Raw genomic sequence first — 53298 nt, forward strand, 5'->3', positions numbered from 1 at the left:
GTGGGCGGCGCTCGATCTCACAGGCGCCCCACTACCCAAGCCCTACACTCACCGGCCTCACAACCTCAAAACACCTAGAAGGAGCCATGCACCCGCACAACCACCCCCAAGAACTCGCAGCCTTCCTCGCACAACAAGGCCGGGTAATTACTGTTCAATGCCTTGAGATACCGCTGCCCACCCTCCTCGGCCAATTCACGAAAAATCGCCGGTTTACCTGGCTGACGCGCAATCACCAGACGCCCAGGTACAGCTTGCGCCCCAGGGTCCACCAGCATTCGCATGCCCTGCGGCACACTGCGGCCACTGATAGCACTCATCGCATCATTTTCCACCGTCAGCCAGAACGCCTTCCCCTGAGCCAGGTAATCGGTCTGCTCGAACTCAGCAGGCTCCGCGATCTGGGCACCACCTAGCTGATCCCAGCTCAACACCGGATAGCGGAAACATACGATGTATTGCATCAGGTCCAGGTCATCATCATCGTCATCCACCTCGTAGGTACCGCGCTCCTCGCCGACCTGGCCCTGAACGCGCAACTGCAAGCTGACGTGGTAATGAGGCATGCCAATCTCGACGAACGTGCGGTTCATCGACTCGATCTTCGGCTGACGCCTTTTGTTCACCCAATGCCCTACGCTGCCTTGAGACACGCCAACGCGCTCGGCAAGCTGCTCTTGGGTAAGCCCTAGCTCCTCCATCCGGTCACGGACGAGGGCAATCCATTTATCCATATTCATCGCTGGCACGATACGGACTGCCTTCTGGCGCTCAATAAACATTCAGTATTATTTCTTGGTGGCAATTCAAATACTCTGGGTATTAGTATCAGCCTGATCCCTTTCCTTACTGGCATTAGCAGGTATCAGGATGAAACTACCGAAAAACGACGAAACAGATCTCGACAGCGAAGCCGCCCGCCGCGCCCTCGACTACTACCTCAACCCCAACCCGCCACGCCCGACGCTGGACAACAAGATCTGGACCCTGCACGAAGGCGTGACCAGCGAGCAGGCCCAGGAACACGCCATCGCCCTGCTGCGCTGCGCTGCCGCCACCGCACAGGAAACCGCCACGCACCAGCACGGCAGCCAGCGCGAGCTGACCTTCGCGCTGATGCACATGATGGACATGGCACGTGCGCTGCTGGAGCACAAGCAACGTGAAGACCGGGGTTTGTAGATGTACGGACGGGAGAGCACGTGATGGCCGCGTAACGGCAAAGGCCCCGATTGCCGGGACAAGGAAGCGCACCGGTAAAACTTTTTTACCGGAATGATGAAAATTCATTTGACTGGCAAATGATAACGATTATTATTGCACTCAGCTGATCGCGAGATCTGCTGGATAACCTGAAAGCTTAGGTCGCTTTCAGATTATCTCCTCATCAGGCTAATCACGGTTTTTGACCCGGCTTTTTGCCGGGTCTTTTTTTTGGCTCTTCAGGCTAATGAAGATCGTGATGGCGCGCATGGTAGCAAATGTGTTTCAGGGCGTGAACGCTCATTACAAAACTTTGCGCAATCAGCACTTGAGAATCAATCTCGTTTCGCCTACGCTGACCACGCATCACGGAAGATGCCCCCACCCCTTCCCCTTTGTAGCGCAAGGAGCCGGTCATGACCCGTCTGCTGCTGCCCGTCGAACACCCCACCGCGGTCAATGAGCCTGATGCCGACAATGCCCTGCTGCACGCGCTGAAGCGGCTGCCACGCCGGGTGCAGCAAGTGATGCTGCTGAGCCGCCTCGACCAGCTGGACTTCGCCAGCATTGCCACCCGCCTTGACCTGCCACTGGCCACTGTCGAACGCAACATGGACCAGGCCCTGATGGCCGGGCGCCCGCGCCGGGATGTGCTGGCAAGCGTGGCCAGCCAATGGTACGTGCGCTTGCAGAGCCCCCAGGTGACCGCATGCGAGCGCATCGACTTCCGCCGCTGGCTGGACGCAGATGCCGCGAACCTGCAGGCGTTTCACCAAACGGAATTACGCTGGCGCAGCCTGCTGGCGCCGGCGCGCCAGCTTGGCCAGGATGGTTGGTACCGGCAAGGCCGGGCGGCGCTGTCGCTGGGCGGCTGCTCGGTGGCGGTCGGGGCTGGGCTGGCGGCGTTACTGGTGTGGGCATGGTGCAGCTGATGCCCGCTGCCGGTTCACTTCAGGCCCGCCGCCGCAGCCCCTCTGAAGCCTGCCCCCTCAGCCCATTACGCTGCCAATGAAATTCGCCAGCTCCGCCGTACGCGGCGCGGCGAATACATCACGTGGGTGACCGGTTTCGTGAACCTTGCCGTGGTGCATGAACACCAGCTTGTCACCCACTTCACGGGCAAAGCGCATTTCATGGGTCACCATGATCAAGGTCATGCCTTCCTTGGCCAATTGCCGCACAACGCCGAGCACTTCGTTGACCAGTTCCGGGTCGAGCGCCGAGGTGATCTCGTCGCACAGCAAAACCTTGGGCGACATCGCCAGGGCGCGGGCGATAGCCACCCGTTGCTGCTGCCCGCCAGAAAGGCGGTCCGGGTAGGCGTCGAACTTGTCGCCCAGGCCAACCCTGACCAGCATTTGCTCAGCCAGTTGGCGGGCCTGGGCCTTGCTCGTCTTCTTCACCACCTGCGGCGCGAGCATGACGTTCTCGCCCACCGTCAGGTGCGGGAACAGGTTGAACTGCTGGAACACCATGCCGACTTTCTGCCGCAGCGTGCGCAGGTCGGCGCGCGCGGCATCCAGGTACTCGCCATCCACTTCGATCACGCCGTCACTGATCGACTCCAGGCCGTTGAGCGTACGCAGAAAGGTACTTTTGCCGGAACCGCTACGGCCGATGATGGCGACCACTTCACCCTCTTCGATGCTCAGGTCTACGCCCTTGAGCACGTGGTTGTCGCCATAGTACTTGTGCAACGCAGACACTCTAAGCAGGGGCATGCAGCCTCCTTTCCAGGTAACGGGCGCTCAGCGAGAGCGGGTAGCAGAGCATGAAATAACCCACGGCCACCAAGCCGTAGATCAGGAAGGGCTCGAAGGTGGCGTTGGCGAGCATGCCGCCGGTCTTGGTCAGCTCGGTAAAGCCGATGATCGAAGTGACCGCCGTGCCTTTGACCACCTGCACCGAGAAGCCAACGGTAGGTGCCACGGCAATCCGCAGCGCCTGGGGCAGGATCACGTAACGCATCTGCTCCAGCCGGGTCATGGCCAGGCTGCCCGAGGCTTCCCACTGGCCACGTGGAATGGCCTCGACGCAGCCGCGCCAGGTTTCGGCGAGAAAGGCACTGGTGAACAACGTCAAGGCGATGGCCGCCGCCATCCAGGCCGAAATATCGACGCCGAACAGGGCAATGCCGAAAAACACCATGAACAACTGCATCAGCAGTGGCGTGCCCTGAAACAGCTCGATATAGCCCTTGGCGGCCCCGCGCAGCACGAAGTTGTCAGAGAGGCGCGCCAGCAGCACCAGCAGGCCGGCGACGCCCCCGCAGATGAACGCCACCAGCGACAGCAGCAGGGTCCACTGCATGCCGACCAGCAAGTTGCGGACGATGTCCCATAAGGTGAACTCCATTCATCGTTTCCCCATCAGAAAGCGCTGCCCGAACCACAGCAGCAGCTGGCGTACCGCAATGGCCATGATCAGGTACAGGCCCGTGGTCAGCAGGTAAGTCTCGAACGCCCGGAAATTGCGCGACTGAATGAAGTTGGCTGCGAACGACAACTCTTCGGTGGCGATCTGCGAACAAACCGCCGAGCCCAGCATGACGATCACGATCTGGCTCGACAGGGCCGGCCAGACTTTGGCCAGCGCCGGTTGCAGGACCACATGGCGAAACGCCTCGGCGCGGCTCATGGCCAGTGCCGCCGCCGCCTCCAGTTGCCCTTTGGGAATGGCCTGGATACCGGCGCGGATGATTTCGGTGGAATAGGCCCCCAGGTTGATCACCATGGCCAGCACCGCGGCTTGCCATTCCGTCAGGCGCACACCCAACGCGGGCAAGCCAAAGAAGATGAAGAACAGCTGCACGATGAAGGGCGTGTTACGGATCAGTTCCACGTACACGCCGAATAGCACATCGAACGGTTTGAGCCGCCAGGCACGCGCCACAGCGCCAAGTACGCCCAGAGCTACCCCGAACAGGGTGCCCACTGCGGTCAGCTGGAGCGTGAACAACGCCCCCTTGAGCAGCAGGTCGCCTTGGGCCAACACGGGCGCGAAATCGAATTGATAGGCCATCAGTCAGCGAATCCAGGGGCAGTTCAGAGGTCGGCCGGCAATGGTTGCTTCAACCATTTTTCAGCATTGCGGTTGAGGCTGCCGTCTGCCTTGGCGGCATCGAGGGTGGCATTGACCTTGGCCAGCAAGGCAGGCTCCTGCTTGGCCAGCCCGACGTACACGGGCGAGTCCTTGAGCTTGACCTTCATCACCGGCACCTTGGCCGGGTTCTTCTCGGCGATGACAGCCATCACCACGCTGCCGCTGGCAATCAGTTCAACCTGGCCAGACAGGTACGCTGCGATGGTGGAGTTATTGTCCTCGAACCGCTTGATGACCGCGCCTTTGGGGGCAACCGCTGTCAGTTCCATGTCCTCGATCGAGCCGCGGGTCACGCTGATGGTCTTGCCGGCAATGTCATTGATGTCGCTGATCGACGTCTGCTCCGGCCCGAACACGGCCAAGTAGAACGGCGCATAAGGGCGGGAGAAATCGATCACGGCTTCGCGCTCGGCATTCTTGCCCAGGCTGGAGATCACCAGGTCGACCTTGCCCGTGGTGAGGAACGGGATGCGGTTGGTGCTGTTGACGGGCGTGAGGGCCAGCTTGACGCCCAGCTTGTCCGCCAACAACTGCGCAGTGTCGATGTCCAGGCCGCGGGGCTTGAGGTCGGGGCCGACCGAGCCGAACGGTGGAAAGTCCTGGGGCACGGCCACTTTGAGCACGCCACGGGCGGTGATGTCGGCCAGGGCGTCGGCCTGGGCCTGGGCAGCGCCCAGTGCGCCACCACACAGCAGCGTCGCCAGCAACAGGGAGCGGATGTTTTTCATGGGAAAGCCTCGGGGTATGCAGAAGGTCGTTAGCGCTGAAACTGCACAGCCCGTGCCAGCATTGGCGCCTGGCCCCGGAAAAGCCCTGGGCATGCGGCTGTTCGCGGTCTTACTGGTCTGAACAGTCAGCCCGCCAGCCGCGGCCGTGCCCCGCTTTCGTGCAACCTGCCCTGCCCTTGCGCCAGCACGGAGCGAGGCTTGCCAGACACCCGGTAAAGCCTTTACAAAGCGCAGACCGCTTCCCAACTGGTCTGAACAGATGCTCGACACGCTCCCCCGCGCCGTTCCGGAAATAGCCTTGCAGGCCATTCGCAAGCTGATCGAGGCAGGCGACTATCAACCCGGCGATGCCCTGCCATCGCAACGCGACCTGGCCGAGCAGTTGGGTATCAGCCGTGCGTCGCTGCGCGAAGCGCTGTCGTCGTTGAGTGCGCTGGGGTTGGTGAGCGTGCAACCGGGCAAGGGCGTTTTCGTCCAGGCGCCCTCGGCTCCCCCGGCGGCCACGTTCTCCTGGCCATACGCCGAACAGGTATCGGCGGTGGACACCTTCCAGTTGCGCTATGCCTTGGAGGGGTTCGCGGCAGGCCTGGCGGCCCTGTACCTGACCGGTGCGGATATCGATGCGCTGGAGGCGAATGTCGAGGCGATGCGCCAGGAGCTGCGTGCCGGCCGTTTCGACGCCGCCGCCCGCCTCGACTACGCCTTCCACCGGCGCCTGCTGGAGGCCAGCGGCAACCTGGCGATGCTGCAGGTGATCACCGCCAGCCAGGACATTTTCCTGGAAAGCCAGAAACTGCCCTTCATCCGCCCCGAGCGGGCCATGGAAACCTGGCAAGAACACCGCAAGATCCTGCGCCAACTGGCCCGTGGCAACCAGGCCGGTGCACAGCGTGCCATGCAGGAGCATATCCGCAATGCGGCTGCCCGTACCGGTGTGGTATTTGCGGCCTGAAACCCGGCCACCGCCCTATTCCGGGCGGCTGCCCAACTCGCCATTGTGCAGGGCGATCTTGATCGCCTGAGCCGTGGTTGCCACACCCAGGCGCCGCCGCGCCGCACGCAGGTGGTTCTCGACGGTGCGTTCCGACAAGCCAAGGGTTGCAGCTATATCGGCTTGCCGGCTTCCGGCAGCGGTCCAGCGCAGTACTTCCCGCTCCCGCGCCGATAGTTGCGTGGCACTCGCCGCCAGGGGCGGTTGGAGCAAACGGCGGGCGGTATGAAAGGCGGCGGTAGCGACCATGGCCAGCATCAGGCGCGCCTCAGGGCTGCTATCGATGCGCGCCCCGCCCAGGCTCATCGCACCTTCCAGCCCCTGCGGCCCGAATACCGGCAACTGTAAACCGTGGACACCCGCGCCTGCCGGCCGCCGCACCACCCGGTAACGCTCGCCCTTTTCGTCACAGGTCTTGGTCCAGAAAAACGGCGCCCGCGCTTCAAGGATATGCCGGGTGACCGGGCAACGCGTGAGGTAGGTCCTGGCGTCGATAGCTTGCCCATCTCCCCACCAGTCGCCCTCCACCCAGTACACCCGGTCGACCAGCGCATCTGCGACTGCGCGCACCGAGAAGAGCACGAAGCGGTCGTAGCCCAAGCGCATGGCAAAGGGGCGCAGCGCATCCTGGACACCCGCCAGCGTCGTGGCACGTTCCACCGCCAGGGCCACCTGTATCGCCACTTCGGCTACGCCGCAGGTCATCGCCCGGAGGTTTCTTTCAACAGGGCGGCCGCGGCCAGCTTGCCAAGGTTGTTGCCCGCAAGCGGGCTGTCGCCGGTGAGCAACTTGCGGTCCCGGTACACCTTGCCAGTAATGTCCTGGTTGATGATCTCTACCCCCAAGGCCTGCAGCCTCTCACCAAACTTCCAGGTCAGGTGCCCCGGCATGTAGCCGATATCCGGGGTTTGCGCATCCAGCGCGTCAGGGAACGCACAGATCTTGTAGCCGCTGAACCTGTAGTTTTCCGCCGTTTTACCCATGCCCGCGGCCAACAGTGCCGCGGGGCCATGGCACAGCGAAATGATGAATTTATCGTGGTCGGCCGCCCACTCCAGCACCTGTTTGACCTCGCTGCTTTCCGGCAAGCCGATCAGCGCACCGTGCCCCCCGGGAATGAACACGCCGATGTAGTCGGAGTCATCACCCAAGGCCTTGACGACCTCTGCCAGCTTCAGCGGCTGCCTGAATGACGCCTGGTACTTGCGGTAAAACGCTTGTACCTCTTGGTCTTCCGAGGGCATGGCCCAGAATTCGAACTTGACCGGGTTGCCCGACACCGTGGCGATATCGAAAGCGAAGCCCGCCTTGTCCATGTGGTACATGGGCAACAAGGTTTCTACCGGGTGGTTGCCTGTCGAGAAGAGGGTGCCATTGGCAGTTTGCAGGTAGCGCTCATCGGCACCGATGACCAGAACCTTCCAGCGGCCACCTTTGTACGCACCAGGGTACTCGGCATCGCTCAGGTCAGAGGTGGGCGAAGTGTATTGGCTCAACGAATACGGTGAGGGGAAAAACGCGCCCACCTCAGCAGGGTCTGGGGTTGGGCGTTTGTCTTCGGCTGCAGTGGTCATCGCGTACTCCTCGATAAAGGTTGACGTCGATGACCATCCTAGGCCCCACCCCACGTTCCAGCAATGCGGGTTTTCCCTTAACGGCGCGCTACCTCAGGCCGGGTCAGAGCTGAAACCGGCGTACCTGCCCCTGTAGTGAATTGCCCAAACCGGCCAACTCCAGGCTGGCCGTGCTGGTCTGTTCGCTGGCGGTTTGCGCCTGTTCGGTAATGTCGCGTACGTTCAGCACATTACGATTGATTTCTTCGGCGACGGCACCCTGCTGTTCGGCAGCCGCCGCGATTTGCTGGGTCATGCCCTGAATGCCGCCGATGCTGTGGGTGATGTTGTCCAGCGCAATGCCTGCATCGCGGGCCAATTGCACGCTCTCGCCGGTCAGGCCGCGGCTGGTTTCCATGCGCTGCACGGCTTGCAGCGTGCCCGCGCGCAGGGCTGCGATCAGTTGTTCGATGTCTTCGGTTGAGCGCTGGGTGCGCTGCGCCAGGGCACGCACTTCGTCCGCTACCACGGCAAAGCCACGGCCGGCCTCGCCTGCACGCGCGGCCTCGATCGCTGCGTTCAATGCCAGCAGGTTGGTTTGTTCGGCCACCGCCTTGATCACGTCGAGCATACTGCCAATGCGCCCGCTTTCTTCAGCCAGCGTGCTCACCGCTGCGCTGGTCAGCTCCACCTCGGCAGACAGGTTTTCGATGCGCGCAATTGCGCTTTTGACGATGTCGCCGCCACTGACAGCATCCTGCGCCGCCTGGTTGACCGAGCGCGCGGTTTCGACCGCGTTGCGGGCCACATCCTGCACCGAGGTGGTCATTTCGTGCATGGCCGCAGCCACCTGCTCGGTTTCCTGCATCTGCTCGGTAGCGCCTGCCTGCGTCTGCCGGGTAATCGCCGACAGCTCTTCGGTGGCGCTGGCGATCTGCGTCGCCCCATCACCGATATGCCCAACCAGTTGTCGCAAGCTGCCGGTCATGTGCTGCAAGCCATCTTGCAACTCGCCGATTTCGTCTTTGCGCGAGCCCGTGGCGAAGACGCTCAGGTCGCCCTCGGCAATGCGCCGCACCCGGGCCAACGCTTCACGCAGGGGTGGCACGATCTGGCGCGTGATCAACACGGCCGCCAGCCCGCCCAGCAGCAGCGCCAGCACCAGGCAACTGATCAGCGTCCACGCCGCATCACGGGTATCGTCCTGGCGCATCTGCATCTGCTGGTCGTACAGGTCCTGGCTGGTCTGCAGCAGTGCATCACCGTGCTTCTGAACCTCCTGCAGCAGTGTGTCGATGCGGGCCAACGCCGCCCGGTGAGTGTCCAGCGAGGCCCGGTAGGCGGTAACGGATTGCGTCAGCTCATCGAGCAGGCTTGCACGCGAGCCCTGCAGAGCATCGCCCAGGGTTTGCAACTGGGTCAGTGTCGCGTCAACGGCCTTGGCCGCAGCAGCGTATTGCTTGCCATTGCCACCGTAGGTATAGCCACGGGTTTCAAAGCGCGCATACAGAAACTGCATCTGCAGGTCGTTGGCCGCCTTGTACAGTGCCTGGTCACGCACGCCGTTCTGTTCACCCGTCAGGCTGTCGAGCTCATCCAGGCGCTTGAGCGCGCTGTCGCCGCTGCTGCGGCGTACCGCCCGCGACTGCTCGATCTGCTCATAGGCCCCGCCCAACCCCTCGATACCCCGCTGGTAGGCGCCCAGGTGTTCGGCCATTGCGGCAATGCGCCGCGCATTCTCGTCGTTGGCGAAGAACCCTTGCAGCTCGCCCAGGTGCTGCCCAACTTCGGCGATCTTGTCCCGCAGCACCTTGGCAGCCTGGGCGTCGCCCTCACTCTGCAGATAAGCCGAACGGTCCAGGCGCATCTTGGATATGTCGTCCATCAGCCGGTTGACCGTACTCATGCGGTCCATCCGGTAGGACAAACTGCTGATGGCGTTCCAACCTGCGCCAATGCTCAAAATCACCAACAGCAATAGCAGCCCGAAGCCAAACATCAGCTTCTTGGCGACTGTGAGGTTGGTAAGCCAGTTATTCATATCATTGCATCCTTGAACGATTTGGCTGCCAGGTCGCCCTGTAATGGGTGCGCAAGGGCAGCTGGGCGCGCCGTCTGGGCGGCACAGCGGACCGGGCCGGGCTCAGGCGTGATTTCGCGTAGCGCGAGAGCGTGACAGGGCTGCATAAATCAATCAAATGCAAATATCGAAGCCATTGTTGCGAATGGAGAATTAATAGCGGGCGGGTGGTCCGGTCCTGGTGGCTTTCCGCTCATCTTCTCCACCCTTGACAGCCGCTTGGCAGGGTCCTTAACATCCATCTCACTCAGAGAAACGATGTTTCGCAGATAAAAACAAATATAACTGCCTGACAAGGGGGACGTTCAACGTCAAAAACCGCTGTAACCCTAAGAACTGCCCGCACACCTTCTGCTTTATCGAACTTGAACGCACAGCCGTGATCGCCCGGATCACCGCTGCGTACACGCACACGCCTGGACAATAACAATATGAATGCTCAGAAGACTTCACTGGCACTGGCTGTAACTTGCGCGTTTACCTGCAACGCCATGGCCGACGGCAACGCCTTCTTTGACGACGCGCAATTCTCGATCAAAGCCCGCAATTTCTACATGAACCGTAACTTCCTCGATGACCGCACGGCGCAGAACTATTCCGAGGAGTGGGCGCAGGGTTTCATCGGTGTTTTCGAGTCCGGTTACACCGAAGGCACGGTCGGCTTTGGCGTCGACGCCATTGGCCTGCTGGGCTTGAAACTGGACACCGGGGGCGGCCGCAAAGGGGGCGGCACGCTGCTGCTCGAAGAAGACAGCGATGGCGCCAAAAACAGTTATGCCAAGGGCGGTGCGGCGGTGAAGGCACGCCTGTCGAACACTGTGCTGAAGTTCGGCGAACAGGTGGTGAACCTGCCAGTGCTGGCCACCGCCGACACGCGCTTGCTGCCGGAAACCACCCAGGGCTGGTTGTTGACCAGCAAGGAAATACCCGACCTCACCTTGAATGCCGGACACTTCACAGCGTTGCGCAGCCGTGACCAGAGTGAACATGACAGTGGCGGCCTGACGTCACTGGACCTGATTGGCGGCAACTACAACTTCAACAAGGCGTTCAGTGCCCGGGCCTATCATTCCGATGTTCAGGATTACTGGCGCAAGTACTACCTGGGTGCGACCCTGGTCTTGCCGATCAATGACAGGTATGCGGCGAAGTTCGACTTCAACGGTTATGACACCCGCAGCCAGGGCGCCCAGCGCGCCGGGGACCTGGACAACCGGATCTGGAGTTTGTCGGCCACGCTGGCAGCCGGCCCGCACAGCTTCATGCTGGCCCACCAGCGGGTCAGCGGGACGGGCAATTATACCTATGGCGTGGACGGCAACAGTACGGTGTTCCTGGCCAACTCGGTGCAGTATTCGGACTTCAACTACGAGAACGAGCGGTCATGGCAGGCGCGTTATGACTTTGACTTCGTGGCGCTGGGTGTACCGGGCTTGAGTGTCATGGCGCGGTACTTGCGCGGCACTGATTTCCACACTGCGCAAACCGATGACGGTCGGGCGTGGGAGCGGGACCTGGAGCTCAGGTACGTGGTGCAGTCGGGTACGGCGAAGGACCTGTCGTTCAGGGTTCGCCAAGCCAGTTTCCGCAGCCCGGACCGCGGCCTGAACTTCAATGAGGTGCGGGTGATTACCGAATACCCCTTGAATATCTTCTGACGCCAGAGCCCGGCTTTGCCGGTGTTCACGGCTGAAGCCGCTGCTACATCCTGTGGGAGCGGGCGCGCCCGCGAAGCAGGCACCGCGGTGGCTGGCACCGGCTTTGCCGGTTTTCGCGGCTAAAGCCGCTCCTACATCGGTAGCGTGAGCCTCAAGCCGCATCGCTAGCGCGAGCGTGAAGCCGCATCGGTAGCGTGAGCTTGAAGCCAGCACCTCAACCTGTGGGAGCGGGCGTGCCCGCGAAGCAGGCACCGCGGTGGCTGGCAGCGGCTTTGCCGGTGTTCGCGGCTCAAGCCGCTGCTACATCACAACCGCTGATACGTGCCCGCGTGCAAGCGCTCACTGATCTCCGCCGCCGCCGACTGCAACTCGCGCAACATCGCCGCCGGTGGTGGCGACGGAATAGCGGCGCTCGGCCCGACAATGCCAATGGTCCCGACAATCTGGTCGTTATCGCGGAAAATCGGGCAGCACAGCGCATTGATCCCTAATGTCACCTCGCCGTCCGCATCGTCATACAAACGTTCACGAATCAACGCCAGCCGCGCGGCCAGCGCGTCGGGCTCATGCAAGGTCAGTTCGGTGAGTTGCGGCATCTTGCGCCGCATCACCCGCTGCTGGCTGGCCGCGTCGGCAAATGCCAGCACCGTGCGCCCCTGCGCCGAGCAGTACGGCAACACGCGGTTACCCGGTTTCACCGAAATGCACACATTGGCCTTGGACTCCACGCAGGACACCACCAGCGCCGTGTCATGGGTGGCCACCGCCAGCAAGGCCGTCTGGCCCGTGGCGTCACGAATGCGGGTAAGGTAAGGGTCGGCAATGGCGCGCAGGTCGAACTGTTCGCTGGCCGCTTCGCCATAAGCCACCAGGCGGGCACCCAGCAGGTATTTCTCGGTGGCCGGGTCCTGTTCGAGAATACCGAGCTGGCGCATCGAGGCCAGGTGCCGATAGGTACGCGGCTTGGCGGTTTGCAGTTGCTGGGCCAGCTCGGTGACGCCAAGCGGGCGCCGCGCAGCGGTCAGTTCGTCGAGCAGGCGGAATACCATCTCCACCGACTCGAGCAGCGCAGGGCCGCTGGCGGGCTTTTCATCATCCTGGTTCAAGCGTTCACCTCGCATTCGGGCTTGGGAAAGACCCGATTGTATCGCTCGGCGAAACGCTTGTGTTGGCCTACGACATCAAACGCCAGAAGGCTGCGCCACCGCCGGCGCACGGTGCGGCTGCGGCGGTTTGACCGAGAACATCGCCCACGCACCGATCAGGGTCATCACCGCCAGCACATACAGCCCATACTCCAGGTGCCCACTGCCCTGCTTCACCCAGCCCATCATGAACGGGCTGGCATAGCCCCCAAGGTTGCCGATGGTGGCGATCAGGGCGATACCGGCCGCTGCCGCCGTGCCGGTCAGCAGCACACCGGGCAGCGCCCACAGCACGCAGAAACCCGCCAGGCCACCCGACATCGCCAGGCTAAGGCCCGCCAGCGACAGCACCGGCTGGTCGTGGAACACCGCCGCTATCGTCAGCCCGGCCGCCGAGGCCAGGTTGCACAGCGTGCCGTGCCAGCGCCGTTCACGGGTACGGTCCGAATGCCGACTGACCACCAGCATTACCACCGAGGCCACCGCGAACGGAATTGCGGCGATCAGCCCGGTGTGCGTCAGGCTCTGGCTGCCCAGGCTCTGGACGATCTGCGGCAGCCAGAAACTCACGCCGTAGGTCCCACACAGCAGCGCGAAATTCACGTAGATCAACCGCCACAAGTCTTTGTTGACGAACGCTGCACGGAAGTTGTGCCCGGCCCCCGCCTGCTCCTGGGCCTGGCGTTGCGCCGCCAGTTGGCGCACCACCCGCTGGTTCTGCTCTGGGCTGAGCCAGTGCACGTTGCCAGGGCGGTCGTCCAGGTAGAAGAACACCACGATGCCCAGCAGTACCGCTGGCGTACCCTCGATCAGGAACAGCCATTGCCAGCCAGCCAGGCCGTGCACACCGGCAAAGGTCTGCATGATCCAGCCCGACAGCGGGCTACCCAGCACGCCCGCCATGGCGATGCCCAGGTTGAACCAGGCCATGGCCTGGGAACGGGCGTAGGACGGGAACCAGTAGGTCATGTACAGCACCACCCCCGGATAGAACCCGGCCTCGGCCATGCCCAGCAGGAAGCGCAGTACATAGAACTGGTTGGGCGTCTGCACGAACATCATCGACACCGACAGAATGCCCCACATCACCATGATCCGGGTGATCCAGAAGCGCGCCCCGACCCGCTGCAACATCATGTTGCTGGGAATCTCGCACAGGCAGTAGCCGATGAAGAACACCCCGGCGCCAAAGCCGAACGCCAGGTCGCTGAGGCCGATGTCGGCCGACATCTGCAGCTTGGCAAAACCGACGTTGACCCGGTCGAGAAAGGCAATGATGTAAAGCACGAAGAGGAACGGCAGCAACCGCCAGGCGATGCGGTTGTACAGCACACTGTCCTGCTCGTTGTCGAACGTGTTGCGGGCTATGAGCTTCATCGCAGTACTCTTTTGTAATTGTTGTGGTGGTGAAGCAAGCCTGTTCAGCCCTGGGCCGACAGGATGAAGTCGGCGCAGCGCTCGCCGATCATGATGCATGGCGCATTGGTATTGCCACTGACGATCGTCGGCATGATCGAAGCGTCGGCCACCCGCAGCCCCTGCACGCCGCGCACCCGCAGGGCTGGGTCGACCACCGCCGCTTCATCGGACCCCATGCGGCAGGTGCCGGCCGGGTGGAACACGGTCTTGGCGACGGTACGCACGTAGTCCTCGAACACCGAGTCGGGTACGTCGTCATGCTCGGGCAGCATCAGCATGCGTTCGACCACGCCGGCCAAGGCCGGGGCGCGAAGAATCTTGCGCGCCAGCTTGATACCGGCCACCAAGGTGCGCATGTCCTCGGGGTGGCTCAGGTAATTGGCGGTGAGCGCGACGTCGGCCAACGGGTCGGCGCTTTTCAGCCGCAGCCGGCCACGGGAGCGCGGGCGCAGGGCGCAGGGGTTGACTGAGATACCGTGGCCAGCCGGCGGCAGCCGGTCGATGTCACCGACCAGCGCAGGCACCACATGGAACTGCACGTCAGGGCGCCCACAACCGGTAGCGTCGACGAAGGCGCCGCTTTCCACCACGTTCGAGCTGAGCAGCCCGCGGCGCGTGGCCAGGTATTTCAAACCATGGCCGAGGGCACGCAGGCCACGGTCATGGCCAAGCAGGCTGGCCGGCTCGCGGGTTTGTGCATACACCGAGGCGCTCAGGTGGTCCTGGAAGTTCTCGCCGACCTGCGGGGCGTCCACCCGCACATCGATGCCCAGGGCCTGCAGGTGCTCGCGCGGGCCAATGCCGGAAAGCATCAGCAGTTTGGGCGAGGCAATGGCGCCGGTACTGACAATGACTTCGCCACGGGCGCGGAAGGCCAGGGCCCGGCCCGACTCGTCCCTGGCCTGCACGCCAACCACCCGGGCACCGTCGAACTGCAGCTGGGTGGCGTGCACCCCGGTCATCACCCGCAGGTTGGAGTTGCTGCGCATCGGCCGCAGGTAGGAAGCAGCCGAGCTGGCGCGGCGCCCAGCGGCGGTGGTGGTCTGGTAGAAGCCCGCACCCTCCTGCTGCGCGCCGTTGAAGTCATCGGTGGCCGGCACGCCGGCTTGCACGGCCGCATCGACGAAGGCACGGCTGAGAAAATGCCTGTGCCGCGGGTCACTGACCTTCAACGGCCCCTGCCGACCATGCAGTTCCCCGCCTAGCCGGGCATTGGCTTCGCAGCGGCGGAACACCGGCAATACGTCGTTCCAGCCCCAGCCAGGGCAGCCAGCGTTCTGCCAATCATCATAGTCTTCGGCCTGGCCACGGATGTAGATCATCGCGTTCACCGAACTGCCGCCACCCAAGGTGCGGCCCTGGGGGATGAACACTTCACGCTGGTTGACGAACGGTTCGGGCTGGGTACGGTACATCCAGGTGCGCCGGGTACCGTGTACGCGGATGAAGGTGCCGGGAATGTGCACATAGGGGTGATTGTCGGCCGGGCCGGCTTCGAGCAGCAGCACCTGCTTGCCGGCCTGGGCCAGCCGTGCGCTGAGCGCACAGCCGGCCGATCCGGCTCCGATCACGATGTAATCGAAGGTATCCATTCTTGTTGTTCTCTTGAGTGAAAAAACTCAGCCGACCTGGCTGACGAACTTGGTGGTGAAGTAGGCGTCCAGGCCCTCGCTGCCGCCTTCGCTGCCGTAGCCGCTGTCCTTCACGCCGCCGAACGGTGTTTCCGGTGCAGCCAGGCCGAAATGGTTGATCGAAACCATGCCCGCTTGCAGTTCGTCGGCCAGCAAAGTGGCACGCTGCACCGAGCGCGTGAAGGCGAAGGCCGCCAGGCCAAAGGGCAGGCTGTTGGCCTTGGCGACCACCGCTTCGAGGGTGTCGAAGGCAACGATCGAGGCAATCGGCGCGAACGGCTCCTCGCTCATGATGCGGGCGTTGTCCGGCACCTCGGTGAGCACCGTGGCCGGGTAGTAGAAGCCGCCCCCCTCACCGCCCTGCCCGCCCAGGCGCAGCTGCGCCCCCACCGCCAGGGCGTCGTCGACATATTCCTGGGCGGCTGCGACCCGGCGCGGGTTGGCCAGGGGGCCAAGCTGGGTGCTGGCGTCCTGGCCATCGCCCATTTTCAGGCCGGCGCTGACCCGGCAGAAGGTCTCGACAAAGCGCTCGTACACGCTGGCCTGGACATAGAAGCGCGTAGGCGAGGCGCAGATCTGCCCGCCATTGCGGAACTTGAGGTTGGCCCCGAGGGTGGCTACCGCGTCGATGTCGGCATCATCGCAGACGATGAACGGCGCATGCCCGCCCAGCTCCAGAGTGCAGCGCTTGAGGTATTGCCCGGCCAGCGCGCCCAGGGAGCGACCGACCGGCACCGAGCCGGTGAAGGAAACCTTGCGGATAACCTCGGAGCGGATCAGTTGGTCAGACACCTCGGCCGGCACACCGAACACCAGGTTCAGCACGCCAGGCGGCACGCCAGCATCCTGGAAGGCGCGGCACAGCTCGATGCACGAAGACGGCGTTTCTTCCGGCCCCTTGGCGATGATCGAGCAGCCGGCAGCCAGCGCCCCGGCGATCTTGCGCACCAGTTGGCTGACCGGGAAGTTCCATGGGCTGAACGCCGCGACCGGGCCGATCGGCTCACGCAGCACCAGTTGGCGAACGCCTGTGGCGCGCGGCGGGATTACCCGGCCGTAGGCGCGGCGGCCTTCCTCGGCGTACCAGTCGATGTGGTCGCCGGCGCCGAACGCTTCCAGGCGCGCCTCGGCCAGCGGCTTGCCCTGCTCCAGCGTGATCAGCGCCGCGATCTCGTCGGCACGTTCACGCACCAGGTCGGCCGCCCGGCGCAGCACTTTCGAGCGCTCGTAGGCCGAGGTCTTGCGCCAGACCTCGAAGCCACGCGCGGCGGCCGCAAGGGCCCGTTCAAGGTCGCCGGCATCTGCCAGCCCCAGGTGGGCGATGACTTCGCCGGTGGCCGGGTTGAAGACGTCGGCCTGGCGCGGATGGTTACCGGCAGACCACTGCCCGTCGATCAGCAGGGATTGAATGACTCGCATGAATGGCACTTCCTTTACTTTGTTTCTTTTGTAGAAACGTTGTTTTTTTGTACGACACAATCCTAGGTGCGCTCCAGAACCGCTGTCAAGGTCGAAAAAGGCACTTGACCGGGTACGGACAGCCGGCGTAGGTTTATCGCACAGAGAAACACTATTCCTACAAGAGAAATGGAGTACACCTTGATGAGTCTTGCCCAGGCCCTGCTTCACAACTGGAATGCACTGCCGCGCGAAACCGTGCGCAAAGGCGTCGAGCGCGTGGCATTCCGTGGCGACGACACCTTGTGCGTCATGAACTGGCTGACACCCGGCATGGACGTGTTCCCCCACAGCCATACCTTCGAGCAACTGGTCATCATCGTGCAGGGCCGGGTGCGCTTTCACCTTGATGACGAAGTGGTCGAGGGCGGCCCGGGCAGCATGATCCGCATCCCGCCCCACGTGGTGCATTACGCCGAGCCGGTAGGCGATGAAGTGGTAATGAACCTCGACGTGTTTTCGCCAATCCGCGATGACTACCGCCACCTGATCGAGTACCAGGCCGCCGAATTCACCCATGGCAAGGGTAAGCCGGCATGACCTTCGCCCAGCGCCTGCGCCAGGGCCAACCGCTGCTCAGCACCTTCATCAAGACCCCCAGCCACGCGGTGATCGAGATTGCCGGCGATGCCGGGCTGGACGCGGTAGTACTGGACGCCGAGCACGCCCCCTTCGGTGCCGCCGCCCTGGACCTCTGCCTGCTGGCCTGCCGCGCGGCACGCACCGGTGGCTTGGTGCGGGTGCCGGACAAACGCCCGGCCACCTTGCAGCAAGCGCTGGACCTGGGTGCAGACGGCCTGGTGCTGCCGCATATCACCAGTGCCGACCAGGCCAGCGCGGTGTTGCAGGCGCTGCATTACCGCGACGGTTGCCGGGGCTTTTCCAACTCGCCCCGGGCCGGTGGCTACGGCCGCGCCAACCTGGCCGAGCACCTGGCCGCCGAAGACGGTCGCCACGCGGTGATCGCCCAGATCGAAGACCGCGAAGCCCTGGACCACCTGCACGACCTGGCCCGGCTGGCGCGCATCGACTGCCTGCTGGTGGGGCGTGCCGACCTCAGCGTGTCGCTGGGTGCCGAGCGCCTCGACGATCCACGCGTGGAAGACGCCGTGAACCGGGTACTGGACGCCGCCCAGGCGGCCGGCAAGCCGACTGGCATGTTCGTGTCCAGCCACGACGACCTGCAGCGCTTTGCTGCCCGTGGCGTGAGCTTCTTCATTCTCGGTTCCGACCAGGCGCTGCTGCGTGCCGGCTGGGGCCAGCAAGTCCGCCAATTCCCCGGGTCGGCCCACTGACCCGTCAGACAACAAGAGAGCCCTGCCATGAATGCCATCATCGACACCCCCACCAGCGAAGCACGCCAGGCGCACATCGAGCGCCTGCTCAAAGGCGCCATCGACCTGCACTGCCACAGCGGCCCCTCGGTCATGCCGCGCTATTGCGACCATGTCGAAGCCATGCGCGAAGCCTCCGAGGCCGGCCTGAAAGCCGTGTTGCTCAAGGACCACTACTACAGTTGCACGCCGGTCACCCACCTGTTGAACAAGCACTTCAGCGAACTGGATGTGCACATGCTGTCCGGGGTGCCGTTGAACAATGCCGTGGGCGGGCTGAACGTACACGCCGTGGAGCACGGCCTGACCCTGGGGGCGAAGCTGGTGTGGATGCCGACCTTCTCTTCGGCCAACCACATCGCCCACCATCACCAGGACGTGAAGTTCGTCGAAAAATTCCCCCAGACCACCCAGCGCATGCTGCAGCCGATTCCGCTGACCGTGCTGGACGAGGCCGGGCGCCTGAAGGACGAGGTCAAGGCCATTCTCGACCTGATCGCCGCACAGGACGTGGTGCTTTCCGCCGGCCACCTGAACATCCGCGAGATCTGGCCACTGTTCGAAGAGGCCCGCCAGCGCGGGGTCAAGCGTTTGCTGGTCAACCACCCGACCTACGTGGTCGACGCCACCCTGGACGACATGCGCCAACTGGCCAAGGACGGCGTGTTCATGGAGCACTCGATGTGCATGTGGGTACCCGGTTCGAAGTTCAAGTTCTACGACGACACCTTCCTGCGCGAGGTGATCGAGGCTGGCACCGTCGACCTGACCATCCTTGGTTCGGACCTCGGCCAGCAGGGCAACCCAGGTATCGCCGACGGCTTTCGCAATGTCATTGGCCAGTTGCTGGACTTGCAGTACAGCGACGCAGACATCCGCAAGATGATCTCGGGCAACGCCGCGCGCCTGATGAACCTGTGAGGGCACGGGCATGACACGACTGACCACGCAGATTGGCCGCTTGACCCTGAAAAACCCGGTGATCTGTGGCGCCGGTGAGCAGACCATGACCGCTGCCGCCATCCGCGCTGCACTGGCCACCGGCGCCGGGGCGGTGGTGGCCAAGTCCACCAACGAATCACAGGCCGCCAAGGACCAGTTGGACAAGACCGACTACGTGCTGCTGGACGCGCAGTGGAACCGCCTGCCCTGGAATTTCCGGCCGCCAGCCGAAGCCAGCCTGTTCGGCCGCTCCGGGCTGCTGCAGCGGGGGTTCGACGAGTGGCTGGAAGAGCTGGTGGTGCTGGACCGCGAGGCGCGCGAACAGCAGGCATACGTGATTCCCAGCCTGATTCTCAGTGACCTGGAGCAGTGCGCCGCGTTTGCCCAGCGTATCGAGCAGGCCGGTTTGCGGGTGCTCGAACTGAATATCGGCGCCCCGCATGGCGAGGAAGCGGCCAAGGGCGCCATTGTGCTGGAGCGCGGTGCAGCGCGGATCGAAGCGATCGTCCGGCGGCTGCGCCAGGCGACCAGCCTGCCCTTGTGGATCAAGCTGACCGGGCAGAGCGAGGACGTGGTGGGCCTTGCCCAGGCAGCGCGCCGTGGCGGTGCCGACAGTGTGGTGCTGATGGGCAGGTTCATGGGCTTCCTGCCGGACCTGGAAACGGGCTTGCCGTTGCTCGGCACCAGTGCGGCGATCGGCGGAAGCTGGGCGCTGCCGCTGACCGCGCGCTGGGTGATGCAAACGCGCAAGGCAATGGCCGACGACTACCCGCTGATCGCCACCAACGGGGCACGCAGCGGGCGCGATGTGGCCCGCTTCCTGTTGGCAGGCGCCTGTGCCACGCAGATGACTTCGGCGGTGTTCACCGGCGGGTACGCGGTACTGGAAGAAGCGGTGCGCGAGCTGGACGCCTATGTGGCGGGGCGCGGTTCCAGCGTGGCCGAGTTGCTTGGCAGCGCCGCCGATCGGGTTGAGACCTACCAGCAGCAGCCCAGCCGGCCCGGCTGGTGGGAAAGCTTCGCCCCAAAGTGCCGAGGGTTTCCCGGCTGAAGCAGGTGGGCCGGGAAATCACTGAAAGCTGGCGGTTCCTGGCCCCCTGAAGGTTGCCAGGTTCGCACCGCAGGCCGCCTTGGCACAGAAAGCCGAGGCGGTCCGCGAACAGCATTGCACCACCTTTGCGAATGCAGGCGTTGGCCAAGTATGGATGGTTACTGGCTGCCCTGACTGTCCCATAGCTTCACGGCCTGGCGCGAAGAGCGTTCCGCGAACGACATGGTATGACTGGCTCTGTTCCAGCGCACCTGTGAAACAGATAGCCGCTCAGCCAAAGCCATGAGGTCGGCATCCACGCCGAGCTGACCGTAACAGGCCCCCACATGCATGAGCGCAATGCCCAATGCCCGCTGGTGTGACATGCTGCGGGCACACACACGCACGACCTCTTTGTGCCCTGCACGCACGAAATGGATTTCATACTGGCTGTCCACACCCAGGTCCCTCAACATGCCTTCACAGCGAACGTCTGGAGTTTATCGCTGGCCAGCGCCGGTGGCTGTTACCCCTATTCAATGGTCAACATTGAGTTTTCCTATTGCCAGCGCCTGGTCCGGCCAGGCTTTCACTGCATGGCCTTTTGACGCTATTTTGCTGAGGTGCCGCTTTACGTCAGGCGCTTGAACATCATAGGAATACCGTCATGCGCACCATTTGGTTCTTGTTACTCCCGGGCACACACATTCTGGACCTCGGCGGGCCGCTGCAGATAATGGCCAGCCTGGAAGAGCTCCGGTTGGCGCCGGTCAGCGTCCGTTGCATCGCAGCCAGACAACAGATGAGCAGCTATCAAGGTGTGACCTTGAGCGGCTTGCATCCCCTGCCCGAACAGCTTTCGCCCGAAGATTTGCTGTTCGTGGTCGGCAACAAGCTGTCAACCAGCCCCAGCGACGCTGCGACCTTGGCCGCAACCGCGCAGTGGCTGGCGAACGTGATGGGGCAAACCCCAGACGTGCAACTGTGTTCCATCTGCACCGGCGCGTTCCTGCTGGGCGAAGCCGGGCTGCTGAACGGCCGTGAATGCACCACCCATCACCGCTATGTCGGTTTGCTGCAGGCACGCTACCCAAAAGCCAAGGTGCTGGAAAATCGCCTTTTCGTGGAGGACGACGGTGTGTTCACCTCGGCGGGCGTGTCCAGCGGCACCGACCTGGCCTTGCATATCGTGTCGCTGCACTTCGGCAAAGCCGTGGCCAACCAGGTGGCCCAGGAACTGGTGATCTACCGTCGCCGTGCTGGCGAAGATGTGCAACTGCGCGCGGCCGACCTGGCACGCAACCACATCCACCCGCTGGTACACGCGGCCCAGGACTATATCGACACGCACCTGGGCAGCAGTTTCAGCTTCGAACAACTGGCCAGCCAGTTCAATGTCAGCTACCGGCACCTGGCACGCCTGTTTCGCGAGAACACGGGGCAAACCCTGCAGGACTACCTGCGCGCCCAACGCATCGACCTGGCCCGTGACCTGTTACGCGGCAGCCGCCTGAATGTGGAACAGATCGCCGAACGTTGCGGTTACGGCAGCAGCCATGCCTTTCGCCTGGCCTGGCGGCGGGAAATGCCGCAACCGCCGCTGCAGTTTCGCAGCGTGATCACCCAGGAAAACACCTAGTATCAGCGACCACTCACGGTGGGGGTCGCGAAACTGTCTGTGAAAAACGCTACCACAGCCTTGCGCGACGCCGCCCGGGCCGCTGGGTCCGGTGCCGAACGCCCCAAGCCGCCCTGGCCACGGTGCAGGAACGGGTCCTTGTATTCCTGCGCGGCTTCCAGGCCATTGAAGCCATGCTCGGCACCGGGGTAGACCAGTACCTTTGCCCGTGCCTGGTCTTCGGCAGGCAGGCTTGCAACCAGTTTGGTACAAGCCTTGGGGTCATCATCGTACTGGTCCTTTTCACCGACCAGCACCAGCAGGCGGGCCGGCGCCAGGTGCTTCAGGTCATAGCCTGGCACACGGTTGTATCCCCAGCACACGGGATAGAACGCTGCCAAGGCTACGGGGCGCACCCCAGAGGCCTGTTGCAGCTCATCGTCGATGGACGCAGACGCGGCGAGCATGGCCTGGGCGCCACCCCATGAAAACCCGAGCACCCCTACCCGCTCGCTATCGACCCCTGGCTGATCGGCCAGGTAAGACAAGGCGCCCGCCAGGTCCGGCAAGGTATCGTGAACCCGGGGCGGCCGCCCCTGTGCGCCGCCAGCCAGCCGGCGCGCGCCCCACATGTCCAGTTCCAGCGTGGCGATGCCGCGGGCATTGAGGTCGGCCGCGTGCAACGGCCCGCGTGAGTCCATCCCCGCCGAGCCGTGCAATATCACCACAGCCGGTGCTGGCCCGGCCTGGTTGGCCGGCATGGACAGCACCGCTGGCACCCTGATCGGTTTCAGTTTGCCGGCAGAAGGCAGGGGCTGGCTGTAGAACGAAACCAGCCGTTTGCTGACGCTGGCCACAGTCTCGCCAGCGTCGGATGCAACCTCAGCCTGGGCCGCTGCGAACGGCAGCGCACACCCCAATAACAGGCTGATGGCCAATTTTTTATACATTTAACGACTCCTGAACGCCCCTACGGACTTTTATTGCTGCTGTTTCACAAAGAACGGACGCCCGTCTCAGCCGCACATCGTCATCGCTGCCACACCCTCTATGGGCCAGCGGCCAAGCGCCAACGGGTCCAGTACCACCATTGCGATCAGCACACAGCACCCCAAGCCGAACGCCACGGCATAACCGCGCACTTGCCGGGCGGTACACGCGCCATACACCGCGACCAGGGCGAGCAATTGCATGCCCACGGCAAACACCCCAATGGAGAACCCGGAAGCGAGCAGTTCAGCCATTGGCGACCACACTGCGGGGGCGGCCCGGCGCTGCCTGGACCGTGGGTTGGTAGGCCACGGCATCGAAGGCCTGTTGCAGGTCGGCCTTGATATCGCTCACCCGCTCCAGGCCGACGCACAGCCTGATCAACCCGTCGGAAATGCCGGCGTGGCGCCGCGCTTGCGCATCCAGGCGGCCATGGGTGGTGCTGGCCGGGTGCGTGACCATGCTGCGGGTATCACCAATATTGGTGCAGCGCGCCACGCACTGCAGTTGATCGATCCATTGCCAGGCCGCTGCCTGCCCGCCGAAGATCTCGAAACTCAGCAAGCCGCCATGGCCGTCCTGTTGCCTGCACGCCAAGGCATGCTGAGGGTGTTGCGCCAGGCCGGTGTAATGCACAGCGCTGACCAGGGGTTGTTCGCCAAGCCACTGGGCCAGCTCCAGGGCGCCCTGTTGCACCCGCAGCATGCGGATTTCGAGGGTTTCCAGGCTTTTGAGCAACAACCAGGCATTGAACGGGCTGCAGGAAATACCCAACGTGCGCAACACGCCCCTCAACACCTGCATCAGGCTCCTGGAACCGGTCACTACACCGGCCAGCGCACGCCCCTGGCCGTCCATGTACTTGCCCGCCGAATGGATGACCAAGTCCGCACCCAGGCTGTGCGGGCGCTGGAGCACCGGCGTCAACAGGGTGTTGTCCACCACGACCAGCGCATCCTTGGCGTGCGCCAGCAGGCTGACGGCACGGATGTCACCAATTTTCAGCAGCGGGTTGGAGGGGGACTCCAGCACCACCAGGCGGGTCTTGTCGTCGATCGCCTGCTGCCACTGGCCCAGGTCGGTAAGGTCGACGAACCGCGCCTCGATGCCGAACCGCGCCATGTAAACGCTGAAGGCACTGGCGGTGGTACCGAACACATCGCGGCTGCAGACAATGTTGTCACCCTGCTGCAGGAACCCATGGCACAGCGCGGTGAACGCGCCCATCCCGGAAGCGAACGCCACCGCGTCTTCCGCTTGTTCGAGCGCCGCCACGCGGCCTTCGAAGGCTTGCACCGTGGGGTTGGTGAAGCGGCTGTACACATTACCCTGCTGTTGCCCGCTGAAACGTTCTGCAGCCTCTTGCGCCGACGCAAAGGTATAAGCAGACGTCATGGCCAATGGCTCGCAGAAAACATCGGACAAATCGCTGACCCGATTGCTGTGCAGCGCCGAAGTTGCGTCAAAGCCGTCCAGGCCAATCGCAGACGATTGCATGGTGCATCTCCTTGTTTGCATTGAACAATGCGCAGTTGGTCGGGGGCTATTCCGCTTCAGCCACTGGCGGGGCCGAGGCTTCTGCGGCCACGCGTGCCGAAACCAGCCACAGGGAAGCCAGTGCAGCCATCACGGTGGCCGTCGCCAGGCCAACCAGGGTCAACTGGTAGCTTTGATGCCGGTCGAAATCCAGGGCGCCGAGCTGCGTGGCCAGCAACGCACCCAGCTGGTGTACGAGGAACAGCAGGCCAAACACCTTGCCTTTGATTTCGGCGCCATACAGGGCAAAGCAGAATGCTGACGTGAGCACCACCGTACCCAGGTAACTGGCACCGAACAGCACCGCGAACAGGTAGGTACCCAGCGGCCCGGGCGTGGTCAGCAGGACGATCACCGCCGCCGTACGCAGCAGGTAGAACATCATCAGCAGCAGCCCTTTGTTGTAACGGGTAGCCAGCCACCCAGCCATCAGGCCACTGACCAGTTCCAGCACACCCAGCAAGCTCAGGCCGCTGGCCTGTACCGAGCTAGGCAGCCCCTCGCCCTGCCAGAACGACACCAGGTGCACGTCGATGAACGCCATGGTGGCCCCACAGCTGGCGAAGCTGAGGGCCAATACGAAGAACCGCGAATCACGCAACAGAAACGCGACCGAGTGCTTGACCAGCGCCGCCTGCGGGTCGGGCTTGAGCGGAACGGTGCGCGCCACCCAGTACAGCGCCAGGCTCAACGGCACCAGGAAGATCAGGCCGACCCAGGAGAACACCGGCTGCCAGCCCACGCGCTGCTGCAGCATGATCCACAGCGGCGAAAGCACGATGAAGCCGATCGACGTGCCATTGGTCACGAAAGCGAAGGCGAAGGCCTTGAAACGCTCTGCGACCAGGCGATCGACCAGAATGCCCATGGGTACGTAGGTCATCGCGGCAAGGGCGAAGGCACCCAGCAGGCCATACAACAGGGTGAACAGCATCAGCTGGCTGCCGACCAAGGTCACCCCCAGCAGCACCACCCCTGCACTTACGCTGCCCAGGGCAACCGTGCTCAGCGGCCCAACCCGGTCGCTCAGCCAACCCACCACCGGCGACACCAGGCCAATGGTCAGCACGAACAAAGAACCTGCCGTGGCCAAGGCTGCACGCCCGCCACCGAAATGCGTGGCCAGGTCGACGAAGTACACTTGGTACAGCCCTTTCAGGGCGCTGGACAGGAACATCACCACGAAGCCGACTACCAGCACCGAGACGATCAGGGTTGAGCTGAATTTCTGTTTCATGGCCAATCCTCTGCGCGGGGTATTACACCGCTTCGGCCTGGGGAGCCCGGCAATACACCTGGTACATGTTTTCGTACATCGCATAGAACAGCTGGCAGGTGTGATCTACCGCTTGCAACGCCTCTTGTTGCATCTGGGCCGTGGTGCACAGCTGCGAAACCAGATCCAGGCCTTCGTTGACGTGGCCAACGTCTTCCTTCTGGTGCACGGAGAAGAACAGCAAGTCGTGCTCGGTCAGGCCGTACGCCCGGCCGAGCAGCACGTGACGTGCATCACCGGCAACGGTCTCGAGGTTTTGCCCTTCGCTGGCGATCATCACCGCGGCAGCCCCCACGTGGTAACGCGCCGGGTCACGTACCGCCTGCAGGCGGTAGTCGATCAGCTCCCAGGTGGCCGGCAGCGGTTGCTCGGCATCACGCTCGGCATCGCTGATGCCCAGTGCACGCAAGAAATTCTGCATGAGCACCACATGGTTATCGGTACGCGAGAGCCGCCCGGTCTCCTCCTCGAAGCAGTTGGTGATCAGCGCGCGCTTGTGGGCAGGCAGCGGGCAATGGAAGAACAGGTGCTCGACATAAGTCAGGAAGTACTTGGTGAGTTGGTAACCTTGCAGCGCGACCTTGCGCAGCAGCGGCTTGTTGCCTTCAGGTGAAAGCAGTGCTTCGAAGATCGGGTGAGACAGCGTCAGGTGGTGGTGCAGTTTCTGCTCCAGCTGATCGCGAAAGGCTGCAGTCGACAAGGCCATGGTGGCGTTCCTTGAATGATGGAAAAAGGGGGCCCTTGGCGGCGATGGCCGCAGGCGAAGGATTAGGGCGCTTCAGCTCAGGTTGAGTCGCTGGGCCAGGCTTTGTACTGACTGGGCCATGTAGTGGCCGCGGTGCTTCACACCGTTGACCCGCGCGTAGTCGTCGAGCACGCCGTAGGTCTGAAACCCGAAGCGTTGCCATAGGCGGTGGGCACGGGTGCCTTCGCGTACGTCCAGGGTCAACAGTTCGATACCCTTCGCCTGGCACAGCCGCACGATTTCCGCGAAGGCCCGGGCCACCAGCCCGGAGCCCCGGTAGTCTGGGTGTACCACGCCTTTGCTCAGGTCAGCGATGTGGCGGCAGTTGGGCATGCTGCTACGGGACAGGATGACCAGGCACGCCGGGCCGGCAGGTGCACGGCCGAGCAAAGCATGGGTATGCCCGCCCTCGATACGCGCCTGCAACGCCGCGGCGAAATCGACACCCTGGTCGACCGACATCGCCTGCTCGTAGCCCAGCACCCCGCCATCCTCAACCGTGCTGTTGATGAGCTTCATGATGTCCAATGCAACAGTACGGTCAGCCCGTTGTAGCCATTGCAACTGCGCCTCGGTGGAAACTTGTGGCGCCAAGGAGAGGGGGGTGTTCATGGTGAAATCCCGTGTACGTTCAGGCAGGGATTTAACCGTTTAGGTGTAACGTGGAGTAAGCAGGCAATCGGACAGAAAACGGAAAGATAGTGACAACCCTCAACCTGGCCGGGAACCGCGGCGCAGACGCTGTGCTGCACCGCAGCGCCTGCTCGGCGGGCAGGGCCGCGCACCCGCTTGGTGCCGTGGCATTTTTCAAACGATCCCTGCGCCCCTGCGAACCCCCCCTTACAGCCGGGCTTCAAGCGGCTGCTGCAGCAACCCACGGGGTAACTGGAAGCCCTCGAACGGCTCCTGGGTGATGGGGTTGAACGCTTTTTCAGCGCTGAGCCGGTAGCGCATCACGCCATCACCGGTGCTGAAGCTCAGGTCCACGCTGGTTGCGGTTCGCCCATTGAGCGAACCGCGGCTGAGCAAGCGGAACATCGACCAGGGGCCGCGGTACTCCAGGCGGCTGCTAGTGCCGTTCTGCCTGAGCAGGGTCAGGTTACTGCGCACGTGCCGGCCAAGCGTGTTCGGCCAGATGATGCCGGTGAGCTGCCGCGGGCCATGGGTGTAGGCAATCAGCTGGCCGTCAAGGTCCAGCAGGCTGGTGCGCTGGTTAGCGCTGAGCCCCAGCGGCTCGATGCTGAACTGCACGCTCAGGTTGCCACGCTGGTCGAAGAAGGTTTCGCGAATGCGGTTGGCCAGCGCCAACTGCTCGATCACATCGCTGCGGATCAGCGACTGCCCTTGCGGGCCGGCGCGCAGCGCCTCGAGGTTGTCGTGCAGGAATGCCTTCAGGTATTGATCACTGAAGCGCTGCAACCGCCCCTGCGGCCCGAAGAACGCCGCGAAGTCATCCAGCGACGCATCCGGCGCCCTGGCCACGAAAGGGTAACGCCCGGCAAGGCGCTGCTGGAAGAAGCTGTAGACCTCGGTGTCCCAGCGCCGCTCCAGTTCGCGCAGGGCTTCGATGTGCAGCACCCGGGCGGTTTCATCGGCCACCTTCCTGGCGTGGTGATTGAGCGGTTCAGGCAAACCGGTGGCCACCCGTTGCAAGGTGCCGATCGGGTCCGGGCCGGTCATCGCAAAGCGCTGCTGCACCGCTTGCAGGGCGGCCTTGCCCCGGTCTGGGCTGCCCTGCACGGCCTTGGCGTAATCGTGCACGGCCACCATGGCCGCCAGCACTTCATCGTAGTAGCTTGGCTTGTCTTGCGTTGCATGCAGCATCCCGTTCAGCCCCGCAAAAGCCCGCTGGATGGCCCAGGCCTGCTGGCGCTCGGGCTCGCTGCCTTTGGGCATGAGCGTGTCGCTGGCGCTGCCCGTGTCGAGTACCTCAGCCGATGACAGCGAAGTGTTGTCTTTCACCGTAGCCAGCAGCCGATGCCATGGCGCCGCGGGCCCGGTCAGCTGCTGCAGGACCATTACGCCATGTTCGAGGTCGTGAAAATCCGCCACCGAAAGGGCATTCAATGCACGCCGCCAGCTGTTTATGTAGTCGGCGCTGTAGAGGTTGCGCAGACGCTCGCTCAACACCGCCCGGTCAGCGTCCGAGTACTCCAGCTGGCTGCGCTCACCCAGCGCCCACTGGTCGATCATCGCCATGTCGGCGAAGCTTTGGCTGCGGGGCTCGAAGTACTCCTTGAAACCCTTGGCGGTGTGTATCGGCGCCAGTCGCACATCCTCGCCGCTGGCCCCAGCCGAGCGCTGGTACACCACGTCGAACGCGGGGCCGACCTGCTGACGCAGATCCAGGCCCGTGAGCAGGTGTTCCTGAGCCTGCTGCTTGAGCCCGGCATATACCCGCTCCGGTAACGGCACCTGGCGCAACGCCGCCTGCACCACGGCGATACGCTGGCGGTACTGCGGCAACTCGGTGTCGGCATAGGCCAAGGCGTACTTCAGGTGGCGCATGAGGTCGCGCTGCAGCTGCCCTTGGCCAGGAAACTGTTGCTGCCACTGGCGGGCCATCCACGTCTCGACCCACTCAGGCCGCCGGTTCTGGCGGTCTTCCAGCATGCGGTAAACCCGCAGGGCAGCCATTTGCCGTTCACTGCCTGGCGCAGCGGCATCCATGGCGTCGATCACGCCACTGGCCAAGGCCGGCAGGAATCGCCTGGAGAGCAAGCTGAGGTAAGCCTCATCGACATGCGGGCCAATGATACGCCCCTGGTAGAGGCCTAGATCGGAAACACCCGGCCAGGCGGCGCGGTAGTCGCCAAACACCGAAACCGCATCGCGGATCTGGTCCAGCGGCTCCAGCAGGTTGCGCCCGGTCGGGTCCAGGCGCTGATCCACCTGGTGGTGGCTGTACTCCCGGCTTTTGGCGAGCACGTTGGCAGCCTTGGCGCCATTGATGTCGAAAAAGCGCTGCCAGCTGGCTACGGCGACACAGAAAGCCAGCATGCCTACACCCGAGCCGACCCATAACAACCGGCGCTTGCTGCGCGCCACCTTGATGTTGTCTCCGGCAAGCCCCGCCTCCTTGTAGATGACACGCCGGAACGCATGCTGGATGAAGTAGGCAAACGCTTTGCCTTGCGCCTTGCCCTCCAGCAACGGAAGCGCTGTGTTGTAGGGCTGGGCTGACTCGCGCACGAAGGCGTTGAGCACGTCCCCTTGCTGAATGACCGAAGACCAGTACACCCCCCGCACCAGGGCGGGTGTGGTGTAACGGTCACTCGCCAGCGTTTCTTTCAGGAAACCCAGCAGTATCGGGCGCAAGCCGATCAACTGGGCATGCAACGAGAACAGCCGCGCGCGCTGCGGCGCACTGGCCAAGGTATCGAGTCGATCCACCACCTGCTCGAACAGCCGACTGAGCAACTGCTGGTAATGATCGCCATACTCCTGCAGCCAGGCATCGAAGGTGCCGACCGTATCCAGCTTGAAAGTGAAGCCCAGCATGTTTTCCCGCAGGTCGACGGGAAGGCCCCCATAGAACTGGTCAAAGCCGTCCAGCAGGTCGAATTTGCTCAGTACCACATACAACGGCAGGCGCGAGCCCAACTGGCTGCTGACTTCGTACAGCCGCGTGCGCAGCCTGTGGGCCAAGGCAACACGCTGCTCGGGCGTACCCTGCAGTAACGCAGGCAGGTCCACGACCAGCACCATGCCATTGAGTGCCCGCTGGCTGCGATTGTGCACCAGCCAACCCAGCAGGTGCTGCCAGAGCCTGGCGGGGGCAACCGGTGGCACCTGCGGGGCACCTGGCGCCCCGGCGAGCGAGCCTGCCGGCGAGTCCTGCCTGATAAAGGCCCCGGGCGGATCGATGATCACCGCCTCGTTGCTGACCCACCAGCCTATCGGGAAGGCCAGGGCCTGCGCCTGTGTATCCCGCGCCTGCACCGTGTCGATCCGTGTCAGGGAAAAGCTTTGCTCCGTACGGTCAATGAAACTGGACTTGCCCGCATGTTGGTCGCCTATCACCAGGTACCAGGGCAATCGGTACAGGGCACGCCGCCCTCCGGCACTGCCAAGCAATCGCGCCAGCCCTTGGTCCAAGGCGTTTTCCTGGGCCCGAAGCAACGGCAATACGCTGTCCAGCTCTGCGGCCGCCGCCTCGTTGCGCTCTGCCTGAAGGCGCACGTAGCGCCTGCGCAGCACCAACAGCCAGCACAGCAGCGGCACCAGCACGAGCACCAGGCTGGCCAGGCTGCGGTGCGCGATGCTGGCAAGCGGATGCTGTTCACGCCATGCCCACTGTGGGCCAAGCCACCAGATGGCGACCAGCATCAGCACGCTGCCCAGCACAAGCAGCACAGGCATGGCCAGGCCGACTCGAGTCGCCAGGGGCAAAAGCCAACGTTTCAATAGCGTCCATCGTTGATTCATGGCGGGTCCTAGTCCTTGTTCTGATCGGCCAACGCATCAGGGGCGGCATGCTGTTGCAGGCGTTTGAACACCTCCGGCTCCCAGGCACTGGCCATGGTTTGCTGCATGGTTCGGGCAACACTGGCGCACAGGTCCTGGGCCAGCCACGAGACGCCGCGCGCGGCCAGCAGATCGGCCGCGATCACGGTGGTGTGGCAGCGCTCACGCGGCGCGCGAATATCTGCCTGCATGGCCTGGAGCCTGAGCAAAACCGGCTCTACCCCACCGCTTTCCAACTGGCTGACAAGTTCTTCGCGCAGGCCCACGAACTCTTGCGCCGTTTCAGCTTGCGGTTGCTGGCATGCGCCTTTGAGCCAGGCCATGCACTGGTCGTCCACAAATGCCGTGCCGTCGCTGAAGCACAACTGCTGCAGGGCGGGGATACGCTGGACGAACCGGGCAGTCGCTGCGCGGATGGCTTCGGCCACCTCAGGCATTGCCAACCGTGTGGCGGTGGTGGCCGCAAGCAAGCTGCCGCGCATCCAGAAGGGGCAAGCCGACACGCTTTTTTCGATCCGCTGCAGCAGCGCCGCGTCGAACACGCTGCCGGCAATGGCCTCTTCATAATCGCCGGCGATCTCCAGCGGCACCGCCATCAGCTCGGTGCGGTGACCTTGCCCCGCCTGAGGCGCGGCCTGGATGTGAGCCCACAAGCCGAAGCGACGCAACTGATACCCCGTTGGGTCGTAGGGGTCCTGCTGGTTGATCAGCTCAGCCATGCTCAGCACCGCCCTTCGTGATTCACGCTCGTTGCCTAGCGACACGCGGGGCATGGGTGTGGCGATGACTTCGGCCAGTGGCGCGGGCTTGATGACGGGCGCCGAAGCCCTGGCCGCAACAGGCTCGCCTGCGCCACTCGCCCGTTCCGAGTGCTTGCGTAGCAGCCGCGCCATATCATCGAGCATGGCGTCGTCCAGCAGGGCCACGGCTTGCAGCTGTTGCAGCCGCAGCAGCGCCTGTTGCGCCCCGGCCGCATGCGCAGGGCTATAGGTGAAACGGTCCAGGCGCGGCAGGGCTTCGTTCAAGCGGTTGAGCACCAAGCCAACCAGCTTGCGCTTACCCAGGTAACCCTTGGGCCCTGGCTTGGGATAAGCCGTCTCCCAGTAGCGCTCGACCATGCCGGCCAGCAAGGTCAACGTGAGCGCCCAGCGTTCCCAACACGCACTGCGAAGCCATGCGGCACTCAGGTGCGCCACGATGCGCAGATGCTTGCACTGTTGCCCCAGGTACTGGCGCGACGCTTCCTCGATGTACACCCAATCGATAGTGGCCTCCTGCAGGCCACCCAGCTTGACCATTTCCTGGTCGATGGCCTGGTAGGTCTCATCCTCCACATCGAACAGGCCGGCCGGTGCTTGCGCGTCGATGGCTGTGAGCAACCGGGCGATTTCCTGTGCATTGACCTCGGCTACCAGCGACATGCCTTGCGCACCTCGCCGATAAGCGGGTCAAGCCCCTGAGCGTCGAAGACCAACCCGCCAACGGCAGGGTTTTCGCTGTGCACCTGGATGCGCCGGGCCCCGATCAGCTGCCTGATCTGTTCGATTCCGGGCAGGCCGCGGCCGGCATCGAGCACCTGACCGTTCTCCGTCACCTGCCAGGGCGTCGCGGCGGTGGCGTCACGCTCCCCCTGCAAGCGCACCGTCAGCCGGCTGGCATCCACGGGGTGTGCGGCGATCAGTTGCAACCGGGAGATGTTCTGCAAACAGCTGATTACCAGGTAGGGGTGCGGTGCAGCCGAAGCGATTGCGGGTGCAGAAATCGTCAGCCCCTCGTCTTCACGCGTGAGCCGGAACGTCAAATCGTCGGGATTTCGGCCTGTTTCATAGGCCAGCACCCGACGCACCGTGGGTGAGTCCTGCTCCGGTGCCGACCACTGCGCGGCCACGCGGTGCGCAGGTGTTCCGGCGGATTGATCGAAACAGGCCAGGCGCTCAACGTTGGATACGATGCGCGAGCAATTCTGATCGGCATGCACTGGCAGTGGCATGCAATTGATTATCAGAAAAAGACCTGCGCCAGAGGTATGTTTCGCCAGGCATCGCAATTAAATTCCCTCTCGATAGTACATATGCCCTGTATCAGCTCCGCTGATATTTAAACGCAATCACGGGCACTCCGACCCGCGAGTGGCAAGAGACTAGCTCATAAAAAATCGCGAATACAAACAAATATTTTTTTACACTTTGACCCTCGACTGAATAACAATTTCAGGCGCAAGGTTTTTACGCAAGAGGCAATGAATACCCCGCTCTTGTTTATATCGTAATCAAGTCTGAAGGAAATTTCCTACAAACTAAATCAGAACTCGCGAACAACTATCAGGGACTTCCCACACAAACCAAGGAGAGATTCTGCGATGGCAAAACCCACAGGATCGGTTGCACCCAAAGAACGAATCAACATCCGATACGTGCCCGCCACAGGTGATGAACAGGCTGAAGTAGAGCTGCCGCACAAGATGCTGGTGATGGGCGATTTCGGCCTGGATGACGCCCGCGCGCTGGAAGACCGAACGGTCATGCGCATCGATAAACACACCTTCAACAATGTGTTGAATGACGCCGACGTCCGTCTGGCCATGTCGGTGCCCTCCATGCTCACCACGGCTGCCGACGCGGAGCTGGCGGTTCATCTGCAGTTCAGATCGCTCAATGACTTCGCACCAGACGGTATCGCCCGCCAGGTACCGGAGCTGAGCAAGCTGCTGGAGCTTCGCGAAGCGCTGGTGGCGCTGAAAGGCCCACTGGGCAACGTGCCCGCGTTCCGCAAGCAACTGCAGCACCTGCTGAGCAACGAGCAGGCCCGCAAGCAACTCGCCGAAGAGTTGAACCTGGTGCTTGAGGCGCCAAAAGAAAACTGAGACAACGGAGCGTCCCATGGCAAAGTCAACCAGCACTCCCCTCGCCGCTGAACGGTCGGGCGAAACATTGAGCAACGCCACGTTGCTCGACCAGATCATGGCCGAAACCAAACTGGTGCCCGCACAAGAGGGCTATCAAGTCGCTCGCCAAGGTGTATCGGCCTTTATTGCCGAAATACTCAAAAGTAATGATCCAGATCAACTCATCAACAAACACCGCGTCGACCAGATGATTGCAGAGCTGGACCGGGTGCTCAGCCAGCAGATGGATACCATCCTCCATCAATCGGCATTCCAGGAACTTGAATCTTCATGGCGCAGCCTCAAACTTCTTCTCGACCGCACGGACTTTCGCGAGAACATCAAGCTTGAAGTACTGCATGTGAGCAAAGACGACCTGCTCGATGACTTTGAAAATGCGGCCGACATTACGTGCAGCGGTATGTACAAACACGTTTACACCGCAGGTTATGGGCAATTCGGTGGTGAGCCGGTGGCGGCCATGTTGGGCAACTACCACTTCGGCCCCGCTGCCACAGACATCAAACTGTTGAGTTACATGGCGTCTGTCGGTGCCATGGCGCACGCCCCCTTCCTTGCCGCCCCCGCACCCGATTTCTTCAATTTGAGCAGCTTTGAAGAGCTGCCCAACCTGAAGGAGATCAAAGACATCTTCGCAGGGCCACGGCATGCCAAGTGGCGCGCCTTCCGCGAAAGCGAAGACGCTCGGCACGTTGCGCTGACCGGGCCACGTTTCATGCTCCGCTCGGCCTACCACCCTCAGGAACAGCCGATCAAAACCTTCAACTACGAAGAAAACATCGACGGGCGACACGACAACTACCTGTGGGGCAACTCCGCTTTCCTGCTGGCCAGCTGCATCAACGACAGCTTTGCCCGCTACCGGTGGTGCCCGAACATCATTGGCCCGCAGTCCGGTGGCGCCGTCGAGGACCTGCCCGTGCATCTGTATGAGGCGCTGGGGCAACTGCAAGCGAAAATTCCAACCGAGGTGCTGATATCCGACCGCAAGGAATTCGAGCTGGCCGAAGAAGGCTTCATCGCCTTGACCATGCGCAAGGACAGCGACAACGCCGCGTTCTTCTCGGCCAATTCGGTCCAGAAACCGAAGCAGTTCCCCAAGACGCCGGAAGGCCTGCAGGCCCAAACCAACTACAAGCTGGGCACGCAACTGCCCTACTTGTTCATCGTCAATCGCCTGGCCCATTACATCAAGGTGCTGCAACGCGAGCAGATCGGCAGCTGGAAGGAACGCCGCGATCTTGAGTCCGAGCTGAACAAATGGATCAGGCAGTACGTCGCCGACCAGGAAAACCCTTCGGCCGATGTGCGCAGCCGTCGCCCATTGCGGGCCGCGAAGGTCGTGGTTTCGGACGTTGCCGGGGATCCGGGCTGGTACCAGGTCTCGCTCGCCGTGCGCCCGCACTTCAAATACATGGGCGCAAATTTCGAGATCTCGCTGGTTGGCCGGCTTGATACCGAATGAGTGGTTTTTTCAATCGCTTGGTGACGGACCCGTCTGTTACCCGCACGCCTTCCCGGCAAGAAAACGCTGCCGAAAAGATTGCCGCCATCAAGCGCCACCTGGAAACGCTACTCAATGCACGTCAGGGCTGCTCACAAAGCAGCCCTGAACTGGGCCTGCATGACTTCAACGGGCATGCCACAAGCAGTGGCGACCTGTTGAAGCAAGTGAGTGCCGACATACGCCGCACCATTCAGCGCTTCGAGCCGCGCGTGCACGTGCGGGCGCTCAAGGCCATGCCCGCGTGTCACGCCCCGCTGGAGCTGCATTTCAGGCTGGACTGCCAGGTGCAGGTCAACAACCACCACGAGCAGCTGCAACTGGAGCTGCTGGTCAACGGCCATAGCCGCCATACCCGAGTGAGGTGACCGATGTCACTCAAGGATCGATTCAGCGAAGAGTTGCGTTACCTGCATGAACTGGGCAACGACTTCGCTACCGACAACCCACAACTTGCCCGGCTGCTGGGCAAAGGTGGCAGCGACCCGGACGTCGAACGGCTGATGGAGGCTTTTGCCTTCCTCACCGCCAAGTTGCGCCTCAAGCTGGAGGATGACCTGCCAGAGCTGACGCACCCCATGCTGCAGTTGCTGTGGCCCAATTACCTGCGGCCCCTGCCGAGCGCCACGATCATCCAGTTCACGCCACTCAAGCAAGCGCTCAGCCAATCACGCTGCATTCCCAAGGGCTCACCGTTGTTCTCCAGGCCTGTGGATGGCGTGCCTTGTGAATTTCGCACGTGCACGGCCGTGGACATCCACCCGTTCGAGATCGAATCGGTCAGCGCTACCCAGACGCTCGACAGTTCGGTAGCACGCATCGAACTGCGCACCCTGGTCGAGCGCCCCTTGAACACCCTCGGCTGCGACAGCCTGGATTTCCACTTGAGCGGTGATGACAAGACAGCCCGCACGCTCTACCTGTGGCTTGCTCAATACCTCAAGCATGTGGCGGTAACGATCGATGGCCAGGTGCACCGGTTGCCGGCCAGCAGCATCATCTTTCCGGGCTTCAGCGCGAACGAAGGGCTGCTGCCGTATCCGCAGAACGTCTTCGATGGCTATCGGATCCTGCAGGAATACTTCGTTTTCGCGAAGCGCTTCCACTTCTTCAGCGTTAGCGCACTGCAGAAAGTCTGGCCCGATCAAGCGACTCGGCAGGTGGGCATCGAACTTCACTTCACCCGCCAGCTACCTGCCTCGTTGCGTATCGGCATGGCGGATTTGCGCCTGTTCTGCACGCCGGCGGTCAACCTGTTCAGCTACAGCGCCGAACCTATCGACCTCTCCAACCGGCAGGCCCCTGCCGAGCTGACCCCCAGAGGGAAAGAGCGGCATGCGTATGAGATTTTCAGTGTCGACAAGGTGGTCAGCACCCGCACCACAACAGACGGCAGCACCGGCGAACACCTACGCACGTTCCGCCCGTTCGAATCGTTCGCCCATGAGATCGAGCATGCTCAAGGGCGCACGGCGTTGTACTACCGCTACACCCTCGAGGAGTCCTTGCGCGGCGAGGGCGTCACACATCGCATCGCCTTCGTGCGTGCCGATGCCAACGCTTACACCGGTGAGCTGGAAACGGCGTCCATCGACCTGACCTGCACCAACCGCGATCTGCCCCTGGCGTTGGGCGTCGACGACATCGATGTGGTTTCCGAAGCCACGCCAGCGCTGACCACCTACACCAACATCTGCAAACCCACCCGCCCCTACCGACCAGTGCTGGATGGCCAGTTGCAGTGGGCGCTGGTTTCCAACATGTCGCTCAACTACCTGTCGCTGCTGTCTGCCGAGCCGCTGAAGGCGGTGATTCGTGCCTATGACTTCGTGGCCTTGCACGACCTGCAGCAGACACGCACGACCCACAAGCGCCTGGAAGGCATTCGCGATGTTCAGACCGAGCCTCTGGATTGGCTGATCAAGGGCCAGCCCATTCGCGGGCTACGCACACGGCTGAAGCTGGACCAGGCCGCCTTCCTGTGCGAAGGCGACCTGTACCTGTTCGGCTGCGTGCTGGCGCACTTCTTCGCCCTGTACGCCAGCATCAATTCCTTCCATCAACTGGAAGTGATCAACATCACCAACAACGAGCACTACACATGGCCCATCCAGACCGGCAAACAACCGCTGATCTAGCCGACAGGCTGCTCGCCGAGGCACACCAGTACAACTTCTACCAGTTGCTGGAGCGCCTGCACGGCTTGCATGGGGATGACCTGGAACCGCGCTGGCCGGACCAGACCACCCGGCTGCGCGTGCGGCTGGCCTGTGACCCACGGCTGACCTTTCCGGTTTCCGACGTGTACAAAGCCGAACGCATGCCCGGGGCAGAAGACCGCTACCGCGTGTGCGCCACCTTCATGGGCCTGCATGGCACTGACTCACCCTTGCCTGCCTACTACCTGGAGCAGGTGGCCTACGAGCATGCGCAGGGTATCGGTGTGCGGCCGGCCTTTTTCGACTTCTTCAACCACTACCTGCTCAGCCTGCTGCACCGCGTGTGGCGCAAGTACCGCTACTACATTCGCTTCCAGCCAGGTGCCAGCGATGGCTTCTCCCAGTACATCTTTGCCCTGCTGGGGTTGAATGACAAACAACTGCGCGGCGACACGCCGTTGCCCTGGAGCCGACTGCTCAGCTTCGCCGGTGTCATCGCCAGCCGCAGCCGCGCACCGGGCACCGTGGCGGGCATCATCGCCCACTGCTTCGACCTGAAACAGGTGCACATCAGGGAGTTCGAGACCCGCTCGGTGCCTACGACAACCCGGCAACTGGTAAGCCTTGGCCGCAGCAACGGCGAGCTGGGCACTTCGTTCCTGGTCGGCAGCCGCACGCGAACGCGCAGCAGCAAGTTCACCATCGTGATCAGCGAGCTGGACCAAACCCAGCTGCGTGGCTTGCTGCCCAGCGGCATCAACTTCAATCGCCTGCGCGCCTTGATCGACTTCCTGCTGCGCGATGGGTTGGCCTACGACCTGGAATTGCGGCTGCAGCGGAACGCGCTGTCGCCCTTCTGCCTGCACCCGAGCCAGGGCGCCCACCTGGGCTGGACCAGCTTCACCGATGACCGCCATGGCCAGATCAGCCCCGTGGTGCGCTTTCGGGGGCGCTCATGAGCACATTGACCTTGAACATTACCAACCTCGACCAGTTGCAGCACAACGTCACGGCCCGGCACACATTCGATCGCGCAGGCGGCACCATCGGCAGCGTGGGGGCCGCGTGGCTGATCAATGACGGTGCACAGGGCGTGGCACCGATCCACTGCGAGATCCGCTGGCTCGAAGGTAGCTTCTGCGTCATCGACCGCTGCGGGCGCACCTACCTGAACGACAACCTGGGCAGCCTGGGCACGCGGTCAGCCAGGCGGCTGCTTGAGGGCGACCGGCTTCGAGTCGGCGCTTATCGGCTGTTGGTCCAGCTCTCGCCAGCGGATGCCCGTTCGCTGGAGGCGTTATTCAACCCCGATTCACGGGTGCTCGACCAATTCATCCTGGATGCACCTGCAGAGCGTTGGCCTGCCCAGCCCGCAACGGCCCAGGTCGCCGAGATTTGCTCGGTATTCGCCCAAGGTATGGGCAACGATCCCTTGGCAGCACTGGACGCGGTGACGCAAGCCACGGCGCAGGACCCGCTGGACCGCCTGGTTGCAGGAGAACGCCCATGACGCGTCATTCACTGGTGGCCGGGCTTCTGGCAACCCTGATCGGGCTCTCGGGCTGCACCGCCCTGGGCAAAATGGGCCAAGTGGCGCTGAACCCTTCGATACCCGTCGGGCCGCCCAAGGATTACCCTACCGAAATTGCTTTCAGCATCAACGCCAGCCCCACACTCAACAGCAACCCCAGCAGTGTGGACGTGCTGGCCGAGCAAGAAAGCAGCCTGGCCCCCAGCCCCTACGCAGTCACCTTGAGCGCGGGCGACCCCTACGCCCTGGCCGAGAAGGTCGGCACCCTGTTCGAGTTTCTGCAGGAGCAGTACCCGGCCGCCTCGCCTGTCGAGTTACCAGAGGAGGAGGCCGATCTCCCGCTTCGCTCGCCCTTCGAGCACAGCACACCCGGCCGCTACGAAGACGCGAACATGGTGCTGACCTTACCGCGCAGCACCACGCCGGCCACCGAAGCGGTGGCTACGCCCATGGCTATCAAGATCCTGCAACTGCGCGACGACTCATTGCTGCGCAACAGCCTTTATGAGCTGCTGGACAAAGACCCCGCCAAGGCGCTGCGCAGTACCTATATTCGCGATGACGATTACCTGCTGCACCCTGGGCAGTTCAAGTTCATTCCCTTTACCGCCATCGAGCCCGAGACCCGCTTCGTTGCCGTGATCGCCGATTACCGCAACCAGGACGATGCCACCTGGAACCAGGTACTGCGCATTCCACCGCGGGGCCACCAGATCATCCTGTCGGTGTTGCTCAACGACACGCAGGTTTTGCTCAAGGAGCAAGACTGATGGCGCCGGCAACCCTGCCCTTCTCGCTCACTCACGCTGACACGGAGCGCTCATGAGTTCACGTAATCCCGTCCTGTGGCCTGAAGGCCTGTTCGTCAAACCGCAGCATTTCCAGCAAGCTACCCGCGCCGCTGAAGCAGCCCAGCACCAACGTCTGGCCAGCCTGAACGCGGCCTTCTATGGCTTCAGCGAGCTGCAACTGAACGAGGAATACCTGAGCCTGGGCAAGGTCGCGATCACCCGCGCCCGCGGCATCATGCCGGACGGTACGGTGTTCGACATTCCGGCAGACCTGCCGCCGCCGCCGCCGCTGGAAATCGACGACGACGGCGCAAAGGACAGCGAGGTTTACCTGTGCCTGCCGCTGCGCACCGAGGGCGGTCGAGAGGTGAGTTGGCCCGACAACGCCGCCAATTTCCGCTACAGCGCTCAGCCCCAGGAAATCAAGGACACCCACAGCGCCGATGGCGACCTGGCCCAGGTCGATCTGGCAGTGCCCAACCTGCAACTCAAGCGCAAGGCTGACGACAGCAGCGCCTACACCCGCCTGGCACTGGCACGTATCCTGGAGCGGCGACCCGATGGCAGCCTGCAACTCGACGAAGGGTTCTACCCGACCAGCGTCTCGGTACGGGCTGTGCCCGCACTGCAGCGTTACCTCGAAGAAATCACCAACACCCTGCGCGAGCGCTCACGCAACCTGGCCAGCCGAATTGGCGCTGCTGGCCAATCCGGCATCGCCGATATCCGCGACTTCAACCTGTTGCAAGCCATGAACCGCTGGTGGCCGTGCTTCCAGCACCTGGCCAGGCAGGGGCAGACACACCCTGAGCAGCTGTACCTGCACATGAGCCAGGCGTGCGGCGAGTTCGTGACCTTCACCGACGAAAGCCGGTTGCCTGCCGAGTACCCCGCCTACCAGCACAGCGCATTGCGTGCGTCGTTCAAACCCCTGCAGGACACGTTGCGCCGCGCCCTGGGTACGGTCCTGCAGCCGCGGGCGGTCTCCCTACCGCTGAACGCGCTGGATTACGGGGTAATGACGACGACGCTCGAAGACCGCCGCCTGATCGATGACGCGGACTTCATCCTCGCCGTGCGTGCAGACATGCCGCCGCCGACCTTGCGCCAACTGTTCATGCAGAAGGCCAAGGTCACGTCCCTGGAAACCTTGAATGACCTGGTGCACAAGCAACTGCCCGGTATTGCGCTACAACCGCTGCCGGTGGCGCCGCGCGAGCTGCCCTTCCATGCGGGCTTCAGCTATTTCGGGCTCGACCGCCGCGACCCGGCCTGGGCCTGCATGAACACGGCCAACGGTTTCGGGATTCATATCGCCGGGGAATTCCCGGGGCTCGAATTGCAGTTCTGGGCGATCAGGAGTGAGTGAAATGCACGCGAACGACGCGAATGACCACCTTGGCGATGGCAGCGCACCTGCGAAAGTCGAGCAGCTGCGCTGGATGCTTGAAAACACTGCAGGCACAAAGGGGGCAGGATGCTCGACACCCACGCCAGAACCCGATCCGGCGGGTGAAGGCTACCCAGCCGATCCGGATTTCCAACTGCGAGGCGGCTACAGCAACGTGATGCTGGACGCCGCCGCCCCTTTGCTCGGCTTGGTCATGCGCATCCGCACGCTCGATACACTGCCCAACCTCGAACAAGTGCACCGGCAGGTGCGCAACCAGATCGAAAATATTCAGCAAGAGCTGCGTCAGCATGGCTACGAGGCCACGCAACTTCTGGCCTATTCCTATGGCCTGTGCCTGTTCATCGATGAAGCCGTGATGGAGAGGCCCTGGGGCCAGGCAAGCCTCTGGAGCCAGGAGCCCCTGCTCAGCATCTACCACAGCGAAACCTTTGGCGGCGAAAAGATCTTCACCGTGATCTCGCGCCTGATGCAAGAACCCCAGCGGTACCAGGACGTGCTGGAGTTCATGTACTTCATTCTGTGCCTGGGGCTCAAAGGCAAGTATGGCCTCGCCCCCAAAGGCGACGAAACGCTGAACACCCTCATTCACCAGCTCCACGCAATCATCCGGGAGCTACGTGGGCCTACGCCGACAACGGTCTGCGACCCTTACAGCAACGTTGCCCCGCGCAACTTCCGCATGAACCGGCAATGGCCTTGGTGGAGCCCTCTGGTGCTTTCCGCCCTTGCGATGGCCACGGCCTACGGCATCTACAGCTACCGGCTGCACCTGATCACCCATGAGGTGCTGCAGTCACTCGACAGCATCTTGCAGCAGTAGCCGCCGGCAGTCGGCACGACCGTATTCAACGAATTGACGGGGCGTTTGCCCCGTTGAACAACCCCATCGATTCCGATGGCCACGTAGCCGCTTGTGCGCGTGCTTTTCCACATGGACGCAGGAGAAACTGCCATGCCAACACCCGCTTACATCAAGATCGAAGGCCAGACCCAGGGCAACATCACCGCGGGCGCCTTCACCGCCGAATCAGTTGGCAACATCTTCGTCGAGGGGCACGAAGATCAAATGCTGGTACAGGCACTCAAACACAAGATAACCGTGCCCACCGACCCCCAAAGCGGTCAGCCTGCTGGGCAGCGTGTTCACGGGCCTCTGATAATCACGTGCTCTCTTAATAAAGCGGTGCCCCTTCTGTACAGCGCTCTGTCCAGTGGAGAACTGCTACCTAATGTGGAAATCAGCTGGTACCGCACATCTATTGAGGGCAAGCAAGAATGCTTCTTCAGCACGAAGTTGATCGATGCCGTCATCGTCGACATCGACTTGGAGATGCCCCATGTTCAAAAGCAGGAGAACAAAGACTTCACTCAGTTCGTCGAGGTTTCGATGAGCTATCGCGGCATTGAGTGGGAGCACATCACCGCCAGCACGGCGGGTTCCGATGACTGGCGTAGACCCATAGAGGCTGTCTGATTCAACGACACCAGCCCGGGCAGGAATACTGCCCGGGCTGCAAAGACCAGGTCAGCGAAACAGGACTTCCCATGCCTCGTCAATCCAACCTCCGTTACAGCCTTCAGCCACTGGTTGGCAATGCCGAATTTGAAGTAGTGTCGTTCGAACTCAAGGAAGCGATCAGCACGCCTTTCACCCTCGAACTGAAATTGATCAGCTTCGAACCGGACATCGATTTCGGCCAGTTGCTGGATAAGCCGATTGTCTTCACGATCTGGGACGGTGAACGACCCGTACGGTACGTACATGGGTTGGTCAGTAGTCTTAGCCAAGGGGAAAGTGGCTTCCATCGCACTTACTACCATGCGTTAGTCGAACCTGTTCTGGCCCGCGCCGGACTGCGTTCGAACTGGCGCATCTTCCAACAAAAAACCGTGCCGCAGATTCTTGAGCTGATGCTCAAGCGTCAGGGCATCGTTCAATACGAGCTTCGCGCGAACAGGGATCACCACGTGCGCGAGTTCTGCGTGCAAGCGGGCGAGACTGACCTTGCCTTCATCGCCCGCCTGGCGGCTGAAGAGGGCTTTGTCTATCGCTTCGAGCACAGTGAAACCCTGCATAAGCTGATCATCACGGATCAGCTGCTATCCCTCGGGCTGATCAGCCATGGGGCGCTCAAGACCGACAACGGTGACGAAGGCTTCTTCGACGGCGAAGACGTTATCGACCCCGACACCGTGCTGTATCAGTCCGACAGTGGCGGCGATCAGGCCAGGCCTTGCCTATGGCGCTTGCGCTACAGCGAGCACGTCAGAACCTCGCGACAGGTCCAGCGCGACTACACCTTCACCAACCCGGCGTATCGCCAGGAACACCGTGCTTCGGGTGCTTTTCTGGAACACCAGTCCAGCGACTACGAGCGCTTCGACTACCCCGGCCGCTACAAGCGCGATGCCGTGGGCAAGCCGTTCACTGAAAACCGGATCACCGCCCTGCGCCATGATGTGCGCATCGCGCAGGTGCAGGGGGATGACGTCAGGCTGCAGCCTGGCCTGAGCTTCACACTCACAGGCCACCCTCGCGACGACCTAAATGTGCATTGGCGCGTGAACAGCGTGGCTCACAAGGGCAGCCAGTTCACCAGCCTCCAGGAAGAAGCAGCCGGCGTCGATCAAAGCACACGCTATGAGCAAACCGCCCAACTGGTACCCGGCAGAACCGAGTGGCGCCCCCCTCCGCTGGACAAGCCTCGAGTCGATGGCCCGCACATGGCAACCGTGGTCGGCCCTCCGGGCGAGGAGATCTACTGCGACGAATGGGGCCGGGTCAAGGTCAGCTTCCCCTGGGACCGGGAGAGCAACAACGACGAGTTCAGCTCCTGCTGGGTGCGTGTATCCCAAGGGTGGGCAGGTGGCAGTTGGGGCTCGATGGCCATCCCGCGCATCGGGCAGGACGTGGTCATCCAGTACGTCAACGGCGACCCCGACCAGCCGATGATTATCGGGCGTACCTATTGCGGTAACCAGCTGCCGCCCTACGACCTGCCCGACCACAAAACCCGCATGACCATCAAGAGCCAGACCCACAAGGGTGATGGCTTCAACGAGCTGCGGTTCGAGGACGAGCTGGGTCGACAGGAAGTGTTTATCCATGCGGAGAAGGACCAGAACAACGTCGTCAAACACAACGAAACCACCTTCGTCGGCAATGACCGCAGCGAGCGGGTGGATCATAACGAAACCATCTCCATCGGTGCCAACAAGACCGAGACCATCGCATTGGCCAAGGCATTGACCATTGGCGCGGGCTACCAGGTCAGTGTCGGTGCGGCAATGAACACGACAGTTGGTCTTAGCCAAAGCGAGCAGGTAGGCATTCACAAGTCCGTGATCGTTGGCAACCGCTTCAACATCACAGCAGGCGACGAACTCAGCATCACGGTTGGTAATGCGTCGTTGGTCATGAAGTCCGACGGAACCGTGCTGATCAACGGCAGCAACTTTGACTTCAGTGCCACAGGGCCTGTGCAAATCAACGGCAAGGATGTCGATCTTAACTGAAGGGGTAACCCAGGATGGAATTTCGCAACCTGACGCCGTTTGACGTCATGTGCTTCAGTGCGCTCGCGCCCGACGGTCAGGATCATCCTGTCATAGCCATGAAGGTCGGTTATCGACTCGAACCGCTTGAGGGCTGTCCTGGCAAACTCCGAGCCGTCGTCATTGATGACGAACCAGTGCAGCTTTGCATGGCCGATATCTATTATGCAGAGATCGGCAGCAGTTCCGTAGTCGAAGAGAGCGACTTGGCGCCATTCAAGCCACGCTGCGATGTCATCGTCGTCGGCCATGCGCACGCGCCGGCAGGACAACCTGCAACTTCGTGGGAAGCCAGTGTCCGTATTACTTCGACCCGTCCCAAGCAAGTAATCCCTGATCCACCACCCCCGAAGCGCGCACCGAATGTTTACCTGACCGCCGATGAACTGCAGGCACACCAAGCAGAAGTACTAGAAGTTCGGCTTCGCAACAGGGAACAGCTCACGCCAATCGTGTTACTGGACAAGACGCTGCGCTTCACCGGTCCACGAAAATTTCATCACAACTTCTTCGGCTGGCATCTCTCCGACCCAGAGCCTGTCACACGCGTTCCTCTGCGTTGGGAACATGCTTTTGGTGGCGCCAGCCAGTTCGCCAATCCCAAATATGGGCATAACCCCGATGCCCCCGAGTTCCTGCTCAACGAAGTGTGCTTCAGTAATCCGCTGGGCTGTGGCTGGCTGGAGTATCGCCATGAAAAGCTGCACTACGAGCAGAGCGGCGACAAGCTCGCCAGCCTGTCAGCGCCTCAGATCGAACATTTGGACGCCCCCATCGAGCGCCTGTTGCGCGCGCGGCATCCAGCTGGCCCGCTGAATGCCGCTGCTATGGCTGAGGTAGCTGCCTCCTATGGCTGCAGGCCAGCCGGCTTCGGCAGCGTTGGTCGCGCCTGGGCACCGCGCTTGGCACTTGCTGGCACTTATGACGAAAGTTGGAAAGACAATCACTGGCCGGGATTGCCACAGGACTTCGATTTCGGCTACTGGAATGGAGCTCCGGTTGACCAGCAAGTTGCTTTTCCTACACCAGATGCACGCGTTGCCCTGTTCAACTTGATTAATCCATCCCTGAGCCAGGATGGGCACTGTGAAGTCCAGCTTCCAGGCCACCGCCCCTTCGTGCTAATGCGCATGACCAACGGCGGAATACTGCCGCTGCCAATGCTCACCGACACATTGCGCATCGACACCGATGCCATGACTCTCTCGATGACGCACCGCATCAGCCTCTCCAATTCGCTTGATATCCGCGTGCTCGAGGCGCGTTTCGAAACCAATCCCGACGCTCCCATCATTCGGCGCGCCCCACACCGCGGCAGGGAGCACGTCTGATATGGCCGATACCGTAATGGCCCGGCAGCAGACTAAATGGACGGTCATCAGCATCGCGCCAGACGTTTGCAAAACACCGATGGGCAGCAGCGTTCCACCCGTGCCCTATCCGGTCACGGCAGAGCTGAATACCAGCACCGGTGTGGCGAAAAGCGTGCGCGCTAATGGCCATCCGGTGGTTGTCTACAAGCGCAGTTTCACTCCCAAGACCATCGGTGACGCCGCTGGCCAAGCCAAAGGCGTCAAGAGCGGTACCGTCGAAGGCAAATGCCACCCGTTGGAGCACAGTAGTTCCGTGCGTGCGGAAGGTTGTCATCTGATTCGACATGGGGACCTATTCTGGATGAATGGGAGTTGATGCCATGAATGTTCAACCAACTCAACTGGAAACGCTTGTCGTCCAGGTGCACGAAGTACAGTTACGGAAGCTACCAAGCGGTCCCGACAGGATGTATGTGCAAACCGATGGCTCCGGCAATGTGCTGATCGACTTTGCCAGTGACACCGACGAATGGAGCAAATCCCTGGCACTGAGTGAAGAGGAGTATGAGGCCCTCCGTCAGGAAGCGTTCCACAAGGAATTGGCTGACTTGAAGGACATACCGACCTACACTCAACTCTATGCTTCATCAAAAAACAGCGGCTCGACTACCACGCCGAATCGCAACACATTGGGTAGAGTGATCGGTGAAACGAGCGCCATCGGCGATGCTGCGGAGTACTCCAACCCCGAGATAGAAAGCGAAACACCGGCAGAAGGCATTACAGGCGATGAAATACTGGATGGGCTTCAGCTAGGGTTAGATATCGTAGGTCTGATTCCAGTCGTTGGCGAAATAGCTGATGTCGCTAATGCGGGCATCAGCCTCGCACGTGGAGACTATGCGGGAGCAGCCCTGTCTCTGCTATCGGCAGTTCCTTTTGCTGGATACCTTGGAACAGCAGGAAAAATAGGTAGACATGGCGCCAAGGCAGTGGCAGAGACATCCGTCAAGACATCCAAGGAAGTTGTTGAGCGAACAGCAACAGAAGCAGCGCAGAAGCGAGCTAAGGAAGCAGCCGCACGCAGACAAACGTCAGGCGCAAAAGTACGACCGAAGAAGCTGCAAAAGAAAAAACCAGAGTGCTTCGACCCTCGACAGTCTGACGCCTACAAAAAAATGAGCGAGACAGAAAAAAGGCTATCTCAAAGACTATGCTCTCCAGCTCAAGCGGCAGGAGGATGCAATCAACAACATGTCGGCCAAAGAATTCTCTGGAGCAAGGAGAATGTTCGAGGAAACCAAGCGGAAAACTGGAGATTCCGGCCGAAATCCTCTGGCAGAAAAAGCGCAGCGTGACTACCGGCGTGACAGGCGTAAAGAAATAGAGAAAAGCATATACCAAAACCAAAAGAAACAAGGGCGTAGCCCCTAAAGTTGCGAAAGCCGAGGCCAAAGCAGAGAGCGGCGCAATCATGGAAAAGCTAACAGCGCTCCACGAGCCTGATATGATCGCGGGAGGCTGGGCCAAACCCGACCCTACCGGATTAGGAGACAAACGTGTAAACAGCGCTATTGGTGGAAGCTGGCGACATAGGGAAAGAATTGAGACCCTCGAACGCGCAGCAGAAAGAGCCATTAAGCGGGGCGATGGTAAAGACATGATGAATGTAGAATTAACCATTTGCCCTCCAGATAAAAAGAGGAAATAATTAATGCGTGATTTAGATTTCGCTGAATTCATAGAGTGTTTTGGAGAAGCGACTCAGCGAACCTGCGTACCAGAAGCTAGCCTTGACAAATGGAAGAGCATACTTCCACCTGCATTAATCCAATACTGGAAAGATGAAGGATGGGCAGGATATGCAAATGGACTTTTTTGGACCGTCAACCCCGATAATTACGAGCACATTAAAAATGCCTGGCTCAAGGATACACCGATAGAATCCCTCGATAAATTTCATGTCATTGCTAGAAGCGCATTTGGAAATCTTTACTTATGCGGCGAAAAAACCGGACACAGCGCCTCAATCATCTGCAACCACAATGAAATACTCGCATTAAAAAATCGACTGAAAGCTAAAGAGCTAGAAGCTCAAAACCTCACGATCCAATCGCTATTCGGCACTAGCGAACCAGAAGACTATGATAATACAGACTCAAACGGCAAGCCATTATTCGAGCGTGCAATCAAGAAATACGGCCCGCTCGCTCCAGATGAGATTTATGGCTTCGAACCTGCTTTAGTGGCCGGAGGAAAACCCACCCTGCAAAATCTCAGTAGATTAAAGCTCGATCCTCACCTGCTAATCCTACGTAATTTCGACACACCGAGACTACCCTTCTCCAATACAGACCTGGACAAGCTGATTAAATAGCCCCCTTTACTCAGCAAATATATTTATGTGAAACCACCCGAAATCACTCAGTGGCATCATAAGATTTCAAACCGTGCAAATGACAGCAGCATCAGCACAGGGGATTACCACCTGTGCTGAATCAAACCCACATACAGCCAACGAAACAGATCTGCCCCATCACCGATGACCAAGACTTATTAAACTCAGTTTATATAAAGCGCGGCAGCGGAAAGAGAGCTGAGAGTCAATTTCGATGGACTGACTCACTAGGCCATCGAAGCAGAACTCCACTACTCCTGTAGTAAAATTGGTCCATGCGACTCTCCGGCAGTGAAAGTATAGTCGCATTCTTATTTTATTCCTGTGTGGGGATACCAACCCTGGCCAGAACTCGCCACCTGCCACGTCGAGAAGCCTCATATAGAGATGCCATGCTCTGTGCCGCAGGCATCCGTCCGCCTGCACTGATCGCAGCCGGAGCAACATGTTCGTAGTCAAGCCGTCTTTCAATGCCCCTCTAAGCAACTGCTCCCACAAAGCTCCTCCACGCGGTTGCCATCTTCTCCTATGGCACCCCCTTACTGGAGGTGAGCGATGAACTTGCGCCACTTAAAGTGCTTCCTCGCCGTCGCCGAAGAACGCCATTTCACTCGCGCCCCGAGCGTTTGCACATCGCACAATCCCCGCTCTCTCGCACCATTCGCGACCTGGAACACGATCTGGGGGTCGCCTTGTTCGAACGCGGCGCCGGTATCGGGACAAATCTGACTCCGGCAGGCCAGGCGCTTGCTGAATCTGCCCCGCAGATTTTCAGCCTGGTCGATCAGGCGCGCAGTGCCACTTTGGCAGCCGCTGCCGGTTCACTCGCAACACGTGGCCGAACAACTCAACGGCCTGTAGCACAACCTGTTTGATGTCGGTTTTGCCTGCGGTCCCGGCAAACCCCACGGCCTTTCCAGCGAAACGCTGTGGCAGACTGAGCTGGTCGCCCCCTCCCACTTCGTCATCCGCTGCTGGCCGGGGGGCACATTACTCACCGTGGCGGCCCAGGCTAGCAGCCAGGAGATGTTGATTTCTTTGGTGGCCGGTGGATATGCCGTGGGACTGAGCTGTACGGCCCAATTGAAGGCGCACGATATCGAAGACATCGTGCTGCGGCCTCTGGCCGGTGAGGCGGTTAACGTATCGACACATCTGCTCTAGGCCACGTACGAACCTGGCACGCCCTTGGCGCGCTTTATCCATCGAGCCTTGCGGATAGCGGCTACCCCGCATTGATGCCAGAAGAAACCGGATAAGTTGTAGGGGATTTCTGCTTAACGTCCTCGCGGCCCGCGGACTGAGCCGGGGCACCCTGCAGTGCTCAGGAACCTGGCGTCCATTAAGGCAGGCGCTATGAGCAAACCGCCCAACTTGTTCCCGCCAAAACCGAGTGGTGCCCCCCATCCGCTCGAAAAGCCCCGTGTGGACGGCCCGCACATGGCGACCGTCCTCGGGCCGCCTGGTGAGGAGATCTATTGCGATGAATGGGGCCGGGTCATGGTCAGCTTCCCCTAGGACCGGGAAAGCAACAAACAACAAACTCAGCTCTTGCTGGGAGCGGGTATCCCAGGGTTGGGCCGGTGGCAATTGGGGAGCGGTGGCCATCCCGCGTATCGGCCAGGACGTAATCCAGTTCCAGGCAGAAGGGCATAGTCAGCGACCAACGACGCATAAGGCAGGCGCTCAGGTACGTAGTGTAGCCGCATAGAGCTCCTGGCCGTTGACCTTGGCGGCCTTGGGCACAGCGATGAACAGCCGTGCCCTGCGCCCGATGACAAATGGCTCGATCGCACGCTCCGCAACGTTGTACAGCCAGCGTTTCAATTGGCCCAGAATCATTGGCGCGTGAGCCGTGTCTTCCACAAAGGCAGCCAGTTCATCCGCTTGCAGGAGGAAGCCGCTGGCACCGATCAAAACACTCCGAGGCAAAAACCGCCTCTGCGCGGTCTCAGCGTTATGTGCCCTGTTCAACATTCTGGCGCTTTGCTTGATCGCGGCGGTGGCGCTACAGTTGACCAATTGAGTAGGATTTAACGCTCATACTCGTTGTACGGTTAGTTTCGTCCTGGATACGACACCTCCAGATCACGTCGGGGCTGCCTTGAACGGAGGTGCGATGATTAACCGAACAGCAGCGGACTGGCAGCGCCTGCAAGACCTGCCAGCGCTGCTCGAGCAACTGCCTACCCTCGCTGCAGAACTGGCGTTCCCCTTCTACAGCTTCACCTACAGCAGCCAGAACCATCAGCTCAGCGCAGGCAACCTTCCGCCACAGGGCACGCAATTGGTCCAGGCAGCACTGGACTTGCGGCCAGACACTCGCCAGTACTCGAACATGCCCGTGATGTGGAGCGAAAACGCATTCCAGTCTGCCGCCGGCTCATGGGCGACGGCCTATGCTCTGGGCCTGCGTTACGGCTGGATCCAGCCGCTGCACGACGGTAGCGGCCGCAGCAGCCTGACGCTGCTGCGCCCTCATGTCAGGCTGTCGATCACCGAGCATTACGAAAAAGCCGCGTGGGTCATGTGGCTGGGTGAGCGCCTGTACCTGGCAGCCGCCCGGGAGGCAAGACTGGCTGAACGCGAACATGGGCCGGCCTTTAACCCAGCTCAACGAAATCGCTGTAATTGAAAATGGACTTGGAATTTCGTGGCTGACAGAAACGAAAAAAGACGCCTAAGCGTCTATTTTCGATGATTTACAGACCTCAATTGAAACCTGTAAATCCATATTTGGAGCGGGAAACGAGACTCGAACTCGCGACCCCGACCTTGGCAAGGTCGTGCTCTACCAACTGAGCTATTCCCGCGTCGTGATGGGTGCCATTCTAGCGATTTCAAAAACCGCGTCAACCCCTTGATTCAAAAAAACTTTTACTTCTGCTCCGAACCTTCGCGCAGGTGCGGCCAGGCCGCCAGCAGATAGTGCGCCATCGACCACAGTGTGAGCCCCGCCGCCACCAACAGCAGTGCATAGCCGAGGATCACCCAGAAGGTCACCGCTGGCGGGTTGCCCAGCAGGATCACCAGCGCCAGCATCTGCGCTGCCGTTTTCCACTTGCCCAGGTTGGACACGGCCACGTGCGCCCGCGCGCCCAGCTCGGCCATCCACTCGCGCAGTGCCGAAACCACGATTTCACGGCCGATGATCACCGCCGCCGGCAGGGTGAGCCAGAAATTCGCGTGAGTCTGTACCAGCAGCACCAGGGCCACCGCCACCATCAGCTTGTCGGCCACCGGGTCGAGGAAGGCACCGAACGGCGTGCTTTGCTGCAGGCGACGCGCTAGGTAGCCGTCCAGCCAGTCGGTGGCAGCGGCAACCGCGAACACGCTGCTGGCGGCCATGTAACTCCACTGGTACGGCATGTAGAACAGCAGAATGAAGCACGGGATGAGCAGGACGCGTAGAACGGTGAGCAAGTTTGGAATATTCATCGGTACGACTGGCCGCAAGTTGAGCCGGCATTCTACTCGCTATGCAGGCTGGCATAAATTGATTCGGCAAGCTTTTTGCTGATGCCGGGCGCTTTGGCAATTTCATCGATACTGGCGCGGTTGAGCTCCTGCAGGCCGCCGAAATGTTTCAGCAGGTCGCGGCGGCGCTTTGGCCCTACCCCGGCAACATCTTCCAGGCTGGACATCCGCCGCGCCTTGCCACGCCGGGCGCGATGGCCGGTGATGGCAAAGCGGTGTGCTTCGTCACGGATCTGCTGGATCAGGTGCAAGGCCGCAGAATCGCCCTTGAGGGTGAATTCATGGTGCACGTCGTTCAGGTACAGGGTTTCGAAACCGGCCTTGCGCGTGACGCCCTTGGCGACACCCAGCAGGGTCAGTTCGCTGAAACCCAGCTCCTGCATCACATCGCGGGCCATGTTCAGCTGGCCTTTGCCACCGTCCACCAGCAGCACGTCGGGCAGTTTGCCCTCGCCGTCCTTGATGCGCCCATAGCGGCGGGTCAGGGCCTGGTGCATGGCGGCGTAATCGTCGCCAGCGGTGATGCCTTCGATATTGAAGCGGCGGTAGTCGGACTTGATCGGCCCCTCGGGGCCGAACACCACGCAGCTGGCTACGGTGGCTTCGCCACTGGAGTGACTGATGTCGTAGCACTCCAGGCGCTGCGGCACTTCGTCCAGGCCCAGGACCTCGGCCAGGGCCTCGAAGCGGGCCGCCATGTGCTGACGGTTGGCCAGCCGAGCGTTGAGCGCCTGCTCGGCGTTGGTCACGGCCAGTTGCTGCCAGCGGGCCCGGGTGCCCCTTACCCGATGGCTGATGGTCAGCTCGCGCCCACGCAACGTGTGCAGGGCCTCGGTAATGGCGGCGAAGTCTTCGTGCACAACGTTGACGATCAACTCGCCTGGCAGTTCGCGCTCTGCATTGCCCAGGTAGTACTGGGAAAGAAAGGCGGCCATGACCTCGGCCAGGTCTTCCTCGATGCCCACCTGTGGGAAGAAGTTCTTGCTGCCCAGTACCCGCCCACCGCGCACGCTGATCAGGTGCACGCAGGCGCCACCCGGGTTGACGAAGGCAGCGATGACATCGACATCACCCGTGCCACCTTCGATGTACTGCTGGTCCTGCACGCGGCGCAGCAGGCTGATCTGGTCGCGCAGTTCGGCGGCTTTTTCGAAATCGAGTGCCATGGCGGCTTTCTCCATTTCTGCATTCAACTCATTGCCCAACTGCTGGCTGCGCCCTTCCAGAAACATCACCGAATGGCGCACGTCCTCGGCATATTCCTGGGCGCTTACCAAGTCGGTGCACGGCCCTTTGCAGCGCTTGATCTGGTACTGCAGGCAGGGCCGGGTGCGGTTGGCGTAAT

The 53298-nt window shown here is 61.7% G+C and carries 51 protein-coding genes, 1 tRNA gene and 3 pseudogenes; 28 read left to right on the top strand and 27 right to left on the bottom strand.

Annotated features, from left to right (window positions below; all coding sequences use genetic code 11):
• Nucleotides 1–74: 74 nt before the first annotated feature.
• The gene (locus APH30_RS04555) at nt 75–782 is read right to left on the bottom strand and encodes a LexA family transcriptional regulator (protein ID WP_009686369.1); all 708 of its coding nucleotides are present in this window, start codon (nt 780–782) and stop codon (nt 75–77) included.
• An 88-nt stretch (nt 783–870) separates the two neighbouring features.
• Here APH30_RS04555 and APH30_RS04560 point away from each other — a divergent pair, with 88 nt between their 5' ends.
• Together APH30_RS04560 and APH30_RS04565 are read left to right on the top strand one after the other, a co-directional pair.
• Nucleotides 871–1182 carry a DUF6124 family protein gene (locus APH30_RS04560; protein WP_009686368.1) on the top strand — a complete coding sequence of 104 codons (312 nt, stop codon included), beginning with the start codon at nt 871–873 and terminating at the stop codon, nt 1180–1182.
• A 437-nt stretch (nt 1183–1619) separates the two neighbouring features.
• Nucleotides 1620–2135: a DUF4880 domain-containing protein gene (locus APH30_RS04565; protein ID WP_054911781.1), complete on the top strand. Its 516-nt coding sequence runs from the start codon at nt 1620–1622 to the stop codon at nt 2133–2135.
• A 57-nt stretch (nt 2136–2192) separates the two neighbouring features.
• Here APH30_RS04565 and APH30_RS04570 read toward each other — a convergent pair whose 3' ends face one another.
• From APH30_RS04570 to APH30_RS04585, 4 genes are read right to left on the bottom strand one after another with little or no spacing between them, the layout of a single operon-like run.
• The gene (locus APH30_RS04570; RefSeq protein ID WP_054911782.1) at nt 2193–2924 is read right to left on the bottom strand and encodes an amino acid ABC transporter ATP-binding protein; all 732 of its coding nucleotides are present in this window, start codon (nt 2922–2924) and stop codon (nt 2193–2195) included.
• Entirely contained in the window at nt 2911–3558 is a 648-nt protein-coding gene (locus APH30_RS04575) for an amino acid ABC transporter permease (protein ID WP_009686365.1), read from the bottom strand. The genes APH30_RS04570 and APH30_RS04575 overlap by 14 nt, the downstream gene beginning before the upstream one ends.
• Nucleotides 3559–4224, bottom strand: coding sequence for an amino acid ABC transporter permease (locus APH30_RS04580; protein WP_054911783.1), 666 nt, complete (start codon nt 4222–4224; stop codon nt 3559–3561).
• A gap of 23 nt (nt 4225–4247) precedes the next feature.
• Nucleotides 4248–5033, bottom strand: a complete 786-nt coding sequence (locus tag APH30_RS04585; RefSeq protein ID WP_054911784.1) for a transporter substrate-binding domain-containing protein — start codon at nt 5031–5033, stop codon at nt 4248–4250.
• A 259-nt stretch (nt 5034–5292) separates the two neighbouring features.
• Here APH30_RS04585 and APH30_RS04590 point away from each other — a divergent pair, with 259 nt between their 5' ends.
• Nucleotides 5293–5985, top strand: a complete 693-nt coding sequence (locus APH30_RS04590; protein ID WP_029887434.1) for a FadR/GntR family transcriptional regulator — start codon at nt 5293–5295, stop codon at nt 5983–5985.
• A 15-nt stretch (nt 5986–6000) separates the two neighbouring features.
• Here APH30_RS04590 and APH30_RS04595 read toward each other — a convergent pair whose 3' ends face one another.
• The 4 genes and pseudogenes from APH30_RS04595 to APH30_RS29830 form a co-directional block, all read right to left on the bottom strand.
• Nucleotides 6001–6729 carry a PA1136 family autoinducer-binding transcriptional regulator gene (locus APH30_RS04595; RefSeq protein WP_054911785.1) on the bottom strand — a complete coding sequence of 243 codons (729 nt, stop codon included), beginning with the start codon at nt 6727–6729 and terminating at the stop codon, nt 6001–6003.
• Nucleotides 6726–7598 (bottom strand): glyoxalase III HchA, encoded by an 873-nt coding sequence (hchA, locus tag APH30_RS04600; RefSeq protein ID WP_054911786.1) that lies wholly within the window; start codon nt 7596–7598, stop codon nt 6726–6728. The genes APH30_RS04595 and hchA overlap by 4 nt, the downstream gene beginning before the upstream one ends.
• A gap of 103 nt (nt 7599–7701) precedes the next feature.
• Complete coding sequence (locus APH30_RS29825; protein WP_371262777.1) at nt 7702–8565, bottom strand: methyl-accepting chemotaxis protein; 864 nt, start codon at nt 8563–8565, stop codon at nt 7702–7704.
• Nucleotides 8557–9618, bottom strand: a pseudogene (locus APH30_RS29830) (methyl-accepting chemotaxis protein); the annotation flags it as partial. The pseudogene APH30_RS29830 and the gene APH30_RS29825, both read right to left, overlap by 9 nt.
• A 470-nt stretch (nt 9619–10088) precedes the next feature.
• On the opposite strand from APH30_RS29830, the gene APH30_RS04610 reads away from it, so the two are divergent.
• Nucleotides 10089–11315, top strand: a complete 1227-nt coding sequence (locus tag APH30_RS04610; RefSeq protein ID WP_054911788.1) for an OprD family porin — start codon at nt 10089–10091, stop codon at nt 11313–11315.
• Between the two features lie 305 nt (nt 11316–11620).
• On the opposite strand, the gene APH30_RS04615 is transcribed toward APH30_RS04610, so the two are convergent.
• The 4 genes from APH30_RS04615 to APH30_RS04630 form a co-directional block, all read right to left on the bottom strand.
• Nucleotides 11621–12421 (bottom strand): IclR family transcriptional regulator, encoded by an 801-nt coding sequence (locus APH30_RS04615; protein ID WP_232108467.1) that lies wholly within the window; start codon nt 12419–12421, stop codon nt 11621–11623.
• A gap of 75 nt (nt 12422–12496) precedes the next feature.
• On the bottom strand, nt 12497–13837 hold the full coding sequence (locus APH30_RS04620; protein ID WP_054911790.1) for an MFS transporter: 1341 nt from the start codon (nt 13835–13837) through the stop codon (nt 12497–12499).
• A 44-nt stretch (nt 13838–13881) separates the two neighbouring features.
• Nucleotides 13882–15471: a GMC family oxidoreductase gene (locus APH30_RS04625; protein WP_054911791.1), complete on the bottom strand. Its 1590-nt coding sequence runs from the start codon at nt 15469–15471 to the stop codon at nt 13882–13884.
• 27 nt (nt 15472–15498) lie between these two features.
• Nucleotides 15499–16929, bottom strand: coding sequence for an NAD-dependent succinate-semialdehyde dehydrogenase (locus tag APH30_RS04630; RefSeq protein WP_054911792.1), 1431 nt, complete (start codon nt 16927–16929; stop codon nt 15499–15501).
• Between the two features lie 183 nt (nt 16930–17112).
• On the opposite strand from APH30_RS04630, the gene APH30_RS04635 reads away from it, so the two are divergent.
• Genes APH30_RS04635 through APH30_RS04650 form a run of 4 tightly spaced genes read left to right on the top strand, consistent with a single transcriptional unit; the run spans nt 17113 to nt 20295 of the window.
• Nucleotides 17113–17508 carry a cupin domain-containing protein gene (locus APH30_RS04635; protein WP_054911793.1) on the top strand — a complete coding sequence of 132 codons (396 nt, stop codon included), beginning with the start codon at nt 17113–17115 and terminating at the stop codon, nt 17506–17508.
• Nucleotides 17505–18263, top strand: a complete 759-nt coding sequence (locus APH30_RS04640) for an HpcH/HpaI aldolase/citrate lyase family protein (RefSeq protein WP_054911794.1) — start codon at nt 17505–17507, stop codon at nt 18261–18263. Before APH30_RS04635 ends, APH30_RS04640 begins: the two co-directional genes overlap by 4 nt.
• 27 nt (nt 18264–18290) lie before the next feature.
• Entirely contained in the window at nt 18291–19223 is a 933-nt protein-coding gene (locus tag APH30_RS04645; protein ID WP_054911795.1) for a DUF6282 family protein, read from the top strand.
• A gap of 10 nt (nt 19224–19233) precedes the next feature.
• Nucleotides 19234–20295 carry a dihydroorotate dehydrogenase gene (locus APH30_RS04650; RefSeq protein ID WP_054911796.1) on the top strand — a complete coding sequence of 354 codons (1062 nt, stop codon included), beginning with the start codon at nt 19234–19236 and terminating at the stop codon, nt 20293–20295.
• Between the two features lie 158 nt (nt 20296–20453).
• Here the strand turns inward: APH30_RS04650 and APH30_RS04655 are convergent, their stop codons facing one another.
• Nucleotides 20454–20732, bottom strand: a complete 279-nt coding sequence (locus APH30_RS04655) for a hypothetical protein (RefSeq protein ID WP_146226856.1) — start codon at nt 20730–20732, stop codon at nt 20454–20456.
• Nucleotides 20733–20941: 209 nt separating this feature from the next.
• On the opposite strand from APH30_RS04655, the gene APH30_RS04660 reads away from it, so the two are divergent.
• Nucleotides 20942–21913: a GlxA family transcriptional regulator gene (locus APH30_RS04660; RefSeq protein ID WP_054911798.1), complete on the top strand. Its 972-nt coding sequence runs from the start codon at nt 20942–20944 to the stop codon at nt 21911–21913.
• Nucleotides 21914–21915: 2 nt separating this feature from the next.
• Here the strand turns inward: APH30_RS04660 and APH30_RS04665 are convergent, their stop codons facing one another.
• From APH30_RS04665 to vasI, 9 genes are all read right to left on the bottom strand, one after another.
• Nucleotides 21916–22842 (bottom strand): dienelactone hydrolase family protein, encoded by a 927-nt coding sequence (locus APH30_RS04665; RefSeq protein WP_054911799.1) that lies wholly within the window; start codon nt 22840–22842, stop codon nt 21916–21918.
• A 66-nt stretch (nt 22843–22908) separates the two neighbouring features.
• Nucleotides 22909–23136, bottom strand: coding sequence for a hypothetical protein (locus APH30_RS04670; protein WP_054911800.1), 228 nt, complete (start codon nt 23134–23136; stop codon nt 22909–22911).
• Complete coding sequence (locus APH30_RS04675; RefSeq protein WP_054911801.1) at nt 23129–24379, bottom strand: aminotransferase class I/II-fold pyridoxal phosphate-dependent enzyme; 1251 nt, start codon at nt 24377–24379, stop codon at nt 23129–23131. Before APH30_RS04675 ends, APH30_RS04670 begins: the two co-directional genes overlap by 8 nt.
• A gap of 46 nt (nt 24380–24425) precedes the next feature.
• A complete protein-coding gene (locus tag APH30_RS04680) occupies nt 24426–25655 on the bottom strand; it encodes an MFS transporter (protein ID WP_029887442.1) in 1230 nt (409 codons plus the stop codon).
• Between the two features lie 22 nt (nt 25656–25677).
• A complete protein-coding gene (locus tag APH30_RS04685; protein ID WP_009686353.1) occupies nt 25678–26400 on the bottom strand; it encodes a TenA family transcriptional regulator in 723 nt (240 codons plus the stop codon).
• A 72-nt stretch (nt 26401–26472) separates the two neighbouring features.
• A complete protein-coding gene (locus tag APH30_RS04690; protein WP_054911802.1) occupies nt 26473–27051 on the bottom strand; it encodes an N-acetyltransferase in 579 nt (192 codons plus the stop codon).
• A 228-nt stretch (nt 27052–27279) separates the two neighbouring features.
• Nucleotides 27280–30867, bottom strand: a complete 3588-nt coding sequence (gene tssM, locus APH30_RS04695) for a type VI secretion system membrane subunit TssM (RefSeq protein WP_054911803.1) — start codon at nt 30865–30867, stop codon at nt 27280–27282.
• An 8-nt stretch (nt 30868–30875) separates the two neighbouring features.
• Nucleotides 30876–32327 carry a type VI secretion system protein TssA gene (tssA, locus tag APH30_RS04700; protein ID WP_054911804.1) on the bottom strand — a complete coding sequence of 484 codons (1452 nt, stop codon included), beginning with the start codon at nt 32325–32327 and terminating at the stop codon, nt 30876–30878.
• The gene (vasI, locus tag APH30_RS04705; protein WP_082416106.1) at nt 32315–32896 is read right to left on the bottom strand and encodes a type VI secretion system-associated protein VasI; all 582 of its coding nucleotides are present in this window, start codon (nt 32894–32896) and stop codon (nt 32315–32317) included. Before vasI ends, tssA begins: the two co-directional genes overlap by 13 nt.
• A gap of 369 nt (nt 32897–33265) precedes the next feature.
• Here vasI and tssB point away from each other — a divergent pair, with 369 nt between their 5' ends.
• From tssB to APH30_RS29420, 18 genes and pseudogenes are all read left to right on the top strand, one after another.
• On the top strand, nt 33266–33769 hold the full coding sequence (tssB, locus tag APH30_RS04710) for a type VI secretion system contractile sheath small subunit (protein ID WP_054911805.1): 504 nt from the start codon (nt 33266–33268) through the stop codon (nt 33767–33769).
• Nucleotides 33770–33785: 16 nt separating this feature from the next.
• Nucleotides 33786–35276, top strand: coding sequence for a type VI secretion system contractile sheath large subunit (gene tssC / locus APH30_RS04715; RefSeq protein ID WP_054911806.1), 1491 nt, complete (start codon nt 33786–33788; stop codon nt 35274–35276).
• On the top strand, nt 35273–35683 hold the full coding sequence (tssE, locus tag APH30_RS04720; protein ID WP_009686345.1) for a type VI secretion system baseplate subunit TssE: 411 nt from the start codon (nt 35273–35275) through the stop codon (nt 35681–35683). Before tssC ends, tssE begins: the two co-directional genes overlap by 4 nt.
• A gap of 3 nt (nt 35684–35686) precedes the next feature.
• Nucleotides 35687–37453 carry a type VI secretion system baseplate subunit TssF gene (tssF, locus tag APH30_RS04725; RefSeq protein WP_054911807.1) on the top strand — a complete coding sequence of 589 codons (1767 nt, stop codon included), beginning with the start codon at nt 35687–35689 and terminating at the stop codon, nt 37451–37453.
• Nucleotides 37417–38433, top strand: a complete 1017-nt coding sequence (gene tssG / locus APH30_RS04730) for a type VI secretion system baseplate subunit TssG (protein ID WP_054911808.1) — start codon at nt 37417–37419, stop codon at nt 38431–38433. The genes tssF and tssG overlap by 37 nt, the downstream gene beginning before the upstream one ends.
• Nucleotides 38430–38984 (top strand): FHA domain-containing protein, encoded by a 555-nt coding sequence (locus APH30_RS04735; protein ID WP_054911809.1) that lies wholly within the window; start codon nt 38430–38432, stop codon nt 38982–38984. The genes tssG and APH30_RS04735 overlap by 4 nt, the downstream gene beginning before the upstream one ends.
• Nucleotides 38981–39775 carry a type VI secretion system lipoprotein TssJ gene (tssJ, locus tag APH30_RS04740; protein ID WP_054911810.1) on the top strand — a complete coding sequence of 265 codons (795 nt, stop codon included), beginning with the start codon at nt 38981–38983 and terminating at the stop codon, nt 39773–39775. Before APH30_RS04735 ends, tssJ begins: the two co-directional genes overlap by 4 nt.
• 52 nt (nt 39776–39827) lie before the next feature.
• Nucleotides 39828–41165, top strand: a complete 1338-nt coding sequence (gene tssK, locus APH30_RS04745; protein ID WP_054911811.1) for a type VI secretion system baseplate subunit TssK — start codon at nt 39828–39830, stop codon at nt 41163–41165.
• A gap of 73 nt (nt 41166–41238) precedes the next feature.
• Nucleotides 41239–42030 (top strand): type IVB secretion system protein IcmH/DotU, encoded by a 792-nt coding sequence (icmH, locus tag APH30_RS04750; protein ID WP_225786111.1) that lies wholly within the window; start codon nt 41239–41241, stop codon nt 42028–42030.
• A gap of 132 nt (nt 42031–42162) precedes the next feature.
• Entirely contained in the window at nt 42163–42684 is a 522-nt protein-coding gene (locus APH30_RS04755) for an Hcp family type VI secretion system effector (protein ID WP_009686338.1), read from the top strand.
• 71 nt (nt 42685–42755) lie between these two features.
• Nucleotides 42756–44726 (top strand): type VI secretion system Vgr family protein, encoded by a 1971-nt coding sequence (locus APH30_RS04760; protein ID WP_054911813.1) that lies wholly within the window; start codon nt 42756–42758, stop codon nt 44724–44726.
• A gap of 14 nt (nt 44727–44740) precedes the next feature.
• The gene (locus APH30_RS04765) at nt 44741–46096 is read left to right on the top strand and encodes a DUF2169 domain-containing protein (protein WP_054911814.1); all 1356 of its coding nucleotides are present in this window, start codon (nt 44741–44743) and stop codon (nt 46094–46096) included.
• Nucleotide 46097: 1 nt separating this feature from the next.
• Complete coding sequence (locus APH30_RS04770) at nt 46098–46454, top strand: DUF4150 domain-containing protein (RefSeq protein WP_054911815.1); 357 nt, start codon at nt 46098–46100, stop codon at nt 46452–46454.
• An 878-nt stretch (nt 46455–47332) separates the two neighbouring features.
• The gene (locus tag APH30_RS29835) at nt 47333–47512 is read left to right on the top strand and encodes a hypothetical protein (protein ID WP_371262774.1); all 180 of its coding nucleotides are present in this window, start codon (nt 47333–47335) and stop codon (nt 47510–47512) included.
• Nucleotides 47499–47789, top strand: a pseudogene (locus APH30_RS27510) (polymorphic toxin type 15 domain-containing protein); the annotation flags it as partial. The gene APH30_RS29835 and the pseudogene APH30_RS27510, both read left to right, overlap by 14 nt.
• 3 nt (nt 47790–47792) lie before the next feature.
• On the top strand, nt 47793–48455 hold the full coding sequence (locus APH30_RS27515; RefSeq protein WP_082416109.1) for a GAD-like domain-containing protein: 663 nt from the start codon (nt 47793–47795) through the stop codon (nt 48453–48455).
• A gap of 596 nt (nt 48456–49051) precedes the next feature.
• A complete protein-coding gene (locus APH30_RS29785; RefSeq protein ID WP_305728792.1) occupies nt 49052–49351 on the top strand; it encodes a LysR family transcriptional regulator in 300 nt (99 codons plus the stop codon).
• 471 nt (nt 49352–49822) lie between these two features.
• Nucleotides 49823–50142 (top strand): annotated as a pseudogene (locus tag APH30_RS29420) (type VI secretion system tip protein VgrG); the annotation flags it as partial.
• Between the two features lie 20 nt (nt 50143–50162).
• Here the strand turns inward: APH30_RS29420 and APH30_RS29840 are convergent.
• Nucleotides 50163–50408 carry a hypothetical protein gene (locus APH30_RS29840; protein WP_371262775.1) on the bottom strand — a complete coding sequence of 82 codons (246 nt, stop codon included), beginning with the start codon at nt 50406–50408 and terminating at the stop codon, nt 50163–50165.
• A 187-nt stretch (nt 50409–50595) separates the two neighbouring features.
• Between APH30_RS29840 and APH30_RS04780 the strand changes: the two genes are divergently transcribed.
• Nucleotides 50596–51111 (top strand): autoinducer binding domain-containing protein, encoded by a 516-nt coding sequence (locus APH30_RS04780; RefSeq protein ID WP_054911817.1) that lies wholly within the window; start codon nt 50596–50598, stop codon nt 51109–51111.
• A gap of 102 nt (nt 51112–51213) precedes the next feature.
• Here the strand turns inward: APH30_RS04780 and APH30_RS04785 are convergent.
• The 3 genes from APH30_RS04785 to uvrC all read right to left on the bottom strand — a co-directional run.
• Nucleotides 51214–51289 (bottom strand) — tRNA-Gly (locus tag APH30_RS04785).
• Nucleotides 51290–51353: 64 nt separating this feature from the next.
• On the bottom strand, nt 51354–51914 hold the full coding sequence (gene pgsA / locus APH30_RS04790; RefSeq protein ID WP_029885978.1) for a CDP-diacylglycerol--glycerol-3-phosphate 3-phosphatidyltransferase: 561 nt from the start codon (nt 51912–51914) through the stop codon (nt 51354–51356).
• Between the two features lie 32 nt (nt 51915–51946).
• Nucleotides 51947–53298 (bottom strand): excinuclease ABC subunit UvrC (gene uvrC, locus APH30_RS04795; RefSeq protein WP_054911818.1); only part of this gene is annotated, 1352 nt, incomplete at its 5' end.

It is taken from the genome of Pseudomonas sp. NBRC 111127 (assembly GCF_001320345.1).
GTDB lineage: Bacteria > Pseudomonadota > Gammaproteobacteria > Pseudomonadales > Pseudomonadaceae > Aquipseudomonas > Aquipseudomonas juntendi.

What these genes read in the sequence shown, in the direction of transcription:
- APH30_RS04610 (WP_054911788.1), top strand. Translation starts at nt 10,089, where the DNA reads ATGAATGCTCAGAAGACTTCACTGGCACTGGCTGTAACTTGCGCGTTT.
- APH30_RS04590 (WP_029887434.1), top strand. Translation starts at nt 5,293, where the DNA reads ATGCTCGACACGCTCCCCCGCGCCGTTCCGGAAATAGCCTTGCAGGCC.
- tssE (WP_009686345.1), top strand. Translation starts at nt 35,273, where the DNA reads ATGAGTGGTTTTTTCAATCGCTTGGTGACGGACCCGTCTGTTACCCGC.
- tssJ (WP_054911810.1), top strand. Translation starts at nt 38,981, where the DNA reads ATGACGCGTCATTCACTGGTGGCCGGGCTTCTGGCAACCCTGATCGGG.
- APH30_RS04660 (WP_054911798.1), top strand. Translation starts at nt 20,942, where the DNA reads ATGCGCACCATTTGGTTCTTGTTACTCCCGGGCACACACATTCTGGAC.
- APH30_RS04735 (WP_054911809.1), top strand. Translation starts at nt 38,430, where the DNA reads ATGAGCACATTGACCTTGAACATTACCAACCTCGACCAGTTGCAGCAC.
- APH30_RS04620 (WP_054911790.1), bottom strand. Translation starts at nt 13,837, where the DNA reads ATGAAGCTCATAGCCCGCAACACGTTCGACAACGAGCAGGACAGTGTG.
- APH30_RS04770 (WP_054911815.1), top strand. Translation starts at nt 46,098, where the DNA reads ATGGCCGATACCGTAATGGCCCGGCAGCAGACTAAATGGACGGTCATC.
- APH30_RS04640 (WP_054911794.1), top strand. Translation starts at nt 17,505, where the DNA reads ATGACCTTCGCCCAGCGCCTGCGCCAGGGCCAACCGCTGCTCAGCACC.
- APH30_RS04580 (WP_054911783.1), bottom strand. Translation starts at nt 4,224, where the DNA reads ATGGCCTATCAATTCGATTTCGCGCCCGTGTTGGCCCAAGGCGACCTG.
- APH30_RS04565 (WP_054911781.1), top strand. Translation starts at nt 1,620, where the DNA reads ATGACCCGTCTGCTGCTGCCCGTCGAACACCCCACCGCGGTCAATGAG.
- tssM (WP_054911803.1), bottom strand. Translation starts at nt 30,867, where the DNA reads ATGAATCAACGATGGACGCTATTGAAACGTTGGCTTTTGCCCCTGGCG.
- APH30_RS29825 (WP_371262777.1), bottom strand. Translation starts at nt 8,565, where the DNA reads ATGACCGGCAGCTTGCGACAACTGGTTGGGCATATCGGTGATGGGGCG.
- APH30_RS04635 (WP_054911793.1), top strand. Translation starts at nt 17,113, where the DNA reads ATGAGTCTTGCCCAGGCCCTGCTTCACAACTGGAATGCACTGCCGCGC.
- APH30_RS04645 (WP_054911795.1), top strand. Translation starts at nt 18,291, where the DNA reads ATGAATGCCATCATCGACACCCCCACCAGCGAAGCACGCCAGGCGCAC.
- APH30_RS04685 (WP_009686353.1), bottom strand. Translation starts at nt 26,400, where the DNA reads ATGGCCTTGTCGACTGCAGCCTTTCGCGATCAGCTGGAGCAGAAACTG.
- APH30_RS04765 (WP_054911814.1), top strand. Translation starts at nt 44,741, where the DNA reads ATGGAATTTCGCAACCTGACGCCGTTTGACGTCATGTGCTTCAGTGCG.
- APH30_RS04555 (WP_009686369.1), bottom strand. Translation starts at nt 782, where the DNA reads ATGTTTATTGAGCGCCAGAAGGCAGTCCGTATCGTGCCAGCGATGAAT.
- APH30_RS04575 (WP_009686365.1), bottom strand. Translation starts at nt 3,558, where the DNA reads ATGGAGTTCACCTTATGGGACATCGTCCGCAACTTGCTGGTCGGCATG.
- tssB (WP_054911805.1), top strand. Translation starts at nt 33,266, where the DNA reads ATGGCAAAACCCACAGGATCGGTTGCACCCAAAGAACGAATCAACATC.
- APH30_RS29835 (WP_371262774.1), top strand. Translation starts at nt 47,333, where the DNA reads ATGTCGGCCAAAGAATTCTCTGGAGCAAGGAGAATGTTCGAGGAAACC.
- hchA (WP_054911786.1), bottom strand. Translation starts at nt 7,598, where the DNA reads ATGACCACTGCAGCCGAAGACAAACGCCCAACCCCAGACCCTGCTGAG.
- APH30_RS04630 (WP_054911792.1), bottom strand. Translation starts at nt 16,929, where the DNA reads ATGCGAGTCATTCAATCCCTGCTGATCGACGGGCAGTGGTCTGCCGGT.
- APH30_RS04675 (WP_054911801.1), bottom strand. Translation starts at nt 24,379, where the DNA reads ATGCAATCGTCTGCGATTGGCCTGGACGGCTTTGACGCAACTTCGGCG.
- pgsA (WP_029885978.1), bottom strand. Translation starts at nt 51,914, where the DNA reads ATGAATATTCCAAACTTGCTCACCGTTCTACGCGTCCTGCTCATCCCG.
- APH30_RS04665 (WP_054911799.1), bottom strand. Translation starts at nt 22,842, where the DNA reads ATGTATAAAAAATTGGCCATCAGCCTGTTATTGGGGTGTGCGCTGCCG.
- tssG (WP_054911808.1), top strand. Translation starts at nt 37,417, where the DNA reads ATGGCCCATCCAGACCGGCAAACAACCGCTGATCTAGCCGACAGGCTG.
- APH30_RS04650 (WP_054911796.1), top strand. Translation starts at nt 19,234, where the DNA reads ATGACACGACTGACCACGCAGATTGGCCGCTTGACCCTGAAAAACCCG.
- APH30_RS04760 (WP_054911813.1), top strand. Translation starts at nt 42,756, where the DNA reads ATGCCTCGTCAATCCAACCTCCGTTACAGCCTTCAGCCACTGGTTGGC.
- APH30_RS04560 (WP_009686368.1), top strand. Translation starts at nt 871, where the DNA reads ATGAAACTACCGAAAAACGACGAAACAGATCTCGACAGCGAAGCCGCC.
- tssA (WP_054911804.1), bottom strand. Translation starts at nt 32,327, where the DNA reads ATGTCGCTGGTAGCCGAGGTCAATGCACAGGAAATCGCCCGGTTGCTC.
- tssC (WP_054911806.1), top strand. Translation starts at nt 33,786, where the DNA reads ATGGCAAAGTCAACCAGCACTCCCCTCGCCGCTGAACGGTCGGGCGAA.
- APH30_RS04570 (WP_054911782.1), bottom strand. Translation starts at nt 2,924, where the DNA reads ATGCCCCTGCTTAGAGTGTCTGCGTTGCACAAGTACTATGGCGACAAC.
- APH30_RS27515 (WP_082416109.1), top strand. Translation starts at nt 47,793, where the DNA reads ATGCGTGATTTAGATTTCGCTGAATTCATAGAGTGTTTTGGAGAAGCG.
- APH30_RS04690 (WP_054911802.1), bottom strand. Translation starts at nt 27,051, where the DNA reads ATGAACACCCCCCTCTCCTTGGCGCCACAAGTTTCCACCGAGGCGCAG.
- APH30_RS04680 (WP_029887442.1), bottom strand. Translation starts at nt 25,655, where the DNA reads ATGAAACAGAAATTCAGCTCAACCCTGATCGTCTCGGTGCTGGTAGTC.
- tssK (WP_054911811.1), top strand. Translation starts at nt 39,828, where the DNA reads ATGAGTTCACGTAATCCCGTCCTGTGGCCTGAAGGCCTGTTCGTCAAA.
- APH30_RS04670 (WP_054911800.1), bottom strand. Translation starts at nt 23,136, where the DNA reads ATGGCTGAACTGCTCGCTTCCGGGTTCTCCATTGGGGTGTTTGCCGTG.
- APH30_RS04625 (WP_054911791.1), bottom strand. Translation starts at nt 15,471, where the DNA reads ATGGATACCTTCGATTACATCGTGATCGGAGCCGGATCGGCCGGCTGT.
- icmH (WP_225786111.1), top strand. Translation starts at nt 41,239, where the DNA reads ATGCTTGAAAACACTGCAGGCACAAAGGGGGCAGGATGCTCGACACCC.
- APH30_RS04755 (WP_009686338.1), top strand. Translation starts at nt 42,163, where the DNA reads ATGCCAACACCCGCTTACATCAAGATCGAAGGCCAGACCCAGGGCAAC.
- tssF (WP_054911807.1), top strand. Translation starts at nt 35,687, where the DNA reads ATGTCACTCAAGGATCGATTCAGCGAAGAGTTGCGTTACCTGCATGAA.
- APH30_RS04595 (WP_054911785.1), bottom strand. Translation starts at nt 6,729, where the DNA reads ATGACCTGCGGCGTAGCCGAAGTGGCGATACAGGTGGCCCTGGCGGTG.
- APH30_RS04585 (WP_054911784.1), bottom strand. Translation starts at nt 5,033, where the DNA reads ATGAAAAACATCCGCTCCCTGTTGCTGGCGACGCTGCTGTGTGGTGGC.
- APH30_RS04780 (WP_054911817.1), top strand. Translation starts at nt 50,596, where the DNA reads ATGATTAACCGAACAGCAGCGGACTGGCAGCGCCTGCAAGACCTGCCA.
- vasI (WP_082416106.1), bottom strand. Translation starts at nt 32,896, where the DNA reads ATGCCACTGCCAGTGCATGCCGATCAGAATTGCTCGCGCATCGTATCC.